This is a genomic window from Mesorhizobium sp. M0571 (genome assembly GCF_040320985.1).
GTDB lineage: Bacteria > Pseudomonadota > Alphaproteobacteria > Rhizobiales > Rhizobiaceae > Mesorhizobium.
Map to the genome: position 1 here is coordinate 1 of NZ_JAMYQT010000006.1, position 54,963 is coordinate 54,963.

At 62.6% G+C, this 54,963-nt stretch carries 58 protein-coding genes, 1 pseudogene and 1 riboswitch (1 of these 60 only partly in view); of the genes and pseudogenes, 23 read left to right on the plus strand and 36 right to left on the minus strand.

Annotation, left to right across the window (positions count from 1 at the left end):
• From NKI85_RS09420 to NKI85_RS09435, 4 genes and pseudogenes are all read right to left on the minus strand, one after another.
• Positions 1–320 (minus strand): DUF4126 domain-containing protein (locus tag NKI85_RS09420; RefSeq protein WP_352776664.1); only part of this gene is annotated, 320 nt, incomplete at its 3' end.
• A 186-nt stretch (positions 321–506) separates the two neighbouring features.
• Positions 507–880, minus strand: a pseudogene (gene crcB, locus NKI85_RS09425) (fluoride efflux transporter CrcB).
• A complete protein-coding gene (locus tag NKI85_RS09430; RefSeq protein ID WP_352523114.1) occupies positions 877–1,092 on the minus strand; it encodes a hypothetical protein in 216 nt (71 codons plus the stop codon). The pseudogene crcB and the gene NKI85_RS09430 overlap by 4 nt, the downstream one beginning before the upstream one ends.
• Positions 1,089–1,838 carry a COG4280 domain-containing protein gene (locus NKI85_RS09435; RefSeq protein ID WP_352523115.1) on the minus strand — a complete coding sequence of 250 codons (750 nt, stop codon included), beginning with the start codon at positions 1,836–1,838 and terminating at the stop codon, positions 1,089–1,091. Before NKI85_RS09435 ends, NKI85_RS09430 begins: the two co-directional genes overlap by 4 nt.
• Before the next feature lie 76 nt (positions 1,839–1,914).
• Positions 1,915–1,975: riboswitch (Fluoride riboswitch) on the minus strand.
• Positions 1,976–2,094: 119 nt separating this feature from the next.
• Here NKI85_RS09435 and NKI85_RS09440 point away from each other — a divergent pair.
• Positions 2,095–2,652 carry a sugar O-acetyltransferase gene (locus NKI85_RS09440; protein ID WP_352523116.1) on the plus strand — a complete coding sequence of 186 codons (558 nt, stop codon included), beginning with the start codon at positions 2,095–2,097 and terminating at the stop codon, positions 2,650–2,652.
• 57 nt (positions 2,653–2,709) lie between these two features.
• Here the strand turns inward: NKI85_RS09440 and NKI85_RS09445 are convergent, their stop codons facing one another.
• The 3 genes from NKI85_RS09445 to NKI85_RS09455 all read right to left on the minus strand — a co-directional run bounded on the left by NKI85_RS09445 (position 2,710) and on the right by NKI85_RS09455 (position 5,062).
• Positions 2,710–3,219, minus strand: coding sequence for an RES family NAD+ phosphorylase (locus tag NKI85_RS09445; protein WP_352523117.1), 510 nt, complete (start codon positions 3,217–3,219; stop codon positions 2,710–2,712).
• Positions 3,216–3,701, minus strand: a complete 486-nt coding sequence (gene parS, locus NKI85_RS09450; RefSeq protein WP_352523118.1) for a type II RES/Xre toxin-antitoxin system antitoxin — start codon at positions 3,699–3,701, stop codon at positions 3,216–3,218. The genes NKI85_RS09445 and parS overlap by 4 nt, the downstream gene beginning before the upstream one ends.
• A 371-nt stretch (positions 3,702–4,072) precedes the next feature.
• The gene (locus tag NKI85_RS09455; protein WP_352523119.1) at positions 4,073–5,062 is read right to left on the minus strand and encodes a helix-turn-helix domain-containing protein; all 990 of its coding nucleotides are present in this window, start codon (positions 5,060–5,062) and stop codon (positions 4,073–4,075) included.
• A 126-nt stretch (positions 5,063–5,188) separates the two neighbouring features.
• On the opposite strand from NKI85_RS09455, the gene NKI85_RS09460 reads away from it, so the two are divergent.
• On the plus strand, positions 5,189–5,836 hold the full coding sequence (locus NKI85_RS09460) for a cysteine hydrolase family protein (protein WP_352523120.1): 648 nt from the start codon (positions 5,189–5,191) through the stop codon (positions 5,834–5,836).
• A 72-nt stretch (positions 5,837–5,908) separates the two neighbouring features.
• On the opposite strand, the gene NKI85_RS09465 is transcribed toward NKI85_RS09460, so the two are convergent.
• The 9 genes from NKI85_RS09465 to NKI85_RS09505 form a co-directional block, all read right to left on the minus strand.
• On the minus strand, positions 5,909–7,588 hold the full coding sequence (locus NKI85_RS09465) for a formate--tetrahydrofolate ligase (protein ID WP_352523121.1): 1,680 nt from the start codon (positions 7,586–7,588) through the stop codon (positions 5,909–5,911).
• Between the two features lie 306 nt (positions 7,589–7,894).
• Positions 7,895–9,019: a DUF2333 family protein gene (locus NKI85_RS09470; protein ID WP_352523122.1), complete on the minus strand. Its 1,125-nt coding sequence runs from the start codon at positions 9,017–9,019 to the stop codon at positions 7,895–7,897.
• A gap of 14 nt (positions 9,020–9,033) precedes the next feature.
• Positions 9,034–10,338 (minus strand): DUF6638 family protein, encoded by a 1,305-nt coding sequence (locus NKI85_RS09475; protein ID WP_352523123.1) that lies wholly within the window; start codon positions 10,336–10,338, stop codon positions 9,034–9,036.
• Positions 10,339–10,447: 109 nt separating this feature from the next.
• Positions 10,448–10,864, minus strand: a complete 417-nt coding sequence (locus tag NKI85_RS09480) for an endonuclease domain-containing protein (protein WP_352523394.1) — start codon at positions 10,862–10,864, stop codon at positions 10,448–10,450.
• Positions 10,865–10,997: 133 nt separating this feature from the next.
• The gene (locus tag NKI85_RS09485) at positions 10,998–12,908 is read right to left on the minus strand and encodes an AAA family ATPase (RefSeq protein WP_352776665.1); all 1,911 of its coding nucleotides are present in this window, start codon (positions 12,906–12,908) and stop codon (positions 10,998–11,000) included.
• A 24-nt stretch (positions 12,909–12,932) separates the two neighbouring features.
• The gene (locus NKI85_RS09490) at positions 12,933–14,078 is read right to left on the minus strand and encodes a hypothetical protein (RefSeq protein WP_352523125.1); all 1,146 of its coding nucleotides are present in this window, start codon (positions 14,076–14,078) and stop codon (positions 12,933–12,935) included.
• A 35-nt stretch (positions 14,079–14,113) separates the two neighbouring features.
• A complete protein-coding gene (locus NKI85_RS09495; protein ID WP_352523126.1) occupies positions 14,114–15,202 on the minus strand; it encodes a hypothetical protein in 1,089 nt (362 codons plus the stop codon).
• Between the two features lie 215 nt (positions 15,203–15,417).
• Entirely contained in the window at positions 15,418–15,807 is a 390-nt protein-coding gene (locus NKI85_RS09500) for a c-type cytochrome (protein ID WP_352523127.1), read from the minus strand.
• 126 nt (positions 15,808–15,933) lie between these two features.
• Positions 15,934–16,545: a thymidine kinase gene (locus tag NKI85_RS09505; RefSeq protein ID WP_352523128.1), complete on the minus strand. Its 612-nt coding sequence runs from the start codon at positions 16,543–16,545 to the stop codon at positions 15,934–15,936.
• A 93-nt stretch (positions 16,546–16,638) separates the two neighbouring features.
• Between NKI85_RS09505 and NKI85_RS09510 the strand changes: the two genes are divergently transcribed.
• The 4 genes from NKI85_RS09510 (at position 16,639) to choV (ending at position 19,873) form a co-directional block, all read left to right on the plus strand.
• Entirely contained in the window at positions 16,639–16,767 is a 129-nt protein-coding gene (locus tag NKI85_RS09510) for a hypothetical protein (RefSeq protein ID WP_352523129.1), read from the plus strand.
• Between the two features lie 15 nt (positions 16,768–16,782).
• Positions 16,783–17,718: a choline ABC transporter substrate-binding protein gene (gene choX / locus NKI85_RS09515; protein ID WP_352776666.1), complete on the plus strand. Its 936-nt coding sequence runs from the start codon at positions 16,783–16,785 to the stop codon at positions 17,716–17,718.
• 122 nt (positions 17,719–17,840) lie between these two features.
• A complete protein-coding gene (choW, locus tag NKI85_RS09520) occupies positions 17,841–18,695 on the plus strand; it encodes a choline ABC transporter permease subunit (protein WP_352523131.1) in 855 nt (284 codons plus the stop codon).
• Positions 18,692–19,873: a choline ABC transporter ATP-binding protein gene (gene choV, locus NKI85_RS09525; RefSeq protein WP_352523132.1), complete on the plus strand. Its 1,182-nt coding sequence runs from the start codon at positions 18,692–18,694 to the stop codon at positions 19,871–19,873. Before choW ends, choV begins: the two co-directional genes overlap by 4 nt.
• A 211-nt stretch (positions 19,874–20,084) precedes the next feature.
• Here choV and NKI85_RS09530 read toward each other — a convergent pair whose 3' ends face one another.
• Positions 20,085–21,494 carry an ATP-binding protein gene (locus NKI85_RS09530; protein WP_352523133.1) on the minus strand — a complete coding sequence of 470 codons (1,410 nt, stop codon included), beginning with the start codon at positions 21,492–21,494 and terminating at the stop codon, positions 20,085–20,087.
• Complete coding sequence (locus NKI85_RS09535) at positions 21,491–22,207, minus strand: response regulator (protein WP_352523134.1); 717 nt, start codon at positions 22,205–22,207, stop codon at positions 21,491–21,493. Before NKI85_RS09535 ends, NKI85_RS09530 begins: the two co-directional genes overlap by 4 nt.
• A gap of 237 nt (positions 22,208–22,444) precedes the next feature.
• On the opposite strand from NKI85_RS09535, the gene NKI85_RS09540 reads away from it, so the two are divergent.
• The 3 genes from NKI85_RS09540 to clpS all read left to right on the plus strand — a co-directional run bounded on the left by NKI85_RS09540 (position 22,445) and on the right by clpS (position 23,601).
• Complete coding sequence (locus tag NKI85_RS09540; protein WP_352523395.1) at positions 22,445–22,789, plus strand: hypothetical protein; 345 nt, start codon at positions 22,445–22,447, stop codon at positions 22,787–22,789.
• A 37-nt stretch (positions 22,790–22,826) separates the two neighbouring features.
• Positions 22,827–23,042: a hypothetical protein gene (locus NKI85_RS09545; protein ID WP_352523135.1), complete on the plus strand. Its 216-nt coding sequence runs from the start codon at positions 22,827–22,829 to the stop codon at positions 23,040–23,042.
• Between the two features lie 253 nt (positions 23,043–23,295).
• Positions 23,296–23,601 (plus strand): ATP-dependent Clp protease adapter ClpS, encoded by a 306-nt coding sequence (clpS, locus tag NKI85_RS09550; protein ID WP_352523136.1) that lies wholly within the window; start codon positions 23,296–23,298, stop codon positions 23,599–23,601.
• 202 nt (positions 23,602–23,803) lie between these two features.
• Here the strand turns inward: clpS and NKI85_RS09555 are convergent, their stop codons facing one another.
• From NKI85_RS09555 to NKI85_RS09570, 4 genes are read right to left on the minus strand one after another with little or no spacing between them, the layout of a single operon-like run.
• Positions 23,804–25,891, minus strand: coding sequence for a hypothetical protein (locus NKI85_RS09555; protein ID WP_352776667.1), 2,088 nt, complete (start codon positions 25,889–25,891; stop codon positions 23,804–23,806).
• Between the two features lie 3 nt (positions 25,892–25,894).
• Positions 25,895–28,717: a DUF4159 domain-containing protein gene (locus NKI85_RS09560; protein ID WP_352523138.1), complete on the minus strand. Its 2,823-nt coding sequence runs from the start codon at positions 28,715–28,717 to the stop codon at positions 25,895–25,897.
• Positions 28,714–29,628 carry a DUF58 domain-containing protein gene (locus NKI85_RS09565; protein WP_352523139.1) on the minus strand — a complete coding sequence of 305 codons (915 nt, stop codon included), beginning with the start codon at positions 29,626–29,628 and terminating at the stop codon, positions 28,714–28,716. Before NKI85_RS09565 ends, NKI85_RS09560 begins: the two co-directional genes overlap by 4 nt.
• Entirely contained in the window at positions 29,628–30,632 is a 1,005-nt protein-coding gene (locus tag NKI85_RS09570; RefSeq protein ID WP_352523140.1) for an AAA family ATPase, read from the minus strand. The genes NKI85_RS09565 and NKI85_RS09570 overlap by 1 nt, the downstream gene beginning before the upstream one ends.
• Before the next feature lie 145 nt (positions 30,633–30,777).
• Here NKI85_RS09570 and NKI85_RS09575 point away from each other — a divergent pair, with 145 nt between their 5' ends.
• Genes NKI85_RS09575 through NKI85_RS09585 form a run of 3 tightly spaced genes read left to right on the plus strand, consistent with a single transcriptional unit; the run spans position 30,778 to position 33,318 of the window.
• Positions 30,778–31,407 carry a DUF1285 domain-containing protein gene (locus tag NKI85_RS09575; RefSeq protein WP_352523396.1) on the plus strand — a complete coding sequence of 210 codons (630 nt, stop codon included), beginning with the start codon at positions 30,778–30,780 and terminating at the stop codon, positions 31,405–31,407.
• A gap of 13 nt (positions 31,408–31,420) precedes the next feature.
• Positions 31,421–32,053, plus strand: a complete 633-nt coding sequence (locus tag NKI85_RS09580) for a CoA pyrophosphatase (RefSeq protein ID WP_352523397.1) — start codon at positions 31,421–31,423, stop codon at positions 32,051–32,053.
• Complete coding sequence (locus NKI85_RS09585) at positions 32,050–33,318, plus strand: CCA tRNA nucleotidyltransferase (protein WP_352523141.1); 1,269 nt, start codon at positions 32,050–32,052, stop codon at positions 33,316–33,318. Before NKI85_RS09580 ends, NKI85_RS09585 begins: the two co-directional genes overlap by 4 nt.
• A 3-nt stretch (positions 33,319–33,321) precedes the next feature.
• Here NKI85_RS09585 and NKI85_RS09590 read toward each other — a convergent pair whose 3' ends face one another.
• The 3 genes from NKI85_RS09590 to hemF all read right to left on the minus strand — a co-directional run bounded on the left by NKI85_RS09590 (position 33,322) and on the right by hemF (position 35,183).
• Entirely contained in the window at positions 33,322–33,507 is a 186-nt protein-coding gene (locus tag NKI85_RS09590; protein WP_352523142.1) for a DUF1059 domain-containing protein, read from the minus strand.
• 255 nt (positions 33,508–33,762) lie between these two features.
• Complete coding sequence (locus NKI85_RS09595; RefSeq protein WP_352523144.1) at positions 33,763–34,023, minus strand: DUF1344 domain-containing protein; 261 nt, start codon at positions 34,021–34,023, stop codon at positions 33,763–33,765.
• A gap of 245 nt (positions 34,024–34,268) precedes the next feature.
• Entirely contained in the window at positions 34,269–35,183 is a 915-nt protein-coding gene (gene hemF / locus NKI85_RS09600; protein ID WP_352776668.1) for an oxygen-dependent coproporphyrinogen oxidase, read from the minus strand.
• Positions 35,184–35,287: 104 nt separating this feature from the next.
• Here hemF and NKI85_RS09605 point away from each other — a divergent pair, with 104 nt between their 5' ends.
• Entirely contained in the window at positions 35,288–35,545 is a 258-nt protein-coding gene (locus tag NKI85_RS09605; RefSeq protein WP_023679487.1) for a hypothetical protein, read from the plus strand.
• On the opposite strand, the gene soxR is transcribed toward NKI85_RS09605, so the two are convergent.
• Both soxR and NKI85_RS09615 read right to left on the minus strand, forming a co-directional pair.
• Entirely contained in the window at positions 35,542–35,988 is a 447-nt protein-coding gene (gene soxR, locus NKI85_RS09610) for a redox-sensitive transcriptional activator SoxR (RefSeq protein WP_352776669.1), read from the minus strand. The genes NKI85_RS09605 and soxR overlap by 4 nt on opposite strands.
• A gap of 169 nt (positions 35,989–36,157) precedes the next feature.
• Positions 36,158–36,616 carry a tRNA (cytidine(34)-2'-O)-methyltransferase gene (locus tag NKI85_RS09615; RefSeq protein ID WP_352523147.1) on the minus strand — a complete coding sequence of 153 codons (459 nt, stop codon included), beginning with the start codon at positions 36,614–36,616 and terminating at the stop codon, positions 36,158–36,160.
• A gap of 283 nt (positions 36,617–36,899) precedes the next feature.
• On the opposite strand from NKI85_RS09615, the gene NKI85_RS09620 reads away from it, so the two are divergent.
• From NKI85_RS09620 to NKI85_RS09635, 4 genes are read left to right on the plus strand one after another with little or no spacing between them, the layout of a single operon-like run.
• Positions 36,900–37,445, plus strand: a complete 546-nt coding sequence (locus NKI85_RS09620; RefSeq protein WP_352776670.1) for a hypothetical protein — start codon at positions 36,900–36,902, stop codon at positions 37,443–37,445.
• 27 nt (positions 37,446–37,472) lie between these two features.
• Positions 37,473–39,362, plus strand: coding sequence for an ABC transporter ATP-binding protein (locus tag NKI85_RS09625; RefSeq protein ID WP_352523149.1), 1,890 nt, complete (start codon positions 37,473–37,475; stop codon positions 39,360–39,362).
• A complete protein-coding gene (locus tag NKI85_RS09630; protein WP_352523151.1) occupies positions 39,359–41,242 on the plus strand; it encodes an ABC transporter ATP-binding protein in 1,884 nt (627 codons plus the stop codon). Before NKI85_RS09625 ends, NKI85_RS09630 begins: the two co-directional genes overlap by 4 nt.
• 24 nt (positions 41,243–41,266) lie before the next feature.
• Complete coding sequence (locus tag NKI85_RS09635; protein WP_352523152.1) at positions 41,267–41,581, plus strand: DUF6665 family protein; 315 nt, start codon at positions 41,267–41,269, stop codon at positions 41,579–41,581.
• 27 nt (positions 41,582–41,608) lie between these two features.
• Here the strand turns inward: NKI85_RS09635 and NKI85_RS09640 are convergent, their stop codons facing one another.
• Positions 41,609–41,965: a cupin domain-containing protein gene (locus NKI85_RS09640; protein WP_352523154.1), complete on the minus strand. Its 357-nt coding sequence runs from the start codon at positions 41,963–41,965 to the stop codon at positions 41,609–41,611.
• Positions 41,966–42,245: 280 nt separating this feature from the next.
• On the opposite strand from NKI85_RS09640, the gene petA reads away from it, so the two are divergent.
• From petA to NKI85_RS09660, 4 genes are all read left to right on the plus strand, one after another.
• On the plus strand, positions 42,246–42,806 hold the full coding sequence (petA, locus tag NKI85_RS09645; protein ID WP_352523155.1) for a ubiquinol-cytochrome c reductase iron-sulfur subunit: 561 nt from the start codon (positions 42,246–42,248) through the stop codon (positions 42,804–42,806).
• 16 nt (positions 42,807–42,822) lie between these two features.
• Positions 42,823–44,124 (plus strand): cytochrome b, encoded by a 1,302-nt coding sequence (locus NKI85_RS09650; RefSeq protein ID WP_352523157.1) that lies wholly within the window; start codon positions 42,823–42,825, stop codon positions 44,122–44,124.
• 28 nt (positions 44,125–44,152) lie between these two features.
• A complete protein-coding gene (locus tag NKI85_RS09655; protein ID WP_352523158.1) occupies positions 44,153–45,025 on the plus strand; it encodes a cytochrome c1 in 873 nt (290 codons plus the stop codon).
• Between the two features lie 219 nt (positions 45,026–45,244).
• A complete protein-coding gene (locus NKI85_RS09660; protein ID WP_352523159.1) occupies positions 45,245–45,790 on the plus strand; it encodes an adenine phosphoribosyltransferase in 546 nt (181 codons plus the stop codon).
• 43 nt (positions 45,791–45,833) lie between these two features.
• Here the strand turns inward: NKI85_RS09660 and NKI85_RS09665 are convergent, their stop codons facing one another.
• The 8 genes from NKI85_RS09665 to NKI85_RS09700 all read right to left on the minus strand — a co-directional run bounded on the left by NKI85_RS09665 (position 45,834) and on the right by NKI85_RS09700 (position 53,302).
• Positions 45,834–46,304 (minus strand): MaoC family dehydratase, encoded by a 471-nt coding sequence (locus NKI85_RS09665; protein WP_352523161.1) that lies wholly within the window; start codon positions 46,302–46,304, stop codon positions 45,834–45,836.
• Entirely contained in the window at positions 46,301–46,762 is a 462-nt protein-coding gene (locus NKI85_RS09670; RefSeq protein WP_352523162.1) for a MaoC family dehydratase, read from the minus strand. The genes NKI85_RS09665 and NKI85_RS09670 overlap by 4 nt, the downstream gene beginning before the upstream one ends.
• 147 nt (positions 46,763–46,909) lie before the next feature.
• Positions 46,910–47,884 (minus strand): magnesium/cobalt transporter CorA, encoded by a 975-nt coding sequence (gene corA / locus NKI85_RS09675; protein WP_352523163.1) that lies wholly within the window; start codon positions 47,882–47,884, stop codon positions 46,910–46,912.
• A 218-nt stretch (positions 47,885–48,102) separates the two neighbouring features.
• Entirely contained in the window at positions 48,103–49,206 is a 1,104-nt protein-coding gene (gene ychF, locus NKI85_RS09680) for a redox-regulated ATPase YchF (protein ID WP_352523164.1), read from the minus strand.
• Between the two features lie 97 nt (positions 49,207–49,303).
• Entirely contained in the window at positions 49,304–50,038 is a 735-nt protein-coding gene (pth, locus tag NKI85_RS09685; protein WP_352776671.1) for an aminoacyl-tRNA hydrolase, read from the minus strand.
• Positions 50,039–50,061: 23 nt separating this feature from the next.
• Positions 50,062–50,706, minus strand: coding sequence for a 50S ribosomal protein L25/general stress protein Ctc (locus tag NKI85_RS09690; protein ID WP_352489001.1), 645 nt, complete (start codon positions 50,704–50,706; stop codon positions 50,062–50,064).
• Positions 50,707–51,039: 333 nt separating this feature from the next.
• Positions 51,040–51,720, minus strand: a complete 681-nt coding sequence (locus NKI85_RS09695) for a response regulator transcription factor (protein WP_352523167.1) — start codon at positions 51,718–51,720, stop codon at positions 51,040–51,042.
• Positions 51,698–53,302 carry a sensor histidine kinase gene (locus tag NKI85_RS09700; RefSeq protein WP_352776672.1) on the minus strand — a complete coding sequence of 535 codons (1,605 nt, stop codon included), beginning with the start codon at positions 53,300–53,302 and terminating at the stop codon, positions 51,698–51,700. Before NKI85_RS09700 ends, NKI85_RS09695 begins: the two co-directional genes overlap by 23 nt.
• Positions 53,303–53,580: 278 nt before the next feature.
• Between NKI85_RS09700 and NKI85_RS09705 the strand changes: the two genes are divergently transcribed.
• Positions 53,581–54,954 carry an SLC13 family permease gene (locus NKI85_RS09705; RefSeq protein ID WP_352523398.1) on the plus strand — a complete coding sequence of 458 codons (1,374 nt, stop codon included), beginning with the start codon at positions 53,581–53,583 and terminating at the stop codon, positions 54,952–54,954.
• Between the two features lies 1 nt (position 54,955).
• A protein-coding gene (locus NKI85_RS09710) for a glycerate kinase family protein (RefSeq protein WP_352523171.1) crosses the window boundary here: on the plus strand, positions 54,956–54,963 show its beginning. It continues 1,183 nt past the right edge of the window; only the first 8 of its 1,191 coding nucleotides appear in the window; its start codon is at positions 54,956–54,958; the stop codon falls past the right edge of the window.

The window sequence follows — 54,963 nt, forward strand, 5'->3', positions numbered from 1 at the left end:
ATGGCGCCGGCGATCAGGCCGCCGATGGCGGCGCCGATGGTCGCGCCGATCACCGCGCCGGTGAAAGCGCCCAAGACGACGCGCGCGCCGAATTGCTGCGGCACCTTGCGGCTCGGCGTCGACGGCAGTTGGTCGGTGACCAGTTCGGCGATGGCCAGGATGGTGAAGATGCCGACGGCGATCCAGTGGCCCATGAAACTCGCCCAGGTGCCGGCGACCGGCAACCAGCCAAGCCAGGCGCCCCAGGCGACAGCGGCGGGTGCGGCCATGGCGCGCAGCCCGGCAACGACACCGATCAGAAGTGTAAGCCCGTAAAGCATGGTTGATGCCCTCGATCACCGGGTCCGGGACAGGTCCGCGAGGGCAAGCTAGCATAGGATCGGCGTTTGACCAGAGGTGGTGTAGCGCAGAATCACTCGGCACTTCGCGCAGCTTCACTTGGCAGTGAACGCCGGACCAGCCGCGATTACTCGGGCGCCATGCTTGCCTATTCAACGCGTCGCCACTCAGACGAGCAGACGCACCGCTAACAGTCCAGCAAACAACCCGCCGATCGATAGGGCAAGGGAGGAGACAACGTACAGAATCGCCAAGGCAGCATCGCCGCGCTCCGCCAGGAGGACGGTGTCGAGGGAAAATGTCGAGAAGGTTGTGAACCCTCCCAGCACGCCCGTCGTCACGAACAGCCGCGTTGCCTGTGGTAGCCAGCCTTGATGGCCCAGTATTCTGCGATCGAACCCATAGCGAAGAAACCAAGCACATTCACGGCCAGCGTCCCGAATGGGAAACTCATGCCGAAAAGCTTCAACGTCGGTGTGTTGACGCCAAGACGGAATGCGCCGCCTAAACCGGCACCGAAGAAGACGATCAGATAATTCACGGACGGCGCTTTCGACTGGCTATTAGTGCACTGCAGACAACTATGATGACGCTCCCGCCCAAAAGCACGCTCCCCAGGACGAGCGGCGGCGTGGCAGTCCATTTCGCAAGCGCTGCCATAGCCGCAACGAGCCCGAGCACGGCAAAAGCTAGAAACTCGTCGTCAATGAACATGCCAACCAGTTCGTGCAGGATCAGGATGAACATTTTCATGAAACCCTCGCCACGGCCGGGCGGGCGACCAGCTTGATCGTAAGCAGCCCGACGGTCAGAAAGATTGCCACAAAGGCAAGAATGGCAAGATCATGCCCCGGCCAATCAATGCCGAGACCTTCGCCGGTCCAGAATACTCCAAATGCCGAAAGCATGACGCCAACACCGAACTTAAGGGTGTTTTCGGGTACTTGCGCGAGCGGTCGATGAATAACGACGCCTATTGCCAACACTAGGACGCAGGCAGCCAGTGCACCGATAGCCGCAGGCAACAGGAGGCCTCGGCCTGCTCCGACCGCGATGACAATGAATACCACCTCCAGCCCCTCCAGAACCACGGCTTTGAACGCCGTCATTCCTGCAAGCCAGCCGAGATGGGCTTCCGGACTGCGCCTTGCCTCGCGCAGTTGAGCCTCCTCCTCAGCAAACGCCTTCACCTCATCATGGAGAGCGAGAACGCCGGCGGCACGTAGAATAGCTTTGCGCAGCCACCGGAGGCCGAACAGAAGCAACAGCACGCCGATGACTAACTGCAATGCGTGAAGGGGAACGCGATCGAGCAGCGGCCCCAGCGTTAGAACAAGAAGTGCAAGCAATGCCAGCGCGGCGCCGGCGCCAATGACCGCAGGGCGCCAGCCTCGAACCACTCCGACCGCTAGCACGATTGTGAATGCCTCGACCACTTCAACAAGTGAAGCGAGAAAAGCTGCACTGACCGCAGGTGCAATGGTTGTCCAAGTGAACATCCAGCCCCTTCCAGGGTTCAAGAAACACACAGCTCTGGAAGGTCGGGAGGTTCGACATGCTCCTACCGACGCAGAGCGCCCGGTAGGAGTCATCAGCCTTGCGGCGGTTATTGGGGGACTCCATCCCCATCGGCCTGTAACCTAGTGCATCTTTGCAGTTCGTCAAAATTGCAGTTCGTCAAAATGCTTCACAAAAAGGTGCTGGTCATCGCTCGCGGCGAAACCAATGACGGATTCCTGGAGACTGGAGGCGGCCATGGCCGGAAGCGAACGCGCGAAAATGGCGGCGGGCGAGTGGTATTGCTGCCTCGATCCGGAACTGGAGACGCTGCGGATCACGGCACGCGACGCGGTGTTCGAGCACAACAGCCTGCCACCCCGGCAGCGCGGCGATATCGGGCCTGCCTTGCGGACGCTGCTCGGCGCTGCGGGCGCGGGCGCTCGGATCGAGGCGCCGTTCCACTGCGCCTACGGCTTCAACATCTTTCTCGGCGGCCGCGTCTTCCTCAATGCCGGCTGCACCGTCCTCGATACCGCGTCAGTCCGCATCGGCAGCGGCACGTTGCTTGGCCCCAATGTGCAGATCTACTGCGCCGAGCACCACAAGGAGGCGGCTGGGCGGCAGGCGGGTCTGGAGATCGCCAGGCCGATCGAGATCGGCGAGCACGCCTGGATCGGCGGCAATGCCATCATCCTCGGCGGAGTCAGGATCGGCGACGGCGCCATCGTCGGCGCAGGTGCGGTGGTGACGCGCAATGTGGCGGCGAACACTACTGTCGTCGGCAATCCGGCGCGGCCAATCAGGCGCGGCTGAGCATCCTTTGCTCCGGTAGGAGGTCATGTCCTCGTCCCGATAGGAAAGCAGCTGGTGTCACTTGGCCGGAGGTGGATGCAATCGCGTGTCGAGCGCAAACGCCTCCTGAATCTTCATGGCGTATGCCCCTCTGGCGACGCTCGCGTCGAAGATCAGGTTCCAGCTATAGTGCGATACGGCGCTCGGAATCACCACGAACCGGTGTCGTTGTAGAAGACCGTCGCCGAACGCCTGCTGCCCGGAGCTCGGAATGCCCGGGCGCAGCCAATTGGGGTTGGGCACGGCGGCGGGGTCGACGATATGCACATCCGTGACATCGCTGACGATCGCTGCCGTCATAACATGCGCTATCGTGTCGAGCGCCCTGAAGCCCTTATGGACGGCAACTTCTAAGATCGCAGTCGAAGGATCGATCGAGCAGTAGACCGCGCGCACGCCCTTGCTGTTCCAGCGTCCGCCGACCCTGTATGCGCCCTCGCCGCTGTCCCATGTAGACGCAAACGCGGCCTGATCGAGGCGCCATCCGATGAGATCGGAGCCACCAAGCGCTGCCGGCAGGGGCGTCATGCATAGACGCCATATTCAAGCCGCTCGAGATAGTCTTCTACAAGCTCGACACCCGCCGGCGTCGCCAGGAGATCGATTGGGCGGCGCTGGTCGAGCCCGATCGCCGGGCGCTCCAGCCATTGCTCAGCTTCCGCCTGCGAACCGAACACGTCGGTCGCTTTCGACAGGATCTCCGCGAACTTCCAGGTTCGTCCGCTCTGATCCTGATTGAGAGGCTTGGAGGGGACATCCTTGCGGCGCTGATAGGTGCGCAGGCTCATGCCGACCGCCTTCTCGAGCGAATCGGTCTTCTGGATGAAGACGAGTTGCCCAATGAGATGGTCCAGCGCCGAAGCCGGCAGGCCGTGCAGAAGCAACTCATGGGCATCCAAAGCGCTGCCGAGCTGTCGTGACAGAATGCGGGCGCCGCCGAGCAGCCTGGCCACCTTCTGCAGGTCGCTGCCGCCTGCCTTTGCAGCGGCCTTCTCCAATGCCATTGCCATGGGGGTTGCCTCTTTGCGTCATCTGTCGCTTTCATATATGACACGTGACGCGAACTATTTCAATGACGGGCAGGATCGAGGCAAAGCAATCCCTTCAAGAGAAAAAATAGCCTACAACTCGGGCTAGATGGCAATTCGACGTCGGCGCCGCCCCTCATCTGCCTGCCGGCATCTTCTCCCCGTAAAGTGACGGGGAGAAGGGGCCGGCCGCGACCTCCGCACCCTTCCTGCAACGCTGGAGATTGGCGAAATCGTTCGCGAAGGCGTCTTTCTCCCCGTCACTATACGGGGAGAAATGCCCGGTAGGGCAATGAGGGGCAGTGCAAACTTGAAGCGATTGCCTGGGATCGAGAGCCGGCGCCAGTCAAATCTCACCTTGGCGTGTGCGCCACGCGCTCGCCCTCAGCGCTCTTCGAGAACTCGCGCCGGTACTGCACGGGCGAGGTCCTGAGCCGCGCCGCGAAATGCTGGCGCAGCGAGGTGGCGCTGCCGAAGCCGGCCTCGAAGGCAATCGTGTCCATCGATTTTTCCGTTGCTTCCAGCAGCCGCTGCGCCAGCTGGACGCGCTGGTCGGTCAGCCAGTCGCCGAAACTGGTGCCGATCGTTTTTTGGAAGCGGCGCGTGAACGTCCGGCGGGTAAGGCCGGCGAGACCGGCAACGCTGTCCAGACCGTGCGGATCACCCAGGGTTTTGCGCACCGTTTCGAGAGCCTGGGTGAAGCGGTCCGCATTGTCGGTCCTGGCGATGGGGCGTTCTATGAATTGCGCCTGCCCGCCCTGCCGATGCGGAGAAAGCACGATCTGCCGGGCGAGGCGAAGCGCTGCCTCCGCGCCATAACGAGCCCGTACGACGTGCAGGCAGCAGTCGAGCCCGGCGGCGACGCCGGCGGATGTCACGACATCGCCATTGTCAATGTAGAGCACTTCCGGTTCGACGAGAATGTCGGGATAGAGTGCCTGCAGCTGATCCGCGTAGGCCCAGTGCGTCGCTGCTCGCCGCCCCGTAAGCAGTCCGGTTGCCGCGACAGCAAACGTGCCAAGGCACAGCCCGACGATCAGCGCGCCGCGCTCGTGCGCGCCAAGCAACGCCTCAATCAGTGTCGTCGGCGGTGAGATCCCGAGATCCTTCCAACTCGGCACGATGACGATGTCGGCGTCATCGAGCGCGGAAAGCCCATGCGGGACGCTGATGGTCAGTCCGGCATCGGTGCGGATCGGCCCGTCCTCAATCGCGCAGACCCGGAAGTCGAATCGCGGCAGGCCGAGCGACGTGCGGTCCGCGCCGAACACGAGGCATGGCACGGAGAGATGAAACGGGCTGATGCCATCGAAGGCGATGGCGGCGACGACAGGATCGGTCATGGAAGCACCAACAGGAATAGGACCCGATTGTCCTAATTCTTTCGAACAATGTCAATCGGGACACTTTTTGCGATCCTGCGCCGAGCTTATCCTTCACCCATCAATGCCAACGAGAAAGGAAAACCCATGTTGGAACCAGCCAAAGGCAAAGCTCCACGCCGCGCCCTCATCGTCATCGACGTTCAGAACGATTATGACGGCGGCAACCTCGCCATCCAGCATCCGCCGTTCCGCGAGAGCGTCGTCAATGTAGCGCGAGCGATGGACGCGGCCACCGAGGCAGGCGTCAAGGTGGTGGTTATCAAGCAGTTGGCACCGGAAACCTCACCGGTCTTCGCCAAGGGCAGCCATGGCGCCGAGTTGCACCCGGAAATCGCCAGGCGAAGCCGCGACCACTACATCGAAAAGAACTTGCCGAGCGCCTTCACCGGCACGGATCTCGAGGAGTGGCTGCGCGCCAACGCTATCGATACGATCACAGTCGTCGGCTACATGACGCATAATTGCGATCTGTCGACGGTCATCCACGCCGTGCATATGGGTTTTGAGGTGGAGTTCCTGGCGGACGCAACGGGGTCGTTGCCCTACGCCAACAGCGCCGGCTACGCCTCGGCGGAGGAAATCCACCGCGTCGTGACGATCGTCCTGCAGTCGCGCTTCGCGGCCGTTCTCAAGACAGCCGAATGGATCGACTGCCTGAAGACCGGCGCGGTGCCGAAGCACGATACACCCTATGCCTCCAACCAGCGCGCACTGGCGCGAAGCGCGGCGTAGGAGACTATTGCGAACAGGCAGAAGGGCGCTGCAGCGTTGCGGCGCCCTTTGCCGTTCGAGCGTTGATTATCCTTAGAACAGGCCTTCGATCTGGCCCATTTCGTTCAGGAAAATCTTTTCCGAGGACGGCGCTTTGGGCAGGCCGGGCATGGTCATGACCTCGCCGCAGATGATGACGACGAAGCCGGCGCCGGCAGACAGCCGGACTTCGCGCACCGGCACGGTGTGGCCGGTCGGCGCGCCACGCAGATTCGGGTCGGTCGAGAAGGAATATTGCGTCTTGGCCATGCAGACCGGCAGGTGGCCGTAGCCGGCGTGCTCCCAGGCGTGGAGCTGGTCGCGCACCGATTTGTCGGCGATCGCTTCGGAACCGCGATAGATGCGCTGGACGATGGTGTTGATCTTCTCGAACAGCGGCATGGCGTCGGGATAGAGCGGGGCAAATTGCGATGCACCGGATTCGGCCAGCGCCACGACCTTGTTGGCGAGTTCCTCGATGCCGGCCGATCCCTGAGCCCAGTGCTTGCACAGGATCGCCTCTTCGCCCATCGAGGCGACATAGGCCTTCATCGCCTGGATTTCGGCATCGGTGTCGGAATAGAAATGGTTGATGGCGACCACGGCCGGCACGCCGAACTGGCGGATGTTCTCGATGTGGCGGCCGAGATTGGCGCAGCCCTTCTTGACCGCCTCGACGTTCTCCTTGCCGAGATCTTCCTTCTTGACGCCGCCGTTCATCTTCATGGCGCGAACCGTCGCAACGATGACCGCCGCCGCTGGCTTCAGACCGGCTTTGCGGCATTTGATGTCGAAGAATTTCTCGGCACCAAGATCGGCGCCGAAACCGGCTTCGGTAACGACATAGTCGGCAAGCTTCAGCGCCGTCGTGGTGGCGACGACGGAGTTGCAGCCATGCGCGATGTTGGCAAAGGGGCCGCCATGGACGAAGGCCGGGTTGTTCTCCAGCGTCTGCACGAGGTTGGGCTGCATGGCGTCCTTCAAGAGCACGGCCATGGCGCCGTCGGCCTTGAGGTCGCGGGCATAGACCGGCGACTTGTCGCGGCGATAGGCGATGATGATGTCGCCGAGGCGCTTTTCGAGATCCTTCAGATCGGTCGAGAGACACAGGATAGCCATTACTTCCGAGGCGACGGTGATGTCGAAACCGGCTTCGCGCGGGAAGCCGTTGGCGACGCCGCCGAGCGAACAGATGATCTCGCGCAGCGCCCGGTCGTTCATGTCCATGACGCGGCGCCAGACGACGCGGCGGGTATCGATGCCGAGCTCGTTGCCCCAGTAGATGTGATTGTCGATCAGCGCGGACAGCAGATTATGCGCGGTGGTGATGGCATGGAAATCGCCGGTGAAGTGGAGGTTCATGTCCTCCATCGGCACCACCTGTGCATAGCCGCCGCCGGCGGCGCCGCCCTTGACGCCGAAATTCGGTCCGAGCGAGGCTTCGCGGATGCAGACGATGGCCTTTTTGCCAATGCGGTTGAGACCGTCACCGAGGCCCACCGTCGTCGTCGTCTTGCCTTCGCCGGCCGGCGTCGGGTTGATGGCGGTGACGAGGATCAGCTTGCCGTCCTTGTTGCCCTTCACCGATTTGATGAACTCGGCCGAGATCTTCGCCTTGTCGTGGCCGTAGGGCAGCAGATGCTCACTCGGAATGCCGATCTTCTGGCCGATCTCCTGGATCTGCTTCTTCCTGGCGCCGCGCGCGATCTCGATGTCGGACTTCACTTCGGCCATGACGGCTTCCCTCTGGATTGGACGGATTTGACTAGTGTGGTCGCAAGAACAGCTCGGCACTGCAGGCGCGGGCATGTTCTACCCTTGTCCCTGCCGCGGCGTCAACTTTCATGCAACTATGTTTCCTACGAAGAAAATATTTCCGCAGCCGGGTGCCCTGCTACAGGTTCTTTTCGCGCCGGTTGCCGCGCCGTATAGAAGCCAGAGCAGGCGCCGTTCCGCCGTCTCAAAACAGCCGCGTAATACGCGAAAAACGACAGAAGCAACGGCGCAAATTCACCAGCGCCGGCTGTGCGGAACGATTCGCTACTGCGTCAGCACGTTGCTGATCTCGACCATGTTCGAGCGCACTCTGAGCACGTAAAAGCCCATCGTCGTCAGATGCGTTGGCAACAGCCAGCCGTCCTCGCGGCCATTGGCGATGATGAAGGGCTGGATGCGCAGCGCCGAGACGAACTGGGAGTCCATGGTGTCCCACAGGTTCTGCAGGTGCTTTTCCTTGATGACGTCCTCGAAATCGGCCTGCGCGCCCTTCATCAGCCCGTAATAGGCATAGAGCTGGCCATAGGCGAACCAGAAGCGGTCGTCGGCGCGGGTGTCGAACCAGCCATTATTGTGGTTTTCGGCGCGCTCCTTGAGGATCGCCGAGGTCGAGCCGATGTCGGACGAGATGCGGTCGATATACTGCTTGAGATTGTCGGCGCGGGCGTCGAACGTCGCCTGGCAGGCTGCCAGCCGGGCGTTGAAGGAACGCAGCTTGCGCACCGCGTCGCGATAGTAGCTCGGCGTCGGTGTCTTGGGACCGAACGGGTTCAAGCCGAAGTACCAGGTTTCCTCGTCGAACTGCAGATTGCCGCGGGCATCCTGCAGGTCGGCGTCGATCTGCGAAGTGGTGCGGACACGGCCGAGATTATCGGCGAGCTCGGTGGCCGTGCGCCGCACCGCCTGGTTGATGCCGCGCTGGAACGAGGCCTTGTTGTCCATGAACGGCGTGTGGTCCCAGTCGATGCCGAACAGGCCGAGTTTGTAGAGGATCATCGACGACACCCAGGCATTCTGGTTGACGTTGAAGTCGGTCAGGTCGGCCGCCACCTGGGCAATGCCTGAGTTTCCGCAGGTCTTGGCCGTATCGGTGCCGGCACCGGCGGAAAGCTGTTCACCGGCGGAGCTGTTGCGTTTTTCGAAGGTGTATTTGTCCACGTAATTCGGGTCGAAATTGTTCCACCACTGGGTGGCGTAGAAGAAATTGACATAGAGGCCGATCAACACGAGCACAGCCAGGCCGAGCACCGCCTTCAGGATCCAGCCGCGTTGCGTGTACCAGCGCCCCGCCCACAGGAACGGCCACAGGATCGCACCGATGAGCAGGCCGATGCCGCGGCCAATCCACTGGAAAATCCGGGTGAAGAAATTCACGATCGGATCAAGCATGGCGATGTCACCCCTCAGTCAGTCAAGCCGTAAAGGCGTGTGCGAAACGCCACCTTGTCCTTCAAATATGTGGTTTTCAGAACGTCCACAACATGCGATCGCCAGGCATCGCTGAAGCCGTCATAATCCCTGTAGAAGCCCGGCTTGTTGAAGACGTAACGCGAGACGAAGTCCTGCGGCACGAAATCAGAGATCAGCTGGTTGGTCAGCCAGGCGTCGGGATGGTCCGGTTTGGCGCGGATCACCAGGAAGCGCTGCTGCGGGAACACATCCTCGATCTTGAGATGGCCGAGCTGGGCGATCTCGCGCTTGGCGGCGTTGAGGAAAGGAAAATTGCTGTCCTTGGTGATCAGATCGGCATGGCCGTGGATCCAGGTCTGCAGCCAGACCTTGTCGACGTCGGTCAGATTGCGGTCGGGCTCGGTGTCGCGGATCAGCGCGCGCACCACCATTTCGGCGCGATGTTCGAGATAGCCTGAGGTTTCGATCCATGAGGCGCGCGGCAGCTCGATGCGGCCGGTCGAGGCGAGGAACTTGAAAACCTTGTCGGCGTCGTGGATCGAGAGGTAGCTCACCTGCCATGGCCGCGAGCGGCGGAAGCCGGGCGCTGACGGGTCGCTGATCACCGTCGTCACGTCCGGATCGACGAACACATAGAGCCCGCCGAAATGGCTGGTCCAATAGGCATTGTGGCGGAAGATCACCTGGTCCGGCACAAGCGCGTTCTCGCGGATGTCGCCGCAGACCTTCGCAAGCTCGACCATGCGGGCCAGCATGGCGTTGTCGCGCCAGGCATCCGGTTCCTGCTTCAGCCGGTCGACCAGCTTGCCGAGTTCGGCGGCCTTGCCCAGCACGTCCTCGGCCGACAACACCTTGAACTCAACCTGGTTGATCGACAGCAGATCCTCGATGTCGTCGACCTTGGGGACCGAATCCTCGATCTCGCCGTAGATGACGTCCTTGATCGTCAGTGCATCGATGGCGCGCTGGTTCTTCGACATGAATTCGAACATCAGCAGCGAGGTGTTGGAGAATGCCGTGTGCACCACCGGCAGGTCGATCTGCGACGGCGTCAGGATGATGAAGCGGCGGTTGACCTCGTTGGGATCGAGATAGCTGTAGTCGCCGCATTCCTCGGCGACCTGCGGCGAGAAGCCGGTGCGGTCGATCTCGAAGCTTTTCAGCTTGGTCGGCTTCAGGCCGAAGGCGACCATCGCCTTGTTATAGCGCTGGATGAGATGCGGCTCGTCGACCGTCAGCAGCCGGCCGTAGATCAGCTCGTTGTCGCGCAGCAGATCGGGTTTCTTGGTGGGGGTCATGTTGACGGCACCGAAGGAATTTCAGCCGAAGGACGAAGCGCCAACGCTGACGCCCCCCTCTCCCCGTGAAGAACGGGGAGAGGGTAAGGGTGAGGGGCGGCGCGAACGGTCAAGGACATGTCTCTCCATAGCCTTTGGCGGCGACAAATCGAAGATCATGCGTTTCGATATGGCGTTCGAGGCGTCCTTCGATCGCAGCCAACACTGTTTCAAGCACTTCTTCCCGGTCCTTCAATACATCGACGTTCCAAAAGCGCAGGATGGACCAGCCATTCGAGACGATGAAGCGATCTCGGGCTCGATCATATTTGCTGCCGATATGCTGACTTCCATCGACTTCGACGACAAGCTGACAGTCTCTCCAGGCGAAGTCGGCAAAGTAAGACCCTATCGGGAACTGCCGCACGAATTTATAGCCGTTCAGCCTGCGGTCGCGCAGTTCCATCCAGAGCGCGGTTTCCGCATCATTGTCGGATTGACGCAGGCGCCTTGCTCGCTTGGTCGTCTCGATTTCTGGCCCACGCATGCGCTGCCCCTCACCCTTACCCTCTCCCCGTGAAGAACGGGGAGAGGGGGCGTCAGCGTCTGGGCCAGGTCTTTCAGCGTTGCTGTGCGAGCTTATCCATTGCACCAGTGGCATCCGGGGAGAAGGAAGAACCTCACCCATTCCACAGCCCCTTCTTCTTCATCTCCTCGATCTCGCGGACCGCACGGTCGCGCAGGCGGGTGTCGCGGATCAGCTTGGTCACCGCCGCATCGTCGGATTTGTCGGAATAGCGGAATTCGGAATCCGCGTAGCGGTTGATCTCCTGCATGACCATGTCCATCGAGAACGGCCCGCGCAGTTCCTCGATCATCGCTCTCTTGTCGTCGTAACCCTTGTGCATGAAGGCTTCCGGCTTTTCGAACCACTCGTCGGGCAATTCGATGTCCATGGCGCGCATCTTGATCGCATCGGTGACGTTCTTGATGGCGCGTCCGGTGAAACGCGGCTCGGCATCCTTGATCAAGTGCAGATAGGTGCCGATATCGGCCATCGACTTCGGCGCGCCGTTCTCCTTCATGTAGCGCTCATAGACCTTCATCAACCCGTCTTCCTGCGGCTTCTCATGCTCCTCATAGGCCTCCATCACCGCGCGCTGGATTTCCTGAGCGGCATAGAGCTTGTGGTCGCCGAGCGGGATCTTGTGGTTCTTGCCGGCGAGCAGAACGAAGATGTCGATATAATCGTCGCGGCTCTGCGGGCCGTCGACCAGCCAGCGGGCGCCGGCGCGCTGGCGCAACGCGTCGTCGACGTTCTCGGGATAGTTGGAAAACATGCCGAACGAGCAATTGCCGCGCACGACGGTGGCCGCGCCGGCAAACGCGTCCATCAAGACACCGGTGATTTCCTGCTGGCCGGCCGAGGCGCGATCGTCGGACCGGCGTGCCGCCACCTGGTCGATATCGTCGATGGTGCCGAAGCCGATGACGCGCGGGTTCAGCACATTGTTGATAAACTGGCGGCAATTCTGGCCGGACTTGCCCTGGTAGGAGGAGATCTGGTCGACACCGAAATTCTCGTAAGCAAAGGGATAGCCGGCGACCTGGCAGTAGCCGTTGAGCAGGCCCGCGATCATCTGGATCAGCGTCGTCTTGCCGGTGCCGGGCGCGCCGTCGCCGATGAAGGTGAACAGGAAGCCGCCAAGCTCGACGAAGGGGTTCAGCTCGCGCTCGAAGTCGTAGGCCATCAGCATCTTGGCCAGCTTGACCGACTGGTATTTGGCGATGTGGTTGCCGACGACCTCTTCCGGTTTTTTGAACGTCATCACCAGCGGCTTTGCCCGCTTGCCGGGGGCGACGTCGAAACCATCAAGGGTAAAATCGTCGACGTCGATGCGGATATGGGCGTTCTCGAACGGGCCGATGCCGTCGAAGCGGCCCTTTCGCGCCAGCAGCCCGTCGATGGCAGCGCGGGCGAAGGCGCGGGCACGGGTCATCAGGTCGGCGTCGTCCTTTGAGCCTGATATCGCCCTGTCGAGGCCGGCCACGATCGACTTCACCGCATCCTGCGGCGTGTCGAACAAAAAGTCCGGCTCGGGCGTGTCGTTCGGCGCCTCGCCGTCGCTGTCGATCAGCTGGAACAGATAGGAGGCGAGGCTGAAGACGGAGATGTAGGCAGAGGCCGACAGCAGCTTCTTGAAAGTGGCGGCTTCCTCGCCTTCGAGCGGCGCGCGGGTGTTTTTCGCCTGCAGGCTTTCGAGGTCCGAGCCTTCGGCAAAGACATCGGATATGGCCAGCGCAATCGCCAGCCCACGCCGGGCGCGAAATAACAGCGTGTGCTGCGGGATGGTCAGCAATTGGTCGTTGGGATGGACGGCGGCGACGGTTTTGGCGAGCTCGACTTCGCGGGTGCGACGAACCGAGCCGACCGAAACGGTCGAGACGAAGCGGCGGTTGGTGCCGGCGAGCGCGGTGCCGGATTCGCGCGACGGGTCTTCCAGCACGACAATGCGGGTGATGAAGCTCTGCGCCGTGGCGCGGTGCTTCTCGATTGCCGCTTCGGAGATCGTGGTCAGGCCGGTGTCCATAAGGGGAGCTCCGCGATTTGACGGTCAGACGTCGCTGATGACCTGCCCTTTGGACAGGATGTGGACCTTGTAGCCCGAAAAGATCTTCTGCGCCTCGCCGGCGGCGTAAAGCGCCTGATAGGCCTCGTGCGGGATCAGCGCGTGATTCTCATAGCTCGACACGCCCTGGCGTGCGGCCTCGAGATCGTCGGTATTGATGAAGAATTCCTGCGTTGTCTTCTCGCTCGAAAACAGCCCCTTACGGCCGGGCTTCTCGGCCTTGGAAAAGACCTCCTGGATGGTCCAGGTCAGCAGCCAGGCGTTTTCCGGCTTGCGCACCTTGGCCAGGACTTCGCTCACCGTCGAATTGTTGTCGGTAATCCCTGCAGAATAAAACGGGCCGAGCACAACGCGACGCAGCTGCTTGGGATGCAGCGACTCGAAATCCTTGTCGAGGTTGACCGCGATCGTCGCCGGCGACAGCGTGTAGGCGGAATTCTTCTCGGTGAAATCGTCGAAACGGTGGGCGAGCTCGGGATTGAGCAGCCCGTCGACCGGCAGCGGAATGTCGACCCTCTCATTAAGCTTGCCGCTGCTGTCGACCAGCTGCCGGATCATGTCGTCGGAGGAATCCTCGACCGTCGCCATGTAGACCAGCGGCAGGTTGGCGCTGCCGTCGAAGCAGGCCCAGTGGACCAGATAATAGGGCCGCAATGTCTTCGGATTGACTGAAACCTTAGCCGTCTGCGCCAGCGTGAACGGGCCGAAGGTGGTCCCGCTCTTGACGTCTTCGAGATAAAGCCGCTCGGCCATCGACTTCTGCAACGCTTCGGGGAATTCCTTGTGGCGCAGGATGAAGTCGGCCATTTCCTCGCGCAACTCGCTGGCCAACGGGATGACGGCGAGACGGCTGTCGGCCTGGAGGCGGTCGTTTTCCAACTCCAGCAGGTTCTGGAAGACCGGAAAGCCGCTCTCGGCGCGCGAGATGCGGAACGTCTCGGCAAAACCCAGCCGATTGCGCCAGCATGAGAACGACTTGTCGAGCCGCGCAATATATTCGGCGACGACCTTGGCGACGATGCCATGCCGGTAGAGCGGCGAGCGATCGTCGCGCATGAACACTTCGAGGCCGCCAAGTGCCGCCGCGATCGCTGAGAAATAGCGCGCCGCCGCTTCGTTTTCGGGAGTCATGCTGCCAGCCCTTGGGAGCAGTGCACGTGCAGCAATTACGACTGCACGTAATTTGCCGAATTGTGCTTCTTCATCACATCGTCGAAGCGGCGGGCGAAGGCATCGTCGGCGAGCTTCTTGCGGCGCTGGATGTCGGCGGTGGCGACCATGTTCTTCTCGTGCATTTCAAGCAGATCGCCAATGTGCTTCTGCGAGGCAGCACCAATGCCGGCCATGGTCTCTTCGGCGGTGTTGTCGACCTGGCTGCCCAGCGTGTTGATCTTGTGGGCGACATCCTGCTGGGCGGCGGTCTTCAGCGAATCTTCGAGCGCCTTGTACAGCACGATGCGCTGCTCGGTATCGATGGTCAGCTTGTTGATCAGCGTCGACTGCGCCGCGATCTGGTTGTTGAGCGAATCGACGAACGTCTGGAACATCGAGGTGTAGCGCTCCAGCGTCTGGCTTTCGGCGAGCAATTCTTGCTCCTTGGCCTGCTTCTCGTTGTATTCCGTGGCCAGTTTCGAGCGCTCGCCTTCAAGCTGCGTGCGCTCCTTCTGGCTGGTCGAGGCGGCGATCTTGTTCTCGATGTCAAGCAGCATCGGGTTGAGCTGCTCGATGCGCTTCTGCACGGTCTCGAGGTTGGTCATCGTGGTCTTGCGGCGCTCGATCACCTGCGACAGGCTGGCTTCGGAGGTCTTGTAGCGCGTATCGAGAACCTGCTTCTGCGCCTTGAGAATGCCGACGATGGTGTCCGATTTCGCCAGCAGCTCCTGCAAATTGCCGGCCAGCGACATGTTGCGGACGCGGTCGGTGCGCATGCGCTGCTTGCGCTGGCTGGAGAAGACGCCGACGAAGTTCTCCCAGCCGGTGTAGTTCTTCATGCTCTCGAATTCGGCGCCGAAGACGTTGGTGGCGTCCTCGAGGCCGATGATCAGGTCGGCGATATTGCCTTCCATCACCTTCTGCTGCTTCAGCACATCCTCAATGCGGGCATTCTCGATGTCGAAATTGGCGTCGCCGATCTTCTTGTCGGCGGTGGCGAGCGTCTCGAGCACAGTACCGGACTGCTCGATCTTGGTGCGCATGTCCTGCACGACCTGCTTGGTCTTGGCAATCTCGGCATCGAAATTCTGCAATGTCGCCATTGGGGCCTCCCGCTTCGGCATCGGTTTCGTTTCGCAAACCGCCGCGAATATATGTGCCGCGTTTGGCGAATGAAAGACGGAAGACATGGGATTACAGGAAAACAAAAGAATTTCAGGAGGCCGACCGCAGGATAGTCAGGCAATGATTACGGTGTAACTGCCGTCCGGTCAGACACCGCTTCAACCGCGGCTGGACTTTAGGTCGGGAGCGACGCTCAGGGCTTGGGATCGGCCTTGAGGTAGGCGATGACATTGGCGATGTCGTCGTCGCTGGTCAGGCCGGAGAAGGCCATTTTATTGCCGGGGACCTTCTGCCGCGGCGCGCGCAGGTATTCGGCAAGGTTTATTTCGTCCCAGACCAGGCCGGCGGCGCCGGCGTCCTTCATCCCCTGCGAGTAGCGGCTGAGATAACTGTCCGCGGTGCCGGCGGTGCGGCCGACGACACCCAGCAGATGCGGGCCGACCTTGTCGCGGTCGCTCGTTGCCTCGTGACAGGCCATGCATCTGTTGAAGACCTTCTTGCCGAGAGCGGCATCGCCGTCGGCATGCGCGGCAAGAGCGCCGACGATGAGGAAAGCAGTTGCAGATGAGATGGCTCGAAGCATGGGAACTCCCCGACGGCTCTGGCTGAGAGGTTTTGAAAATAGGAAGCAGGCCTTAACAAGCGCCGCACGATGGCGCGATTGCCGAACGAATGTCGGCTGGGCGGTCGGATGGAAGCAACGCGCTGGTCAGGTTTTGATGAAGCCGATGAAATCGTCGGGCATGGCGCGGCCCATTTCCTCTTCCCAATGGCGGCGGCAGAGTGAGACATAGACGTCCTTGCCGATCGTCACCTGTTCGCCCTGTTTCGCCACCTTGCCGTCGGCGCCGAGGCGGACCACCATCGTCGCCTTGCGGCCGCAACGGCAGATGGTGCGCACCTCGCGCAGGTCGTCTGATATCGCCAGCAGGGCGCGCGAGCCGGAAAACAGCTTGCCCTGGAAATCGGTGCGCAGGCCATAGCACATGACCGGGATGTTCAGCCGGTCGGCGATGCGGGCGAGTTGCCAGACCTGATCCTCTTCGAGGAACTGCGCCTCGTCGACGAAGACGCAATGCACCGTGGCGTGGTCGTGATGCTCGGCGACCCGGGCAAACAGATCGTCGCCGTCGCGGAACATCTCGGCCTCCGTCTCCAGGCCGATGCGCGACGAGATCAGCCCGGTATCGCCCTTGCGGTAGTGGCCGGCGATGAACAGCATCGTCGTCATGCCGCGCTCGCGGTAATTGTACGAGGCCTGCAACAGCATCGTCGTCTTGCCGGCATTCATCGTCGCATAATGGAAGTACAGCTTGGCCATGCCGTCCTTTTAAGCCGAGTTGCAACAAAGCGGGGAGGGGGAGCGCCTACATTCCACCGGGAAAAGACGACTTCCATCCGTAAAGCGGCGGGCGTGTCGCTGATCGGCCAGCCTGCGCCGTTGTTCGTGATTGCCTTAGTGCTTGAAACCGCAGCAGAATGGTGTTTGGCTGACGGAACAAAGGTGGAGATAAAACCGCCACTTCGCTTCACCGAGAACTGAAATGGGAGAATTTCTATGTCGCGCATGAATTCATTCGTCGCCGGTCTCGGCCTGGCGGCTTTTCTATCCACGACTGGGGCCTTCGCCGGCGATGCGGAAAGCTGCAAGACGGTGCGCATGTCCGATGTCGGCTGGACCGACATCCAGGCGACAACCGGCATAGCCTCGGTGCTGCTCACCGCACTTGGTTATGAGCCGAAGGTCATCCAGCTTGGCGTGCCGGTAACCTACGAATCGCTCAAGAACAAAGACGTCGATGTTTTCCTCGGCAACTGGATGCCGTCGATGGCCAGCATCATCCAGCCATTCACCGCTGACGGATCTGTCGAGACCATCAGCGAGAATTTGGCGGGAGCCGGCTATGGCCTAGTGGTGCCGACCTATGTCGCGGATGCCGGCGTCAAGACGCTGACCGACCTCGGCAAATTCAAGGACAAGTTCGACGGCAAGATCTACGGCATCGAAGCCGGCAATGACGGAAACAAGATCATCCTCGATATGATCGCCAAGCCGGAAGACAATCTCGCAGGGTTTGAGTTGGTTGAATCCTCGGAAGCTGGCATGCTTACCCAAGCCGACCAGGCGATGAAAAACAACGAATGGATCGCCTTCCTCGGCTGGACGCCGCATCCGGTGATGGGCGCCATGAAGATCACATATCTCGGCGGCATGGGCGACAGCGGCTTCGGCGCCGCCACCGTGCATACTAACGTGCGCAAGGGCTACACCACCGAGTGCCCGAATGCCGGAAAGTTCATCGCCAATCTGAAGTTCAATCTGGACATGGAAGGCGAGATAATGGACGCAATCATCAAGGGCGCCGATGCCAACACGGCAGCGGGCGACTGGCTGAAGAAGCACCCGGACGCGGTCACGCCCTGGATTGCCGGCGTGACCACTTTCGATGGCGGCGACGCCGCGGCAGCCGTCAAAACTGCGCTCGGGAGCTGAGCCGGCTTTGAATTCAAGGTAACCAACCAAGAAGGGCAGCCATCTTAAAAGGCTGCCCTTTTTCATGTGCTGTGACAAGATGACCGTCCGGCTAGGATGGCGCGCCGACAGAAGAGGGGAAGATGGATCCGATTTCAAAATTCCTGGTCAGCTACAAGATCCCCGTAGGCGCTTGGGGAAAGGCCTTCTTCACCTTCCTCACCGACAATTTCAACACCGTCCTGAGGGCCTTTTCCAATGGTCTAAATTTCCTGCTCGACGGGATGGTCGACGGACTTCTTCTGTTGCCGCCCGTCCTGCTCATCGCGCTGATCGCATTGCTCGCCTATGCCCTGCAGCGTTCGAAGGGGCTGGCATTGGCCGTCTTCCTCGGACTGCTGTTCATCCTCAACCAGAACCTGTGGAAGCAGACGGTGGAGACGCTGGTGCTGGTGGTTGCCGCCGCCGCCACCTCGATGGCCATCGGCGTGCCGCTCGGCATCTGGGCCGCGCACAAGCCGAAGGTCTACCGCATCATGCTGCCGGTGCTCGACCTGATGCAGACGCTACCGACCTTCGTCTACCTGATCCCGGTGCTGACATTGTTCGGGCTCGGCAACGCTCCCGGCCTCATCGTCACCATCATCTTCGTCATCCCGACCTCGGTCCGTCTCACCCATCTCGGCGTCACCTCGGTGCCGAAATCGATCATCGAGGCCGGCGAGGCCTTCGGTGCCACCAGGCGCCAACTGCTGTGGAAGGTCGAATTGCCTTCGGCGCTGCCCACCATCATGGCCGGCTTGACCCAGTCGATCATGCTGTCGCTGTCGATGGTGGTGTTCGCCGCTCTCATCGGCGCCGGCGGCCTCGGCACCGAGATCAACCGCGCGTTGGGTTCCAGGAAAATCGACCTCGGGCTTGAGGCAGGGCTGGCCATCGTCGTGCTCGCCATCGTGCTCGACCGAATGACGCGCATCGGCGTGGGAGGCAAGAAATGACCGTCGCCGTCGATTTCAGAAATGTCGACATCGTCTTCGGCGCCGACCAGGCAGGCTCGCTGGCGCTGATCGACAGCGGCGCCACTCGCGCCGAGATCCTCGAACAGACCGGCAACGTGCTGGGCTGCGCCGGCGCCAGCCTCACCGTGCATGAGGGTGAGATCTCGGTGCTGATGGGGCTTTCCGGCTCCGGCAAATCGACGCTGCTCAGAGCCGTCAACCGGCTGAACGTGGTCTCGCGCGGCCAGGTGCTGGTCAAGGACGGCGACGGCACGGTCGACGTTGTCACCTGCGACGAGGCGACGCTTCGGCGGTTGCGGCAGAAACAGGTGGCGATGGTGTTTCAGCAGTTCGGCCTGCTGCCGTGGCGCACAGTGGAGGAAAATGTCGGCCTCGGCCTCGAGCTCGCCGGCGTGCCTGAAGCCGAGCGCAAGAAGCGGGTGACCAAACAGCTGAAGCTGGTTCATCTCGACCAGTGGTCGAAGAAATACGCGCATGAGCTTTCCGGCGGCATGCAGCAGCGCGTCGGCCTGGCGCGCGCCTTCGCCACCGAGGCGCCGATCCTGTTGATGGACGAGCCGTTCTCGGCACTCGATCCGCTGATCCGGACCAAGCTGCAGGACGAGCTGCTGCAGCTTCAGGCCGAGCTGAAGAAGACCATCATCTTCGTCAGCCACGATCTCGAGGAGGCGCTGAAGATCGGCACTCACATCACCATCATGGAGGGCGGGCGCATCGTGCAGACCGGTGCGCCGGAAGACATCGTGCTGCGGCCTGCCAACGACTATGTCCGCGACTTCATCGCCAATGTGAACCCGCTTTCGGTGCTGACCGCCTGGAACGTCATGCGCGACCGTCGCGACCTCGAGCACGGAGAGGACGGCTGGGTGTGGCTCGATCGGCGCAAGACGACACGCTTCAAGATCGACGAGCATGGGTTGGTGGCAGCGGCCGAGCGCGACGGCAAGCCGGCGGTGTGGGTCTCCTGCGCCGATGTCGAGGCCCAGCCGGAGGAGACGGCGCAGGTGTTCTGGGCCAATCCCGGCACTTCGCTGAAGACCGTGATGCTGGCCATGCACCGTTCGCAGACCGCACCCGTTGCGCTGTTCGACGACCAGTCGCGCTTCGTCGGCGCGATCGGCGTCAGGGACGTTCTGAGCGCAGTGTTGCGGCGCTAGAAAAACAAGGCCGAGCTTGGTCGCGTCCGCCTCTGTCCTGCCGGACATCTCCCCACAAGGAGGAAATTGGCTGTCATGGCCGGTTTCGCCACTCCAAACTTCAAAGAAAAGTCGCCGTCAGCGAAACTGCCAATCTCCCCCACGTGGGGGAGATGCCCGGCAGGGCAGAGGGGGGGCGCGAAGGAACGCCGGCTTAGCCCGATACCGCAAGCTAAACCGCCAGCGGCAATCTCAGTTCCGTCAACAGGCCGCCATCGGGATGGTTGGACAGGCTGACTTCACCGCCGGCGGCGCGGGCGATGTTGCGGGCTATGGTCAGGCCGAGGCCGAGGCCGCCGGTCTGACGGTTGCGCGACTGTTCCAGGCGCACGAACGAGCCGAACACGGCGTCGAGCTCGGCTTGCGGTATGCCCGGCCCTTCGTCATGGATCGCCAGCGTGATTGTCTTGCCTGATTGACGCAGGCTGAGATGCGCCCTCTTGCCATAGGTCACGGCGTTCTGGACGAGGTTGGTGACGCAGCGCCGGAGCGCGACCGGCCGCGCCATGCAGATCAGGCCGCGCGAGCGCGCGTCGTCATTGTCGAAGGAGACCTCGTCGAAGCCGTCGGCGATCGATTCCACCAGCGACCAGAAATCGATCCTCTCGCTCTTTTCCTCGGTCACTTCGAAGGTGGCGAAGTCGATGACCGAGCTGGCAATGCCTTCGATGTCGGCGAGGTCGTGCGCCAGTGCGGCGCGGACGGACGAATTCCTCAGCAGTTCGAGGCGCAGCCGCATCCTGGTCAGCGGCGTGCGCAGGTCGTGCGCCAGTGCGGCCGCAAGATGCTCGCGGTCCTCGACGTAGGCGCGCAGCCTCGCCTGCATGGCATTGACCGCCTTTGCCGCGGTACGCACCTCGCGGCTGCCGCTCTCGGCGATCGGCGGGCTTTTCACGTCCTCGCCGATCCGCTTCACCGCGGTCTCCATCATCCGGTAGGGCGCCGTCAGCCGGCGCAGCGACCAGATCGAGGAAGCCACCACCAGCCCGGCGATCAAGGCATAGAGCGGCAGGCTATCGAAGCTCAGTATCGGTCCGGCCGGTGTGTTCGGCTCGGTGAAGTTCAGCCATTGGCCGTCGGCAAAGCGAAGCGAAGCGGTCAGCTTGTCGCTCTGGGCGAAATCGGCCGCCAGCACCAGCAGGTCGCGCTCGACCTGGCCGATATCGGGGCCGGCGACCGTCCCACCGGGAGCGTCGGCTTCGTGCGTTGCCGGATCGCGGCGGACCCGCGCGTCGGTGATGCCGAACTTCGATAGCCGGCCGACCAATATGTCCTCCAATTCGGCCAGCTCGTCGTCGCCGGCTATCGACGAAGTAACAGCGGGCGTGCCGGAGACGGTGAGCGCGTAAGTGGCGTTGAACAGGCCGGAGGCCGTCGCCTTGCGCTGTTCGGGGGTGGCGTCATGCATCAGCTGTACCAGCGAGAAGGCGCGGTCGTTCAGCCGGTAGAGATCGACGACGTCATTGGCGGCGGCACGGTCGCGCGAAACGATGTAGAGGGTCGCGATCTGGCTGATCAGCAGGCCGGCGATGACGATGAGCAGCACCCAGACCGGCAGCGTTTGCGGCAGGATGCGTCTCATTCGGAGGTCGTCTCAGGCAGGAACTGATAGCCGCCGCTGCGCACAGTCAGGATCAACTTCGGCGTTTTCGGGTCGTCCTCCATCTTGCGCCGCAGCCGGCTGACCAGAATGTCGACGCTGCGGTCGAAGCTGTAGCCGCTGTCGCCGCCGGACAGCTCGATCAGCTGCTCGCGGCTCAGTACGCGCTGCGCGCTCTTGACGAAGGTCTGCAGGAGATTGAACTCGGCCATCGTCAGCTCGATCCTGACATCGCCGGGCGCCATCAGCCGGCGGCGCGAACAGTCCATCGTCCAGCCGGCGAAATGGTAGATCTGCCGCGAGGCGGCGCGTCGCGGCTCGGCGGCGCCATTGCGTCTCAAGACGGCACGGATGCGTGCGAGCAGCTCGCGCGGATCGAAGGGTTTCGGCACGTAGTCGTCGGCGCCCATCTCCAGGCCAACCACGCGGTCGGTGGTCTCGGTGACCGCGGTCAGCATGATGATCGGCGTGGAATAATTGGTGCGCAGCTCGCGGCAGAGTTCCAGCCCGCTCTTGCCGGGCAGCATGACGTCCAGAACGATAAGATCGACCTGGGCGCGGCGCAGGATGGTTTCCATCTCGATGCCGTCGGCGGCAACCAGCGTGTGCAGCCCCCGCTTCTGGAAAAACTCCTGAAGCAGGTCGCGAATGCCCTTGTCGTCGTCGACGATCAGTATGTGGGGGTCGGATTTCACAAGGAACCTGTCATTTGTGGATCGCCCAAGCCGTGCTTCGGCCGTCAGCCAGACGATAGAATTCAGGCCATAAGTTGGCCAGTGGAGATCGGTGGCTCGATCCGGGCTGCCCAGAAACAATCCAGAAACAAAATTCTACAATCCGGAAAAACTGCCGAAAAAAATCAAAGGCATAAGTGGTGCCGTGGCGGTCAGATCATCGGCTGCGACACGCGTTACGGGATTACGGACAGACCAATGCAAAGGTTCTCGATCAGTCTGATGGGTGCGTTGCTTTCCATTTCGCTCGTCACGGCCGCGGTCGAACAAGCCGATGCAAAGCTGGCCGATGCGAAGGTGGCCAATGCAAAGGCGGCCGATGCAAAGGTGGCGACCACCCGCAGCGAGCGTTGCATCGATCTGAACCGCCAGTTTGACGAAGCCCTCGAAACCCATGCCGCGGCAACGCAGGTCACCGCGGCGAAAGCACTTCAAAGAAAGGGAAACCGGTTCTGCGCCAACAAGAAACAGGCACAGGGAATCCGGACGCTCGCGAACGCTTTGAAGCTGCTTGGAGTGACACCGATCGATCCCGTTCAGTGACACTCAATCCGATCTGCACAAAAAAGGAAGTGAAGCCATGAAAAAGTCCCTCCTCTCCGCCCTCGGTCTCGCCATCGCGCTGGCCTTCTCGATGCCGGTTCTCGGCGCCAGCAGCGCCAATGCTGCTACCACCACCCCGGCTGCGACGACCACAACGACGACTGCGCCGGCCAAGGCCGTGAAGAAGGTCGCTGCCAAGAAGACCGTCAAGAAGCACAAGAAGCACGCGGTCAAGGCAGCTCCGAAGGCCTGATCAAGCGACATCTTTTACCCCAAGAGAAGACCGCTCCAGTTGCGATTTGCCTGGAGCGGTCGTCTTTTTGTTGCGTGCGAGACAGTACGGCGTTCCCGGCCCACTCGCCCGTTGAACGCCAGCCGGCAGTTCCCACATAGGCACGGACTTGTGAACTGCACGGCCGGGAAACCGATCGCGTGCGGTTGAATGGACGACCGCTGTTGCCCATGCCAAAATGACCGCAAAGCTGTCGCATGCAATTGCTGGTCCGATGCCTGAAATCACGACAAAACCCGGTACCAGCACGAAGCCGAAGGTCGAACGGCCGAAGCTCTACAAGGTGATCCTGGTCAATGACGATTTCACACCGCGCGAGTTCGTCGTGACGGTGCTGAAGGCCGAGTTCAAGCTCAGTGAAGACCAGGCGCATAGGGTAATGATCACCGCGCACCGGCGCGGCGTCTGCGTCGTCGCCGTCTTCACCAGGGATGTCGCAGAGACCAAGGCGGCGCGGGCAACCGATGCCGGCAAGGCCAAGGGCTACCCGCTGATGTTCACGACGGAGCCGGAGGAGTAGAGCGGTTCGCTTTCTTCCTTCTCCCCTTGTGGGAGAAGGTGGCCGAGCGAAGCTCGGTCGGATGAGGGTGCTCGAGCTTGGCAGCTACCCTTTCGTCCAGCACCCCGCTAAACCATCTTGGCGCTGCGCGCCAATCCACCGCCCGGGCGAGTCACGGGGCTCGCCCGCCCTTCGGGCCCGACAGGGGAGAAGTTAAGAGGTGCTACCGCCCTTCGCGGTACCACATCGAGCCCATTGCCAGAAGCAGCAGGCCGAGGCCGAGGAAGCCGCCAAACAGCGGCACGCGCGAGACGGCCTTGAGCACGCTGTCGTCGGTGGTGCGCAGGCCGATCCAGTCATTGCCGGAAGCCGCGCCCGAGGAACGCACTGGGACGATAGAGGGCAGCGTGACCGTGCTGGTGAGATTGCCAAGTGCCGAGGCCGGCGCCAGCCGGCGAACGCTGCCGCCGGTTGCCTCAGCCGGTGGTTTCAGCCGGGTCTCGGTGGAGACGACGTCGGTGAATTCCGGCGCGTTGACCGGCCCGACATGGGCCAATGCGGTCAGGTCGCCATTGCCGACCTGATAGAGACCGATTTCGCTGGTCTCGACACTGCCGAGGAAGACGCCTGGTTCGGATTTCTCGAGCCTGACGATCAGCGCCTTGCCGGATGGCGTAATGACTTGCGCCGGGCCGGGGTCGTCGCTCATCGTCTGGCGGCGGATTTCCAGCACCATGCCGCGGCCGTCGGCGGTCAGCCGCTCCTCTTCGAGCTCAGGCTCCTTCATCAGCCAGTGGGCGATACGCCGGTAGAGCTGGACATGCGGGCCGCCACCCTCGAAGCCGCGCGCCCACAGCCAGCCCTGGTCGGACAGAAGCATGCCGACGCGACCTTCGCCCTTGCGGTCGAGCAGCAGCAGCGGCCGGTTGTCAGCGCCCTTCATCACCACCTCGCCCTCGGGGTTCTCGACGCCGATGGTTCGGAACCAGCGGCTCCAGTGCGGCGGCTCGGTCGCGGAGCCATCGAGCCCGCGCGTGACCGGATGACGCTGGCCGGTATCGGTGAGACGTGGGTAGAACGCCTTGTCGATGACCTCGCCGGTCGGCATTGCCGGCAGCGCCGACATCAGCGGCGTGCGGGCGATCGAGCTTTCGCCGGCATATTCGGGGCCTGCCGCGATCAGCAGCGCGCCGCCTTTTTCGACATATTCGGAGATGTAATCGTAATAGAGGATCGGCAGCACGTCGCGGTGCTGATAGCGGTCGAAGATGATCAGGTCGAAATCCTTGATCTTCTCGACGAACAGCTCGCGGGTCGGGAAGGCGATCAGCGACAATTCGTTGATCGGCGTGCCGTCCTGCTTTTCCGGTGGGCGCAGGATGGTGAAGTGCACGAGGTCGACCGAAGCGTCGGATTTCAGCAAATTGCGCCAGGTGCGCTCGCCGGCATGCGGTTCGCCGGAAACGAGCAGCACGCGCAGATTTTCGCGGATGCCGTCGATCAGCGCGATGGTGCGGTTGTTGGTGTCGGTGAGTTCGCCCGGCTCGTGGTCGATGGCGAGTTCGACGATGTTGCGCCCGGCGCTGGGAATGGTCACCTGCAGCGGCATCGCCTGGCCTATGTTGGCGTGCTCGACCGATACCTGCTCGCCGTTCACCGATACGCGGACATCGACCGGGCCGGTTTCGTTGTTGGTGGCGATGACGCGATAGGTCATGTCGAGCGGCTTGCCGACGAGGCCGAAGCGCGGCGCGTTCTCGAAGCGGATGCGGCGGTCCTTTTCATGGTCGTTGCCGGTAATCAGCGCATGCAGCGGCGCGTTGAAGTCGGGTGCGCCGGGCGGCGCGTCATGCACCTCGCCATCGGTGACCATGATGGCGCCGCCGATACGCGACGGCGGCACGTCGCGGAAAGCATTTTCGAGCGAGGAAAACAACCGCGTCTCGGTGCGCTCGTCGGCGGCTTCGGACTTGCCGGCTTCGACGACACGGACGTCGAACTGCTTGAAGCGGCCGAGACGCTGCTGAAGCCCGGCCAACGCCGCGTCGGTCTGCTTGGTGCGGTCGCCGATATCCTGGCTCTGGCTGCAGTCGACGACGACGGCGACGATGCTTTTCAGCGGCTCGCGTTCTTCGTCGAGGAACACCGGATTGAGCAGCGCCGCGGTCAGGGCAATCAGGGCTGCCAGGCGGAAGATCGCGCCGCGCTGGCGAAACCAAAGGCCGACCAGCGCCAGCAGCAGCAGCGGCACCAGAACCACGGCGAGTAGCGGCCAGGTGGTGAGCGGTTCGAAGGCGAGCGACCAGTTCATGGTCTATTGCCCCAGCCGTTCGAGCAGCACCGGGACGTGCACCTGGTCGGATTTGTAGTTGCCGGTCAGCATGTACATCATGATGTTGACGCCGGCGCGCAGCGCATAGATGCGCTGCATCGGATCCGACGGCACGGTCGGCAATAGCGGGTCGCCATTCTCGTCGACCGCCCAGGCGCCGGCGAAATCATTGGCGGTGATCATGATTGGCGAAACGCCGTCGCCGGTGCGCACCGGGCGGTTTTCGGTGTTGCTGGCTTCGAGAGACGCCTCGACCCAAAGCGGGCTGCCTGCAAAGCGGCCGGGAAACTCTGGAAGGATGTAGAAGGATTTGGTCAGCACGTGGTCCGACGGCACCGGTTCCAGCGGTGGCACGTTGAGGTTGCCGAGGATGTCGCGCAGCCGCTCCGTCGCCGGGCTGGTCGAATCCGCACCAATGCCGTTGGCGAACTGGTCGCGCGTGTCGAACAAAACCGTTCCGCCCTGCTGCATGTAGGCGTCGATGCGGGCGATGGCGGCCTCGCTCGGCATCGGGGCGGAGGGGTCGATCGGCCAGTAGATCAGCGGGTAGAAGGACAGTTCGTCCTTCGAGATGTCGACGCCGGCCGGTGCTCCGGGCTCGAGCGCGGTCTTTTCGATGAGAAAGCGGGTCAGGCCTTCGAGCCCGGCGCGGCTGATCGAATCGACACCCGGCTCGCCGGTCAGCACATAGGCGATCCGGGTCTTTGAAATGTCCCCGATGGCCTCCGTATCGCCCGGTTTGGCGTCGTCGGCGCGGGCGATGTCGGCATGGCCAACCAGCGCGCCGAGCGCAATCAGCAGGACGGCTGCCGTCGCGGCAGCGCCGGCACGGCGCGGCCGGCGCGACAACAGGCCGCCCATCCAGAATACGGCAAGCGTGTCGAGCACCATCAGCACCAGGGCCGCCGTGACCAGCGGACCTTTGAGGTTGCGCTGCTCGTCGAAGGCATACTGGACGGTGGTGACCGGCACGGTGATCTCAGGCCGTGCCAGCGGCGTGAACGTACTGTCGCCACCGAGCAGATTGTGGGCGAATACCCCCGTCTCGGAGCCATACAGGCCGGGCGGGTTTTCCAGCGTCACCGGCAGCGGGCCGGCGCCGGGCACCAGCGGCCTGGCATCCGGCGTCGGCGGCACCAGCGTGCCGTCGGCGGCAACCATGCGGTAGGGCGCCAGCGAAGTGGCGGCGGCTTCGGCATTGGCGACCGCCGCGCCCTGGTTGCGCGACAGTTGCACGATGCGCCGCAGCATCTCGACAAAGCTGCCGGAGATCGGCAGGTTGGACCATGTCGCCTCGGGGGTGACGTGGAACAGCACGAGCGTACCCTTGTCCTTCTTCATCCCGGTCACCAGCGGCGTGCCGTCGGCAAGCGTGGCCCAGGTGCGCTCGACAATGTCGGGCGTCGGTTCGGCCAGCACCTGCCTGGTGACTGTGACCTCGCTGGGCGGCGCGAGGTCGGCGAAGGGGCCGGTTTTCGGGAATTCGGTGACCGGCTGTGGGGCCGTCCATGATAGTGCACCGCCGAGCGAGCGCTCGCCTGTGCGCAGCCGGACCGGCAGCAGATCGTCGTCATTGCCGGCGGCGGCCAGCCGCGAGCCGGCAAAACGCACCAGCGTGCCGCCCTTGTCGACCCAGTCGACCAGCCTTTGCCGCGCCTGTTCCGGAATGGTGCCGACATCGGCCATGACGATCATCGCCGGCTTCTGGTCGAGCAGTTGCGGGATGGCGTCGGCGAGATCGACGCTCGATGGCTCGACCAGATCGGCGAAAGGCTGCAGGGCGCGGCGGATGTAATAGAGCGGCGACAGCAGCGGTTGCGCCTGGTCGGCCTCGGCCTGCGACAGCAGCCCGACGCGGCGGCGTTTTGAACTCTCATCGAGCACGCGGACGGCGCCGGCCTGGCGCTCGCCATCGAGCGCGATATAGGCGAAATCGTTGCGCAGTTCGAACGGCACTGCCATCGTGCCGGTAGCGGTGGATACGCCGGGAGCAAAGGTCAGCGTCGCGTCGGCGATGCGGCGGCCCTTGTCGTCGAAGGCGCCGGCGGTGACTTGCGCAGGCGCCGGGTCGCCGGGTGCGCGGATGGCGGTCAGGGCGAAGCCGTCGACCTGGTTGTCGGCGCCGGTCAGGCCGGTCAGCGACAGCCGGTCGGAGACGGCCCAGACGACACGTGCCGCGTTCTTCGACAGTAGCGTGTTGAACGCGGCTTCGTCGCCTTGCGCCGCCAGGCCATCGGCGAGCACGGCGACGCTGGCGCCTGGCAGCGTTTCCAGGGCTGTCGCGACGCGGGCATAGACGGCGGGACGGTCGGTCGGGATCGGCCGCGGCTTTGCCGCGCGCAGCCGGTTGAGCGCGGCAGCGGCATCGAAGGGGCCGATCTCGGCATTCGGTTTTTCGGCGGTGAAAGCGATGAGCACCGGCACGCCGTTCGAATTGGCGTCGGCGATCAGCCGCTCGGCGGTGGCGACGCGCTTGCCCCAGTCGGCCGCGCTTGCCCAGTCATTATCGATCACCAGCGCCAGGGCAGCGCCCTCGGCCGGCAGCTTTTCGCGCGGGTTGAAGACGGGTTCGGCAAGTGCTGCCACGATAAGCGCGGCCATCAGCAGCCTGAGCAGCGTCAGCCACCAAGGGCTCTGCTGCGGCGTTTCTTCGCGCCTCAGCACGCGGGCGAGAATCCTGAGCGGCGGAAACACCTCGGTTTGCGGCCTGGGCGGGGTCAACCGCAGAAGCCACCAGATCACCGGCAGCGCCAGCAAGCCCCACAGCACCATCGGCGCCCCGAAGGAGAGCGGCAGCCAGCTCATGCGCTGGCCCTCCCGGCAAAGCTGCCGTCGGCAGTCATCGCCATGTGGATGCGCACCAGCGCCTCGGAGGCAAGGCGGTCGGTATGATTGACGGTATAGCTCCAGCCGAGCCGTTTGCACCAACCGGCCAGTTCCTGGCGGCGGGCGGCATAAAGCAGGCGATATTCCTCGCCCAGCATTTCGGCGCGGCCGGCGGTCAGCTTGTCGCCGGTCTCAGGATCAGTGAATTCGGTGCGGCCGGCATAGGGGAAGCTTTCCTCGGCCGGATCGGCGACCTCGATCAGATGGGCGCGCACGCCGTGGCGGGCGAGCACGTCCAGCCAGGCTATCGTGTCCTCGACCGGGTCGAGGAAATCGCTGACGATGACGATGTCGCAGAAGCGGCGAATGCCGGACAGGTCGGGCTTTGCCGGCAGGTCGGCAGCGTGCATCAACTGCGCCGCGATGCGCTCGGCGCCATTGCGGGCGGTGAACGGGTCGGTCAGGCCCGGCCAGGCAATGCGCTCGCCGCTGCGCGACAAAAGCTCGGCCATGGCCAGCGCCAGCACCAGGGCGCGCGATTCCTTGGAAACGCTGGTTCCGGTCGATTTGTAGAGCATGGAAGGCGAGGGGTCGGCCCACAGCCACACCGTATGGGCGGCCTCCCATTCGCGGTCGCGGACATAGGTGTGGTCGTCGCGGGCCGAGCGGCGCCAGTCGATGCGCGAGGAATCGCCTTCGACATAGGGCCGGAACTGCCAGAAATTCTCGCCGATGCCGCGCTTGCGGCGGCCATGCCACCCAGCAATCACCGTGTTGACGATGCGGCGCGCCTCGACCAGCAGGTCCGGCACCAGCGACGCCCGCAACCGGCCTCGGGCGAGCGCATCGCGCGTCGCTGCCGGTGCCTGGGCTTCGCCGATGCGCGCCATCAAATCCCTTTCGCGAGCTTCGCCACCACGTCGCGCACCGTGGTACCCTCGGCGCGGGCGGTGAAGGTCAGCGCCATGCGGTGCTGCAGCACCGGCTCGGCCAGCGCGCGGACGTCGTCGACCGACGGCGCCAGCCGGCCGTCATAGAGGGCGCGGGCGCGGGCGCACAGCGTTAGCGCCTGACTGGCGCGCGGGCCTGGGCCCCAGGCGACGTGCTTGTCGGTATCGGCGTTGCCCTGGCCGGGGCGCGCCGAGCGCACCAGCTTGAGGATCGCCTCGACGACGCTTTCCGGCACCGGCATGCGGCGGATGAGCGTCTGGATATCCTTCAGCCGCGCCGGCTGCAGCACGTTTTCGGCCTTGGCATCCTCGATGCCGGTGGTTTCCAGCAGGATGCGGCGCTCCGCCTCGATCTCGGGGTAGAGGATGTCGACCTGCATCAGAAAACGGTCGAGCTGAGCCTCGGGCAGTGGATAGGTGCCTTCCTGCTCCAGCGGGTTCTGCGTCGCCAGAACGTGGAACGGCGACGGCAGGTCATGGCGCACGCCGGCAATGGTGACGTGGTATTCCTGCATCGACTGCAGCAGCGCCGACTGGGTGCGCGGCGAGGCGCGGTTGATCTCGTCAGCCATCAGCAGTTGCGCGAAGATCGGCCCGGAGATGAAGCGGAACGAACGCTTGCCGAATTCATCCTGCTCCATCACCTCGGAGCCGAGAATGTCGGATGGCATTAGGTCGGGCGTGAACTGGATGCGGCGCGAATCGAGGCCGAGCACGATGCCCAGCGTTTCGACCAGCTTGGTCTTGGCGAGGCCGGGCACGCCGACCAGCAGCGCATGGCCGCCGGCGAGCAATGCCACAAGCGTGCGCTCGACGACACTTTCCTGGCCGAAGATGACCCGGCCGACGCCGTCGCGGACCCTCGAAATGTCGGCCAGCGCCTTCTCGGCCTGCTCCACCATGTCCTTTTCGCTGATCGGGCTTTCCTTGATCATAACGCTCATGCAGCATCGATCCTTCTGATTGGAAATACCGCTTGGCACCTTGGGTGCCGCAGAATGCCGCGATTCGGCCTCGCATGGAGCCTGCAATGAACTTAAATCACAGACTTAGGCTGACAAGCGGAACAACAGTGACTATTTCGTGACCATGACAGAAGCCGCGGACTATCGTGAAGAGAGCCTGACGGCCGCGACCGAGCCGCGCGGGCTGGAGGCGCTGGTCTCGCGTGCGGCGCGCGCCGGCAAGGGGCCGGCGCCGGTGGAACGGTGGAATCCAGCGTTTTGCGGCGATCTCGACATGGAGATCAAGCAGGACGGCACCTGGTTTTATCTGGGAACGCCGATCGGCCGGATGCCGTTGGTGCAGCTTTTTTCCTCGGTGCTGCGCAAGGACGAGGACGGCAAGACCTATCTGGTGACGCCGGTGGAAAAGGTCGGCATCCGTGTCGCCGATGCACCGTTCGTCGCCGTCGAGATGGATGTGTCGGGCGCCGGCGACGGGCAAATCATCACCTTCCGAACCAATGTCGGCGATGTGGTCGAGGCCGGGCCGGAGCATCCGCTGCGCTTCGTCGATGAGGACGAGACCGGTGGCCTGAAACCCTATGTGCTGGTGCGCGGGCGACTGGAGGCGTTGGTGGCGCGGCCGGTGATGTACGAGCTGGTCGAGCACGGCGAAGAGATCGACATCGGTGGCAAGACGATGTTTGCCGTCCATTCGAAAGGCGAGGTCTATCCGATCATGCCGGCTGAGAAACTGAAGCGGCTGAGCGCATGATGGACCGCCTATGATGGATCAGGTGATGCCGGTGCCGTTTTCGGCCGAGAATTTTCGCCGGCGCGTCGCGGCGCAGCCGCAGGCGCATGCCGGCGATGATTTTGGCGACCACCGCTTCAATCCCGGCCATCCCAGGCTGAAGCTGGCCAAGGCGTTGCGCGATGCCGCCGTGCTGATCCCGGTGGTCGACCATGGCCATGAGGCCACGGTCCTTTTGACCAGGCGCGCGGAAAAACTGCGCAACCATTCGGGGCAGGTGGCTTTCCCCGGTGGAACCATCGATCCAACCGATGTGAGCCCCGAGGCGGCGGCGTTGCGCGAGACATTCGAGGAGATCGGTCTTGATAAGAATTACATCGAGATCATCGGCCGCATGCCGGATTACGTCTCTGGCAGCGGCTATCGCATCGCCCCGGTGCTCGGGATTGTGCGGCCCGGTTTCAGCCTGACGCTGAATTCCGATGAAGTCGATGCCGCCTTCGAGGTGCCGCTACGCTTTCTGATGGACCCTGCCAACCACGCCAGAGACAGCCGCATGTGGAACGACCTCGAATGGTTCTTTTACGAGATGCCCTATGGCGGCCAGCGCATCTGGGGCGTCACCGCCGGCATCATCCGAACGCTTTACGAGAGGCTCTATAGGTGAGCGATCCGGTGTCGATCGCGGGCAGGGCCGGTTGGCTCGGCGAAAGCCACCTGCAGCGCCTGCTCGCCGCGCTGACCGACGGCGGCGAGGACGCGCGCGTCGCCGGCGGTGCGGTGCGCAATGCGCTGATCGGCCAACCGGTCGCCGACATCGACATCGCCACCACCACGGTGCCCGAGGAAACCATCCGGCGCGCCGAGGCGGCGGGCTTCAAGACGGTGCCGACCGGCATCGAGCACGGCACCATCACCGCCGTTGCCAGCGGCAAGGCCTATGAGGTCACAACGCTGCGCGCCGATATCGAAACCGACGGCCGCCGCGCCAAAGTGTCGTTCGGCCGTGACTGGAAAGCCGACGCGGAACGGCGCGATTTCACCATCAATGCGCTCTATGCCGAAGCCGACGGAACGGTCGTCGATCTGGTCGGCGGCATTGCCGATATCGAAGCGCGGCGGCTGCGATTCATCGGCGATCCGGAAGCGCGCATCCGCGAGGATTATCTGCGCATCCTGCGTTTCTTCCGCTTCTTCGCCTGGTATGGCGACGGCAGGCCGGATGCCGAGGGACTGAAGGCCTGCGCCCGGCTCAAGCAAGGACTTGGCCAGCTCTCGGCCGAGCGTGTCTGGTCCGAGTTGAAGAAGCTGCTGTTGGCGCCCGATCCGTCGCGCGCACTGCTGTGGATGCGTCAGGCCGGCGTTCTGACCAGCGTTTTGCCGGAAAGCGAGAAATGGGGCATCGATGCCATTCACGGGCTGACTAGGACCGAGAGGGACCTGGACTGGGCGCCGGACCCGCTGCTCAGGCTGGAAGCCATCTTGCCGCCGGACGCCGCGCGCATGAAAACACTCGCCGAAAGATTGCGGCTGTCCGTGAGCGAGACAGGCCGCCTGAGGCACTGGGCGATAACGGCTGCCGTCGATCCGAAGACCACCGAAGGAGAGCTGGCGAAAAGGCTTTATTTCGGCGACCGCCAAGGCTTTAGCGATCGGCTGCTGCTGTCGCTCGCTTCCGCTCGAGCCCGCGCGGTCGAAGACAATGGCGCACTGCTCGAAGCCGGCGGCTTTTCGCGCCTGCTTGCCTTTGCCGAAAAATGGCAGAGGCCTGTCTTTCCGCTCAAGGGCGCCGATCTGACAACACTTGGCGCATCACCGGGGCCGAAGCTTGGTGCGACCTTGAAGAATCTTGAAAAGGAATGGGTCGAGTCCGGTTTTGCACTCGATCGCGGCGCGCTGCTCAAGCGCGCCGCAGAGGCACTCGAACCCTAGCCGTCACGCTGCGTCGCGGACATTCTCGATGCGCGAACGAATGGCCTCGATCATCGTCTCGCGGATCACTGTCTCGCCATGCGTCTCGCGCAGATGCTCGACGGCACGGCGCATGACCTCCGCCTCCTCCTCGGCGCGTGTGTGCCACTCGCAGCCGGGTACGAGCGACCCGCAATGGAATTCCTTCATCGGATTCTCCTTTTTCCTCCTTGGAGCGCCGGCATCTGCTTTGACACGGAAGCTCCAGCACTTTTTCCGTGCATGATCCTTTGTCGAAAACCAGCTTCGGTGTTCGGGTCATGCAATGGCCGAGCAAGCATAACACGATCGAATGGTTTTGGTTGCCGGCAGAAAGCCAAGCCGAACCGAAAAAGGCGGAGCATCGCTGCTCCGCCCTCCTACGCTACCCCGGAGCAAGACTGTCTTGCTCCGGCGGGCAGGCCATCACTTCACGATCTTGACTGCCTCGGCAATTTTGTTCTTGCCGCTCATGTCCCACGAAACGCGGACCTTTTCGCCGGCCTTCAGGCCAGGATCCTTGAAGGTCTTGGGCAGCGTAAAGGTAGATCCGTTGTCCAGAACGAGGCTAAGCGCCGTCGCGTCGAAGCTCTTGATTGTGCCGGTGGTGTGCTTGACAGCTGCAAACGCAACCGAACCGGAAGCGAGAAGGGCAGCGGCGGCAGCCGAAACAATAATCTTGCGCATGTAAAGTACTCCTGGAAAATTGCGGGCATTCGTTCGGGAAAAATGCTCCGCGTCGCTCAGGGCCGTCCGGTTGCGTCGAGTCGCAGTTCGGGGGCGAACCGCCGGCGCTTCCCGACCCGGAAACGACAAATAGCCTTGTTATTTCAAACGGATATTAGACGAAAAAGATATTCTTCGCGCCACATTCCCTGCCAAAATCCGACGATTTTGACCTGATTACGGTTCACGTCGTGCTAACCGAGATTTTACGGCCATTTTACCTCTGGTGGCAGGCTGGACAGGATTGAGGCGACATTGCCGCCGGTTTTCAGCCCGAAAATGGTGCCGCGATCGTGAAGCAAGTTGAATTCGACATAGCGGCCGCGGCGGATGAGCTGCTCGTCACGGTCGCCGTCGGTCCAGTTGTCGTTGAAGTTGGACCCCACCAGATGCCCGTAGACGACGAGAAAAGATCGCCCGACGTCCTGGACGAAGTTGAAATCGGCGTCCCAGCCGCCCTTGTCCTCGCCCGAATGCAACCAGTCGAAAAAGATGCCGCCGGTGCCGCGCGGCTCGTCGCGGTGCGGCAGGTAGAAATACTCGTCGCACCAAGCCTTGAATTTCGCGTAATCGGCGACCGCGGTGTTCTTTTCGCAGGCAAATTGCATCGCCCTGTGGAAGGCGATCGTGTCGGGATCGTCCTGGCTGCGGCGGCGGTCGAGCACCGGCGTCAGATCGGCGCCGCCGCCGAACCACTGGCGCGAGGTGACGACCATGCGCGTGTTCATATGCACGGCCGGCACGTTGGGGTTCCACGGATGGGCGATCAGCGAAATGCCGCTCGCCCAGAAGGACGGTTCGTCTTCGGCGCCCGGCATCTGCTTCCTGAACTCGGGCGAGAATTCGCCATGAACGGTCGAGGTGTGGACGCCGACCTTCTCGAAGACGCGGCCATGCATCATCGACATGATGCCGCCGCCGCCGATGCCGGCATCGCGTTGCCACGGCGTCTTTTCGAAGCGGCCGGCCGACCAGCTAGCCTGCGGCCCCTGCAGGTCCTGCTCGATCTGCTCGAAGCTGGCGCAGATGCGCTCGCGCAAGGTCTCGAACCACAGCCGTGCCTTTATCTTTTTCTGTTCGATGTCGGCCGGCAGCCCGGCCGGTATTTCGGGTCGTTGCAAATGCTGTCTCCGGTTGCCGGGCGCGCCCGACAAATGACTCGTCTTTTTCGGCCGCGATCCCTAATCTCTTAGGTGCTAGGGTCAAGTGTGAATGCAGTTCTTTCTTGCGCACCCCGGCAAGACCGCCGTTGGATGGCCTGAAGAAAAGGCTCGACCGTTCGCGCGCCGAGAACGCGCGCATGCCGCGCGACGGCTTCCTGCGCGAAACCTTCGTGCTGCCGCGCTCCGATGCGCGCCTCAAGGCGAAAGAGTGGTTCGAGCGCTTTCCCAAGCAGGCCTATTGGACCGAGATCGAAAGCTGGTTCGAGCGGCCGGGCGATGTCATCGAATTCACCATCAGGCGGCTGCCGGCGGCCGATTAACGCTCGATCAGCAAACGTCTCGCTCCCGGCCCGCGGGCGCTCAGCCGGTCGCCCTTGTTCCGCAGCGGGCATTTGTCGATCGACATGCAGCCGCAGCCGATACAGTCGGTCAGCCCGTCGCGCAGCTTCTTGAGCTGACTGATCTTCTGGTCGAGCTCGTCGCGCCAAGCCGTCGACAGCAGATTCCAATCCTCGCGCGTCGGCGTTCGGCCTTCAGGCAGTGATCGAAGTGCTGTGCCGATCTCGGCCAACGATATGCCGAGCTCCTGCGCTATCCTGATTATCACTACACGCCGCAGCACGTCGCGGCCGTAACGCCGCTGGTTGCCTGATGTGCGGTGGCTGCGGATCAGCCCGCGCGCTTCGTAGAAATGCAGCGCCGACACCGCGACGCCGCTGCGCACCGCCACCTGGCCGACTGTCAATTCCGTTGCCGCAGTCATTGGAGTTTTCCGCTTGACCTCAAGTTAAGTTGAGCTTGTAACGAAGAAACCCTGGATAGGCAAACAGCAGGAGAAGGCGATGTGCGCCTGGGTTAGAATGACAAGAGAGGGCGCAGTTGTCGGCCAGAAAGCGGCCGTGATAGCTGCGCCTGCCGAAGGTCTGCAGATCTTATCCGAGCTGCCGGATGGCTTCGCCGGTCACCATGGCAACGGAAAGCGCAACGTTGATGCTGCGCGCGCCCGGTTGCATCGGGATGATCAGTCGCGCATCCGCCGCCTCGTGGACATGATCCGGAACGCCTGCGGATTCGCGACCGAACAGAAGAACGTCGGCGCCGGCGAAGACGAAATCCGTATAGGCGCTCGCGGCTTTGGTCGACAGCAGCACCAGCCGCCGCGCTTCGCCTTTGCGCCAATTCTCGAAGGCGTGCCAGTCGACATGCCGGGTCAGCGCCGCCATTTCGAGATAGTCCATGCCGGCCCGTTTCAGCGCCCGGTCGGAGAGCGGGAAGCCGGTCGGTTCGATGATGTCGACCCCAAGGCCGAGGCAAGCGGCGAAGCGCAGGATTGTCCCGGTATTGCCGGCGATATCCGGCTGGAAGAGCGCAATGCGGAGACGGTCGTTCATTTCCGCGTCTTTCTAATAAGTGGCAGATCAGCCACAGAGCTCTCGCGGTTTTGGAAATTCCTAGACTGGCGGGTGGTCATTTTCTGCGAAGTCGGTTATACGCCGTTCATTGTCAACCCGAACCGATGGAGGGGTAATTCATGATGGCCATGCACATCCACCACCCCTCTCGTGGGCTTACCAGCCCGACGACGGTTTCGGTACGACGATTCTCCTGAACTTCTAGACTTCAATCGCGCCGATTCCCGCCGAAACCTATTTCGGCCTTCGAAGGAATCCTGCGATGTTTTTCAAGCTGTCGAAGGGGCTGAACGCCCCACCTGAACGCGCTTCGACCGATGTCACCCTCGCCGCGCGGCGCGTGCCCGCGGCCCGGGTTGGTTCACCTTTCTATCTGAATCTTCAACTGGAGGACGGACCGATGTTCGATCCCTGTAGAATACCCGGCTCAAGAAGCCTGCACGAGCGCAAGACTGCGACCTGGGCGCTTTTAATCGGCGAGACCTATTCGTCGGCGGTTCACGCCGAGGTCCGCGGGCGTCCGCATCGCGGCATGCTGCCGGACGTCGATTTCTCGCGCGCCGTTCCAGACCATAGCCGGCCGTCGCTGGTGCGCCGGATTATTAGGCTGATCCGCCCTGGTGCAAAAACAGGCGCGAAAATCCGGATCGTCAAAACGACGCCGTCAGCATCGTCAAACGAGGCTGTCGGCGAAAGGCCCGCGACCACCTATATTGCGCGAAGCAGGACCGGCGAGGCGGATGACTCCGTATCGCCGGTCCATGACGCCATGCGGTCTGGACACTTCGTCCGTTCCCGTGCCGCGTGAGCAGAAACAGGTGTTGTGAGCATCACTATGTTTAGCTGGTTTGAAAAAAGGCTCGATCCGTTTCCCGCTGCGGAACCGGTCGAGCCGCCGAGGACGCTGATCGCCTTTTGCGTGCATTATACGCGCGGCGCATGGCCCTACATCGCTGTCGATGCGGTGCTGGTGACGACCATCGCCCTTGCCGAGGTGTGGATGTTCGGCTTCATGGGCCGGATCGTCGACTGGCTGTCGGCGCAGAACCGCGAGACGTTCCTGCAGACCGAGGGCTGGAAACTCGCTGGCATGGCTTTCGTCGTGGTTTTCGCGCTGCCGGCGACGGTCTGGTTCCATTCGTTGCTCAACCAGCAGACGCTGATGGGCAATTATCCGATGCGTATCCGCTGGCAGGTGCATCGTTACCTGCTCAAGCAATCGATGAGCTTCTATCAGGACGAGTTCGCCGGGCGCATCGCGACCAAGCTGATGCAGACGGCGCTCGCCGTGCGCGAATGCGTCATCAAGCTCATCGACGTGCTCAATTATATTGTCGTCTATTTTCTCGGCATGCTGTTCATTGTCGGCTCGGCCGACTGGCGGCTGGCTGCGCCGCTTGCCGTCTGGCTTGCCGGATATATCTTGCTCTTGCGCTATTTCATCCCGCGGCTGGGCAAGGTCGGCGAGGAGCAGGCCAATGCGCGCTCGACCATGACCGGCCGCGTCGTCGACAGCTACTCCAACATCCAGACTGTCAAGCTGTTCTCGCATGCGCGGCGCGAAGCGTCCTTCGCCCGGGAAGGCATGGCTGGCTTTCTCGATACCGTCTATCGGTCGATGCGGCTGGTGACGCAGCTCTACGGCCTGCTCTACATCCTGAATTCGCTGCTGTTGTTCTCGGTCACGGCGATCTCGCTGTGGCTGTGGCTCGGCCAGGCGGTGACGATCGGGGCCGTCGCCCTGGTCATCGGCCTCGTGCTTCGGCTGTGGGGCATGTCGCAATGGATCATGTGGGAGATGTCCACCCTGTTCGAGAACATAGGAACGGTGCAGGACGGCATCAGCTCGATCTCGCTGCCGCGCCTCGTCGAAGACCGGCCTGGAGCCAAGGATATTGCCGTGACCAGGGGGGAGATCCGTTTCGACGACATCCGCTTCCACTACGGCAAGCAGAAAGGCGTGATCGAAAACCTGTCGCTGACAGTGAAGCCGGGCGAAAAGGTCGGCATCGTGGGTCGCTCGGGTGCCGGCAAGTCGACGCTGGTCAATCTTCTGTTGCGCTTCTACGACCTTGAGAGCGGCAAGATACTGATCGACGACCAGGACATCGCGGCGGTGACGCAGGACTCGCTGCGCGCCCAGATCGGCATGGTCACGCAGGACACCTCGCTGCTGCATCGGTCGGTGCGCGAGAACATCCTCTATGGCCGGCCGGACGCCAGCGACGAGATGCTGATCGAGGCGGCACGCCGCGCCGAAGCGCTTGATTTTATATCAGGGCTTTCGGACGCCAGTGGCCGCAAGAATTTCGACGCGCACGTCGGCGATCGCGGCGTCAAATTGTCCGGCGGCCAGCGGCAACGCATTGCCATTGCCCGCGTTATGCTGAAGGACGCGCCGATCCTCATTCTCGACGAGGCGACGTCCGCACTCGATTCCGAGGCCGAAGCGGCCATCCAGGAGAACCTCTACAGACTGATGCAGGGCAAGACCGTCATCGCCATCGCGCACCGGCTGTCGACGATCGCCGCCATGGACCGACTCGTCGTCATGGACAAGGGCCGCGTCATCGAGGAAGGTTCGCATGAGGAACTCGTTGCCAAAAGCGGGCTCTACGCCCAGCTCTGGCAACGCCAGTCGGGCGGCTTCCTGCTCGACGACGGCCCCTCTGCCAACGATGCAGCCGCCAACGATGCACTCGCCAAGGGTGAAGCCGCCGAATGATGCCTGCCATCTACCGCTGGTTCGAGAACTGGGTCTATCCGTTCCGGGAGCCTGCGGACCTTCGGCCACCTGCCGGCGTCAGGGGTTTCCTCTGGCACTATGTCGGGCAGGCGAAGATCGCTTTCTTCGCCATGCTGGTGATCGGCGGCATCGCGCCGTTGGTCGAAGCCGGACTGTTCTACTTCGTCGGGCGGCTGGTCGACATCCTCGACCAGCTTCCCGGCGAACGCAGCTGGCACGCCTTGTGGACTGCCGCTGGTCCCGAACTTGTCTTCATGATCGCTGTGGTGCTGGTCATCCGCACCATCGTCGTCGGCCTGTCGGCGCTGGTCGACGAGCAGACAATCACGCCGGGTTTCTATAATCTGGTGCGCTGGCAGGCGCATCGCCATGTCTCGCGGCAATCCTACGCCTTCTTCCAGAACGATTTTGCCGGGCGCATCGCGACCAAGGTCTGGCAGGCGGGACAGGCGACCGGCGATCTGATGGAAAGCTTCATCGAGGTCGTCTGGTTCATGGTCGTCTATACGGTGACGACGCTGGCGCTGGTCGCCGGGCTCGATCTCAGGCTGGCGGTGCTGGTGGTGATCTGGATCGCTGCCTTCGGCCTGCTCGCCAGGCGCTATTTGCCGGCGATCCGGAAGCATGCCGAGGCAACCGCCGAAGCCGGCTCGATGATCACCGGCCGCCTCGTCGATTCCTATTCGAACGTGCAGACGCTGAAGCTGTTCTCGGCCGATGGCGACGACCGCTATATCAGGAACGGCTTCGACATCTATCTCGACGCGCTGCGCCCGTTCACCCGCCGGCTGACCGGCGTGCGCATGGCGCTGACGATGCTGTCGGGCATCATGATCACCGCGATCGCCTGCTTTGCCGTTTATCTCTGGGTCGAGGGCTCGATCACGGTCGGCGGCGTGGCTTTCACACTATCGCTGGTGTTGCGGCTGAACATGCTGCTCGGTCGGCTGATGATGCAGCTCAACGGCATCTTGCGGAACCTCGGCGTGCTCGAGAATTCCAAGGCGCTGATCTCGCAGCCGCTCGGCCTGATCGATGCGCCGGGCGCGAAAGAGCTTGTCGTCGGCGGCGGGCGCATCGACGTAAGCAATGTCGAATTCAACTACGGCAAGGGGTTCGGTGTGCTCAACGGCATCGACCTGGTGGTGCGGCCGGGCGAAAAGGTCGGGCTGGTCGGGCCGTCCGGTGCCGGCAAGACGACGTTGGTCAATCTGATCCTGCGCCTCTACGACCTCGAGAGCGGCAAGATCGCCATTGACGGGCAGGACGTCTCCAGGGCCACGCAGAATTCGCTGCGCGCCAATATCGGCGTCGTCAGCCAGGACACGGCACTTTTCCACCGCTCGCTGCGCGACAACATCAAGCTCGGCATGCCGGCAGCGACCGATGCCGAGGTGATCGCGGCAGCGGAGAAGGCCGAGGCGCACGAGTTCATCCTCGGCCTGCGCGACAATCGCGATCGTACCGGCTATGAGGCTTATGTCGGCGAGCGCGGCGTCAAGCTCTCGGGCGGCCAGCGCCAGCGCGTGGCGATCGCTCGCGTCTTTCTCAAGGACGCACCGATCCTGATGCTTGACGAGGCGACCTCAGCGCTCGATTCCGACATCGAAGCGGCGATCCAGGAGAATCTGGCAAGGTTGATGGAGAACAAGACGGTCATCGCCATCGCGCACCGGCTGTCGACCATCGCGGCGCTCGACCGGCTGGTGGTGCTCGATGGCGGCCGCATCGTCGAGCAAGGCACGCATGACGAGCTGGTCGCGCTCGACGGGCTTTATGCACGGCTGTGGAAGCGGCAGTCCGGCGGCTTCCTGTTCAACGAAGAGAGCGCCTTGGCCGAGACCCGGCCGGCGGAGTAGTTTTCCATAAACCGGAGTGAAATCATGGCGGTGAGAATGCCATCGAATTTCGGACGGTCCGGCGCGCAGGAGAGCGCGCTGGACCTGCTTGGTCATGAAATCCTCGGCGAAAAGGCGGCGGCGCTCGGCCGCGCCGGTCGGCGCGTCGAGGAAACGTTGGCGAGGCTGCGCGAGAATGGCGACAGCGACAATCGTGCCCGGCTGCTCAAGGACGCAGCGGAGGCGGTGCACGGCTACTTCATCCAGCGCGAACTCTGCGGCCTGCGCAAGCACGACGCGGTGATCCGGGAATACAACATTCCCAAGGCCGTGCTGGCCAGGCTCGGCGCCGCCGCATGATCCGAACCGGAATTGATTTGGGAGGCGTTATTCCAGCCACTCGGTGATGAAGCTGCCGTTCTCGTGTATGTCGGTGGTTTCCAGCGGGCCTGGCCCGAGATTGGTGAATTTGTGCGGCGTGTTCGGCGGCACGATCAGGATCTGGCCGGCTGTGGCCTCGATCTGCCGGTTGCCGACGGTGAACAGGCTGGTCCCGGTCCGGATGATGAAAATCTCGCAATAGGGATGGCTGTGCAGCCTCGGGCCGCCGCCGATCTCAGGCAGGTGGTTGAAGATCAGGCAGCTGTTGGAGCCGTAAGCTCCGCATTGCAGCTCGCCCTGCCAGCGGTCAGGCCAGCGGTCGGGCGCTTCGGCCCATTTGTCGCGGTCTATCACATGCGCCATGGGGCGAGGATAAACCGGGCCTGCGCCCACTGTCGAGGTGAACGCAGCCGTTTGGTTTTGCTGCTGTTTTCCAATCGTTCCGCTGGGCGAATTACGTCCCCGCGACAATCTGCCCTTGTGCCTTCACCCGTCTGGACAAAAACAGGCTTCACGCATAAACCCAAGTCCCAAATGCCGGAGGAATTCGCTAGCCTGTTCGCCATGCGCTGTCGGGCCGGCGCGATTGAGCGGGGAACAGGCTCGGCCGCCGGCACGGAAGAGGCGAAAGGATCAGGCACCCGTGAGCGCAACCGACACCCACGATCCCAACCGTCGTGATTTTCTTTACGTTGCCACCGGCATGGCCGCGGTCGTCGGCGCCGGTGCCGTCGCTTGGCCGTTCATCGATCAGATGCGTCCGGATGCCTCGACGCTGGCGCTTGCCTCGGTTGAGGTCGATGTCTCTTCGCTGACGCCAGGAATGTCGCTCGTTGTGAAGTGGCGCGGCAAGCCGGTGGTCGTGCGCAACCGCACCGAGCAAGAGATGAAGGACGGCGAGGCGGTCAATCTCGCCGAGCTCAAGGATCCAATTGCCCGCAATGCCAATTTGCCGGCCGACGCGCCGGCGACCGACGCCAACCGCACCACGCCCGGCAAGGAAGCCTGGATGGTGATGGTCCAGGTCTGCACCCATCTCGGCTGCATCCCGCTCGGCCAGGAAGGCGATTTCGGCGGCTGGTTCTGCCCGTGCCACGGTTCCGTATACGATACCGCCGGCCGCATCCGGAAGGGGCCGGCGCCCGAGAATATGGCGGTGCCGGTGTTCCAGTTCATTTCCGACACCAAGATCCGTATCGGCTGAGGCAGGGGATATTTCCATGAGCGAGGGACACTCGACCTATACGCCCAAGACCGGCATCGGACGTTGGTTCGATTCGCGCATGCCGCTGCCGCGGCTGGTCTATGACAGCTTCATCGCCTATCCGGTGCCGCGTAACTTGAACTATGCCTGGACGTTCGGCGGCATCCTTGCGCTCATGCTGGCGGCGCAGATCCTGACCGGCATCGTGCTGGCCATGCACTACGCGGCCGACAGCACTCTCGCCTTCGATTCGGTCGAGAAGATCATGCGCGACGTGAACTCCGGCTGGCTGTTGCGCTATCTCCATTCCAACGGCGCATCGTTCTTCTTTGTCGCCGTCTACATCCATATCTTCCGCGGCCTCTACTACGGCTCCTACAAGGCACCGCGCGAGCTGCTGTGGATACTCGGCTGCATCATCTACCTCCTGATGATGGCGACCGGATTCATGGGCTATGTGCTGCCCTGGGGCCAGATGAGCTTCTGGGGCGCCACCGTCATCACCGGCTTCTTCACGGCCATACCGCTGGTTGGCGACTGGATCCAGCAGCTTTTGCTCGGCGGATTCGCGGTCGACAACCCAACGCTGAACCGCTTCTTTGCGCTGCATTACCTGTTGCCGTTCATGATCGCCGGCGTCGTCGTGCTGCACATCTGGGCGCTTCACGTGGTCGGCCAGAACAATCCGACCGGCATCGAGGTCAAATCGAAGACCGACACACTCGCCTTCACGCCGTACGCGACCATCAAGGACGGGTTCGGCATGATCGTGTTCCTGTTCGTGTTCGCCTATTTCGTCTTCTACCTGCCGAATTATCTCGGCCATCCGGACAATTACACCGTGGCCAACCCGCTGAAGACGCCGGCCCACATCGTGCCGGAATGGTACTTCCTGCCGTTCTACGCGATCCTGCGCGCCATCACCTTCAATATCGGGCCCATCAACTCCAAACTCGGCGGCGTGCTCTGCATGTTCGGCGCAATTGTCATGCTGTTCCTGGTGCCGTGGCTCGACACTTCGAAGGTGCGCTCGGCAGTCTACCGGCCTTGGTACAAGCTGTTCTTCTGGCTGTTCGTGGCCGACGCCATCCTGCTCGGCTGGTTGGGCTCGCAGCCGGCCGAGGGCAGCTATGTGTTCATGGCGCAGATGGCGACGCTGTTCTACTTCGCCTTCTTCCTGGTCGCGCTGCCGGTGCTTGGGCTGATCGAGACGCCGCGGCGGCTGCCGAATTCGATCACCGAGGCGGTGCTCGAGAAAAACAAGGGTGGCGGTGGACATCCCGCCGGCGCCACAGCCGCGCCGGAAACCAAAGGCTGAGCGTCAGAGAATCTCAAGGGGATTTGGCATGAAGAAGATTCTCACCTCGCTGGCGCTGCTTGGCATTGTGGCCGCGGGCATTGGGGCCGCAGGCACTGGAGCCAGCGCCCAGGAAGAGGCGCACAACGAGGCGGCACCGACGCATTTCCCGATACACGAACCGAAGGAAATGGGCTGGAGCTTCGCCGGGCCGTTCGGCACCTACGACAAGGCTCAGCTGCAGCGCGGACTGAAGGTCTACAAGGAAGTCTGTTCGGCCTGCCATTCGATGAATTTGGTGGCGTTCCGCACGCTGGAAGACCTTGGCTATTCGGATGCGCAGATCAAGACGCTGGCGGCCGAGTACACGATCCATGACGGTCCGAACGATGCCGGCGACATGTTCGATCGTCCCGGCAAGCCGTCCGACCATTTCCCAGCGCCATTCCCCAATGTGGAAGCAGCGGCGGCGGCCAATGGCGGCGCGGCACCGCCCGACATGTCGCTGCTGGCCAAGGCACGCGGCGTCGAGCGCGGCTTCCCGCGCTTCGTCTTCGACATCTTTACACAATATGCCCAGGGCGGTCCCGACTACATCCATTCGCTGCTGACCGGCTACGACCAGCAGCCGCCGGCGGGCATGGTCATACCGGAAGGCACGCACTACAATCCGTACTTCCTGTCCGGCGTGTCGCTGAAGATGCCGAAGCCGCTCTCCGACGGCCAGGTTACCTATGATGACGGCGCGCCGCAGACGGTCGATCAATATTCGCGCGACGTGTCGGCCTTTCTGATGTGGGCGGCCGAGCCGCACCTCGAGGACCGCAAGAAGACCGGCTTTCGCGTGCTGGTCTTTCTGCTGCTGTTCGGTGCGCTGGTCTACCTGACAAAACGCAAGGTGTGGGCCGGCGTGGCGCACTGAACGCCGCAACACACGAGACTGGGAGGGCGTCGAAAGGCGCCCTTTTCATTGCAGGCATTTCGATTCATCGCAGCCGGCGCTGAGCAAGGCGCTTTGCCGGACAATTTTCTGTCAGGCATCACATGGCGGTAGCCGGACCTAGCTGCACCGGGTTACGATTAGCCGAATTTCCTTTCACATCTTCAGTCGAATCCGACGAAAGGCCCGGAGAGCCGCTTGATGAAATCCTCGCTCGAAGACACGCTGCTTGCCGCGATCCGCACCATTCCGGATTATCCCAAACCCGGCATCCTGTTTCGCGACATTACGACGCTGCTCGGTAATGCGCGGGCCTTCCGCCGCGCCATCGACGAGCTGGTGCATCCCTATGCCGGCCTGAAGATCGACAAGATCGCCGGCATCGAGGCGCGCGGCTTCATCCTCGGCGGCGCCATCGCCCACCAGCTCTCGGCCGGCTTCGTGCCGATCCGTAAGAAAGGCAAGCTGCCTTATGAGACGGTGCGCGTCGCCTACAGCCTGGAATACGGGCTGGACGAGATGGAGATGCACAAGGACGGTGTTTCTCCAGGCGAGAAGGTGATCCTCGTCGACGACCTGATCGCCACCGGCGGCACGGCGGAGGCGGCCGTCAAGCTATTGCGGCAGATCGGCGCCGACATTCTCGCCGCCTGCTTCGTCATCGACCTGCCGGATCTTGGCGGCCGAGAGAGGTTAGAGGCGCTCGGCGTGCCGGTGAGAACGCTGATCGGGTTTGAGGGGCACTGAGAAACGCGCCTTTCTTTTCCCCCTTTGTGGGTGAAGGAAGAACTCACCCCACCTTCACCAGCACGGCACTTTCGAACTCGATGACCTTGTCGCCGGTCGAATCGAAGGCCTCCGAGCGGAGCGTCAGCAGCCGCCAGCCCGGTCGCGAGGCAATGGGGCGGTGGGCTAGCGCGGTGCGGGTGAAAGTCACGGTTTCCCCGGCATAGACAGGCTTAGGCCATTTGAGGTTCTTGAAGCCGGGCGAGGGGCCGAATTCCGGCACCGGGCCAGGGCCGGGCCAGCGGGCGACCTCGGCCTCCATGCCGGCCTCGAGGTTCAATTTCATCCAGGTGGCGGCAGTGTGCCAGCCCGAGGCGCAGAGGCGGCCGAATATGCTGTTCTTCGCCGCCTCTTCGTCGATATGGAATATCTGCGGGTCGTATTTGCGGGCGAACGCCTTGATCGCCTCCGGTTCGAATCGATGCGAACCGAGCGTGACGGTGATACCAATGCAGAAGAATTCGTCGAGGCTCACGCGTTGGCCTCGCGGGTGAGGAACATGACGGTGTTTTCGAGCTCGAAAACACCTTCGCCGCGCTGGTTGAACAACTCGCTGCGCATCGTCACCAGGCCAAGCCGGGGCTTGGATCTGGACAGGCGCTTGGCAAGGACGGTGGTGCTGCCGCTCAACAGGTCGCCGGCTAGGACCGGCCGTTTCCATTTGACCTGGTCGACGCCGGGCGCGCCCTGGGAGGTCGAGTCGAGCAGGAAGGCATCGCACAGCATGCGCATGAACATGGCGCAGGTGTGCCAGCCCGAAGCCGCCAGCCCGCCGAGGATGCTGGCCTTGCCCGCAGCTTCGTCGAGATGCATCGGCTGGGCATCGAATTCCCAGGCGAATTCCATGATTTCGGTGGCACTTACCAGCTTGGTGCCGAGGTCGAGCGAAGCGCCCTCGACGAAATCCTCATAAGCCCAGGTCTTTGCGGTCATGGTCTGGAAATCCGATTCAGGATTGTACGATCGCTACGGGTCGGGGTCCCGGATGCAGGCAGGGCGGCTTTTGGTCAAGCAATTTCTAGTGCGCCAGTTCTAGTGCGCCAGCCCATGCGCCTAAGCAGCAACAGAGGTTTGCAGGCTCTATAGCCAGCCGCGGCGGCGGAAATACCAGAAGGGTAGGATCGCCGAAAGCACCATCATGCCAATAGCGAAGGGGTAGCCAAAGTGCCATTTGAGCTCGGGGATGATCTCGAAATTCATGCCGTAGATCGAAGCGACAAGCGTCGGCGGCAGGAAGATGACCGCGGCGACGGAGAAGATCTTGATGATCGCGTTCTGCTCGATCGAGATCATGCCGAGCGTCGCGTCGAGCAGGAAGCTGATCTTCTGCGACAGGAAAGTGGCGTGGTCGGCGAGCGACAGCACGTCGCGCGACAAGGTCTTGATGCGGGCGCGGGTATCCTTGCTCATCTTGGTCTGCGTGGAGGCATGGGCAAGAAACCCGGCAAGGCGCTGCAACGAGATCAGGCTGTCGCGGATCGAGGAGGCAAGGTCCTCCTTGCGGCCAATGCCTTTCAACAGTTCCTGGAAGTCGCGGTTGCGCTTGGAAACCTTGGTCGAGCGTGCCTCGAATATATCGCGCGAGATCGCCTCGACGTCGCGGCCGGCGCGCTCCAGAATGTCGGCGAGGCGGTCGACGATCGCCTCCAGCAGGCCGATCAGGATGGTGTCGCCGCTGGTGCAGCCGGTCGCCACCTTCTCGGCGCGCAGCGGAAAGGTCTTGAACGCCTTCGGTTCGTGATAACGCACGGTGATCAGCCTGCTGCCGGCGAGCACGAAGGTGACCGGCGACATCAGCGGATCGTCCAACTCGGTCTGAGCCGGTAGAATGGCGGTCATGAAGTAGGCACCGTCCTCGACATAGAGACGGCTCGAGATCTCGATCTCTTCCATCTCTTCGCGGGTCGGAACGGCGATGCCGAGCCAGGTCTCGATTGTGGTCTCTTCCTCCTTTGTCGGGCTGAGAAGGTCGACCCAGACGACAGTGTCGCTGTTTTGCAGGAGATCGTCGACGAGGCGCAGGCGATCATTGTCGACGACGAAGGCCTTGATCATAGCCGGGTCTCCCTTGCTGTTGCCAAAGAGCGTTTCGTTCGGAAGGGGCGCGTCAGTCAGATCGCACGGATACGGGCATGTGAGGCGCGAGACCAGCGCAGAGGCCCCTTAGACCGGGCCTCACGGTCCGTCAAGCAGCGGCAAGACGCCGCTGCGATGCCTGTTATGAAGTTGTGACCGAGCGACAGCCATGGTGGCTGTGAGTGGGTTTCGCCGGGTCAGGTGTTGAACTTGAACAGCATGATGTCGCCGTCCTGGACGACATACTCCTTGCCTTCGTCGCGCGCCTTGCCGGCCTCCTTGGCCGCCACTTCGCCGCCCAGCCTGACGAAGTCGTCATAGGCGATGGTCTGGGCGCGGATGAAGCCGCGCTCGAAATCGGTGTGGATGACGCCTGCCGCCTGCGGCGCCTTGGCGCCTTTGTGCACGGTCCAGGCGCGTGTCTCCTTGGGTCCCACGGTAAAGTAGGTGATGAGCTGCAGCAGCTCGTAGCCGGCGCGGATCACCTTGTTCAGGCCGGGTTCGTCCAGGCCGAGTGTTGCCAGGAATTCCAGTTCCTCTTCATCGCTGAGCTGGGCGACCTCGGCCTCGATCGCCGCCGAAATCACGACGGTCCGGGCGCCTTGCGCGGCGGCCATCTGCTCGACCGCCCTGGTATGCGCGTTGCCGGTGGCGGCATCGGCTTCGGCGACGTTGCAGACATAAAGCACAGGGTGCGACGTCAAGAGGTTCAGCCCCTGCAGGATGCGCAGATCCTCAGGCGAGATGCCATTGAGCAGGATGCGGGCGGGCTTGCCGGCCTGCAGCAGCTCGAGTGCCGCCTCCATCATCGGAAGTACGGTCGTTGCCTCCTTGTCCTTGCCGGCGGCGCGCTTGCGGAACTGCACGATGCGGCGCTCGAGGCTGTCGAGGTCGGCAAGCATCAGCTCGGTCTCGACGGTCTCGGCATCGGCGACAGGATCGATGCGGCCCTCGACATGGGTGATGTCGTCATCCTCGAAGCAGCGCAGCACATGGACGATAGCGTCGACCTCACGGATGTTGGCGAGGAACTGGTTGCCCAGCCCTTCGCCTTTCGAGGCGCCGCGCACCAGGCCGGCAATGTCGACGAAGGAGATGCGGGTCGGAATGATCTCCTTCGACTTGCCGATCGCGGCGATCTTCTGCAGGCGCGGGTCGGGCACCGCCACCTCGCCGGTGTTCGGTTCGATGGTGCAGAACGGATAATTGGCGGCCTGTGCCGCCGCCGTCCTTGTCAGCGCATTGAAGAGCGTCGACTTGCCGACATTGGGCAAGCCAACGATGCCGCATTTGAAACCCATTTTGTCTGGTCCTATCGGGAAATCGTGATTTGATCAGGGGGCTATGGGCGAAAGCGCCGATGATCGTCAAGCCCTTGGCCACGATCCGTGACGGCGTTCAGTCCTTGCCGCCAAAAAGCTTCTTCAGCATCGCCGCCATCGGGCCGATTTCGGGCAGCTTGGCCGCCGGCTGCTGTGGCCGCGCCTGGCGAACGTGGCTTTGTGCCTTTGGCGCCTTTGGCGCCTTGGGCGGCGGGCGGTCGTCGTCGCCTGTCGGCGTGAGCTTGTCGCGCAAGGCCAGCGTCACGCGGTTCATGAAGGAATTGTCGTCGCCCATGGCAAGCAATCCGGCACCATCGGCGATTGCGTCGAGCAGCACGTCCAGCCACTCGCGGTCGCCCTTGGCGAAATCGCCGAGCACATGGCCATGCACCATTTCCTTGACGCCGGGGTGGCCGACGCCGATGCGCACGCGGCGAAAATCCTTGCCGACATGCTGGTCGAGCGAGCGGATGCCATTGTGGCCGCCGGAACCGCCACCGACCTTGACCCGCACCTTGCCGGCGGCAAGGTCGATCTCATCATAGAAGACGGTCAACGCCGAAGGGCCGAGCTTGTAGAAGCGCAGGGCTTCGCCGACCGCCTGGCCGGACAGGTTCATGAAGATCTGCGGCTTGATCAGGATCACTTTTTCGCCGGCAAGCGTGCCTTCGGTGATCAGGCTCTGGAATTTCTTCGACCAGGGCGAAAAGGAATGGCGGCGGGCGATCGCGTCCGCCGCCATGAAGCCGACATTATGCCGGTTGCTGGCGTATTTCGCGCCCGGATTGCCGAGGCCTGCAAAGACAAGCATCGTCGCCTCCGGGCGGAAAGGAGTTACTTCTCTTCGGCGGCAGGAGCCGCTTCGGGCGCAGCCGCTTCAGTCGTCTCTTCTGCGGCCTCCGGCTTCATCGCCGAGGAGCCGGCAATGGTGGCGATGGTGAAGTCGCGGTCGGAGATCACCGGCTTGACGCCGGCCGGCAAGGTGACGGCCGAAATGTGGATCGAATCGCCAATGTCTGTGCCGGTGAGATCGATGGTGATGAAATCCGGGATCGCATTGGCCGGGCAGTGGAATTCGACCTCGTGACGCACGATGTTGAGCACGCCGCCGCGCTTGATGCCGGGCGACTTGTCTTCATTGATGAAGTGCACGGGCACGTCGACATTGACTTCGGTATCCTTGCCGATGCGCAGGAAATCGACATGGACCGGGAAATCCTTGACCGGGTCAAGCTGGAAATCCTTGGGCAGAACCTGGATCTTGTTGCCGTCGACATCGATCGTGGCGACCGTGGTCAGAAACCCGCCGCCATGGATCTTGTAGTAGATGTCCTTATAGGTCAGCGCAATCGCCAGGGGAGGCTGCTTGTCGCCGTAAATCACTGCAGGCACTTTACCGTTGCGGCGAACTGCACGGGCGGACCCCTTACCGACCTGTTCGCGCGCTTCGGCCTTGAGCTCGTAAGTATCGTGGCTCATGGCATTTCCTTTCGCGTTGTTCTGGAGCGTTCGCGGCCGGCAACTTGCCTGGGCCGTAAACGTCGAAAGCCGCCGGGTGAGGCGGCCTTCCGCCGCGTTGCCTCCAAGGGTGTCTACGCGGGTGGCGGCTCTATAGCGGAAGGCGGCCCGTGGTGCAAGCCGGGGCGGGCAATCGTGGTGGGTGGGCAGTATCTCACCTGAATTTCAGCTTGGCACCAACTGCGGACATGCAAGCACTGGCGACCTGGCGGATCGAGGCCGAAGGCCACGAACGAGGAGGCGGCGCAATGAAATTTCCGGGCTTAGGCGGGGCGAAGAGGGTCGCTCTACCCTCTATGGCTTCCGCTCGACCAGCATGTAGCCGATCCCACGGACCGTCTGAATGCTAGCCGATGCATCCGGTCCGAGCTTGGCACGCAGATAGCGAATGTATACCTCCACGATCTTCGTCCCGGGTTCGAAGCTGTATGACCAGACATTGTTGAGGATGCGCTCGCGGCTGACCACCTTCCCCGCATTGAGCATCAGGAAATGCAGAAGGTCGAATTCACGTCTGGTAAGACGGATTTCCCGATCGCCGTCCGCAAAACGGCGAGCGCTCGTGTCGAGATCGAGGCCGCCGACTCGAAGCAACTGCCCCTCCACTGCGCCCCGACGGCGTCGGCGCAGGGCGTCAATCCTGGCCACCAACTCATCAAAGGCAAACGGTTTCGTCAGGTAGTCGTCGGCGCCGCCCTTGAGCCCATCTACGCGATCTTGAATTGTCTCTTTGGCGGTCAGCATCAGGATGAGAACCGGCCACTGCTCCAATCGCACGATCCGGCACAGTTCAAGGCCGTCCAGATAGGGAAGCAGACGGTCAAGGATCACGAGATCGAATGGGTCCGTGCGAATAACGGCTAGCCCCTCGCGACCGTCCTCCGCGACACTCACGTGAAAGCCTTCGGCCTCCAGCCCCCGGCGGAGAAAGTCGGAGACACGCCGGTCATCTTCAACGATCAGGATTCGAATCATGGGTGCGTTGTACCAGCGGCAGTCTAATTCTGAGGAGGGTTCCTGAAGGTTCAATTCCTTCAAGGCCGATTGTGCCATCGTGCCTGTCTATGATCTCCTTGGCGATCGCGAGGCCAATACCTAGCCCCTCGGCTGCGGACCTCCCGCCGACACGCCCGCGATAATAACGGTCGAACACGAACGGAAGATCGTTGGCATCGATCCCTGAGCCGCTGTCGGAGATAACGATCTCAAGCATTCCATGGCGCTCAGTCATCTCGACTGCAATCGCCTGGTTTGGCTTTGAATACTTTATGGCGTTGTCGAAGCCGATCAGCAGCGCCTGCTTCAGGCGCTGGGCGTCACCCCGAATGAGGCGATGGCCTGGGTTGAGCGACAGATCGACGGATATCTGCTTGGGACCGGCGAGTACGGAAGCCTCCTGAACGGCCGCCTTCACAACCTCACCGGTATCGATGTTGTGCAAGGAGAACCTGAAATTTTCGGCTTCGGCGCGGGCGAATGCCAGAAGGTCCCCCAGGTTGCGAGCCATATCTTCAGCGTAATTGCGGATTCGGCTCAGAGCTTCGCGGTAAGGTCGAACACGCGGTTGGCCGCGGAGGGCAACGTCGGCCTCTCCGCCGAGAATCGTCAACGGCGTGCGGAGTTCGTGGCTTGCCTCCGCAAAAAATTGTGTGCGTCGGCTATCGATCGCTCTCAGTTGCTCATTGGCTTTCCGCAGTTCGCGGGTGCGCAACTGAACCTCCGCCTCCAAGCGGTCCTGTACCGAAATCAGAGCAGCGCGTTCGATCTCGAGGGCCTCGGCCATGCTGTTGAAACTTCGCGAGAGGGAAGCGAACTCGTCGCGTCCGGTCGCGGAAACGCGATGGTCGAGCTTGCCTGCAGCGATGGCTTTGGCGCTTTCGTTCAGTTCACGCACAGGTGTGGCGATTGATCGTCGCAGGACGAGGGCGAACCCTAGACTGCCCAGCATGAGCAACGCAGCGAAGCCGCCGGTCAGCAGCAGCAGTCGCCATTGTGCGCCACGGACGCGGGCGAGTTCCTCTCCAACCTCCCTGCGCTCATCGTGCAAGGCGGCTTCGATCATTTCCTCGAAATCGTTCTCTAGTCGATGCTCCACATCGTGGCGGAAGGTGTCTACGATGCCGGTTGGCTCCGCCTTTGCTCGCTGGCTGAACAATCGCCGGGCAGCCTGATCGATCGCCTCAAACAGCGCCTTGATGCGGCCGACGAATCTGAGTTCGGCCTCTTCCTGGCGTCTATCGCTCCTATATCCGAGAACGCCGAGCTCCTCGCGCGTCGCGCCCTCCAGCTTGTGGAATCCGGATTTCAGTGCTCGTCGTGCCGCTTCGAAATCCGGCATCTGTTCGGGCCCAAGCAGCAAAACCTCGGCGAGTTGCTCGGTGTAATTGTTGGACTGCCCATTGAGTTCGGCGAGCGCTTCGAACCGCCCGTGGACGCTATCGATGCGGCGGACGAACTCCTCTGTCAGATGGAGCGTTGCGAACGCCAGTCCTGAAATCAGCCCGACAAGGGCGAGAATGATGATTTGAAATAGGAGGATGCGGCCTCGAACGGTCATGCGGTGATCCTGCCGGCGGTCGGATAGCGTCTCTCACCAAATTCTAACCGGAGCTCTACCGAGCGTCTAATCGGAACCTCCTAAGTTCGAGCGTGGGGCCGTGTGGCGCCCCCGCCGCCACATCGGCGACGAGCTCGAAGAGGTTTCGGTTGGCACAAGTAGATTTTCAGACTGACATTGACGCCACTCTTCAGGACGCCACTCTTCGGGAAAGGACACCACCGGCGCTCTGGCCGATATGGCGAGCCGCACTGATCGGAACCTGTGTGTCCCTCTGCGTGGCCATCATTGAATTCGGCCTCCCCGCGCTCCCGTCCGACGCTCGGCGAGCGCTCGAGATCCTGCTTGTCGCGATCATCGGATGGACCTTGACGCCGTTAGACGACACCTTCGTTGCAATCGCCGCTGGACTGGCAATGGCGCTGCTCGTCAACCGTGATCCCGGGACGCTTTTTCATGCGCTCGGGGATGAGTTGATCTGGCTGTTGCTCGCCTCGTTCATGCTGGCGGCCGCCTTCAAGACAAGTGGGGTCGCAGATCGCATCCTCGGCCTCGTGACGGGGCGCATGCGGTCGGTTCGCACAGTCGCCTATTCTTTGACGGTTGTCATGGTTGCCACAGCCTTCATCATTCCGTCGACCTCGGGTCGCGCAGCTTTGATGATCCCTGCCTATCATGCGATCGCAGGGCGCTGTGGAAGTGCTCGGTTGCGAAGAGCGTTCGCGCTACTGTTCCCCACTGTTATTCTGCTCTCGGCCATTGCGTCACCCGTTGGCGCCGGTGCCCATCTGCTGGCGATCGAAATGGTCGGCCGCCTCTCGGGTGTGAAAGTAAGCTACCTGGAATGGATCGCTTTCGGCCTGCCGTTTGCGGTCGTGAGCACCCTCCTTTCGGTCGAATGCCTGCTCCGGCTTTTTCTGTCGCCGGTGGAGCGGCGGATGGCACTTTTGCAGCCGACGAGGGTGAACAATGCTGGTGCCGGCTTGGCACGGCAGCCGATACTCTGGATCGCCGGCGGCGTTGTCATCGCATGGCTGACCGAACCTGTTCACGGGCTCGATGCCACCGTCATCGCTCTCGGCGGCGCTCTCTTGGCCACGCTTCCTCAGGTCGGCCCCGTGGCGTTTGGCGATGCAATCAAGAGCGCGGAGTGGAAGCTGCTCTTGTTCCTGGCAGCGACGATCTGCTTGGCAGACGGCCTGACGGCATCAGGCCTCCATCGGTGGTTGATCGAGACGATGGTCGATCCACTGCGCGGCACTGGCTTGGGGCCGCTGGCCCTTGTCTCGTTTCTAGCCTTACTAGGCCTTTTCAGTCATCTCGTGATCCATAGTCGCACGGCGCGCGTCTCGGTGCTGCTGCCTCCGGCGCTGATGCTTGCGTCGACAGTGCGGCTCGACCCGCTGCTTGCAACGCTTGTCCTCGTCTCGGCAACCGGCTTTTGCCAAACCCTCATGATCTGCGCGAAGCCGGTGGCGCTTTTCGGGGGCGTCGAGGACGAAGGCTATGGCCCGAAAGACCTCGCCTTGCTCAGCTCAATCCTGCTGCCGATGCAGTTCATTCTCATCGTCGTGTTCGCGGTCGCCGTGTGGCCAGCCACCGGTGGCCTGCTCAACAACACACTCCATCTGCAACTTCCTGGAGGGCCTTAGAATGTCGAA

Coding starts and splice junctions, on each gene's coding strand:
- NKI85_RS09430 (WP_352523114.1), bottom strand. CDS start 1,092: ATGAAAATGTTCATCCTGATCCTGCACGAACTGGTTGGCATGTTCATT.
- NKI85_RS09435 (WP_352523115.1), bottom strand. CDS start 1,838: ATGTTCACTTGGACAACCATTGCACCTGCGGTCAGTGCAGCTTTTCTC.
- NKI85_RS09440 (WP_352523116.1), top strand. CDS start 2,095: ATGGCCGGAAGCGAACGCGCGAAAATGGCGGCGGGCGAGTGGTATTGC.
- NKI85_RS09445 (WP_352523117.1), bottom strand. CDS start 3,219: ATGACGCCCCTGCCGGCAGCGCTTGGTGGCTCCGATCTCATCGGATGG.
- parS (WP_352523118.1), bottom strand. CDS start 3,701: ATGGCAATGGCATTGGAGAAGGCCGCTGCAAAGGCAGGCGGCAGCGAC.
- NKI85_RS09455 (WP_352523119.1), bottom strand. CDS start 5,062: ATGACCGATCCTGTCGTCGCCGCCATCGCCTTCGATGGCATCAGCCCG.
- NKI85_RS09460 (WP_352523120.1), top strand. CDS start 5,189: ATGTTGGAACCAGCCAAAGGCAAAGCTCCACGCCGCGCCCTCATCGTC.
- NKI85_RS09465 (WP_352523121.1), bottom strand. CDS start 7,588: ATGGCCGAAGTGAAGTCCGACATCGAGATCGCGCGCGGCGCCAGGAAG.
- NKI85_RS09470 (WP_352523122.1), bottom strand. CDS start 9,019: ATGCTTGATCCGATCGTGAATTTCTTCACCCGGATTTTCCAGTGGATT.
- NKI85_RS09475 (WP_352523123.1), bottom strand. CDS start 10,338: ATGACCCCCACCAAGAAACCCGATCTGCTGCGCGACAACGAGCTGATC.
- NKI85_RS09480 (WP_352523394.1), bottom strand. CDS start 10,864: ATGCGTGGGCCAGAAATCGAGACGACCAAGCGAGCAAGGCGCCTGCGT.
- NKI85_RS09485 (WP_352776665.1), bottom strand. CDS start 12,908: ATGGACACCGGCCTGACCACGATCTCCGAAGCGGCAATCGAGAAGCAC.
- NKI85_RS09490 (WP_352523125.1), bottom strand. CDS start 14,078: ATGACTCCCGAAAACGAAGCGGCGGCGCGCTATTTCTCAGCGATCGCG.
- NKI85_RS09495 (WP_352523126.1), bottom strand. CDS start 15,202: ATGGCGACATTGCAGAATTTCGATGCCGAGATTGCCAAGACCAAGCAG.
- NKI85_RS09500 (WP_352523127.1), bottom strand. CDS start 15,807: ATGCTTCGAGCCATCTCATCTGCAACTGCTTTCCTCATCGTCGGCGCT.
- NKI85_RS09505 (WP_352523128.1), bottom strand. CDS start 16,545: ATGGCCAAGCTGTACTTCCATTATGCGACGATGAATGCCGGCAAGACG.
- choX (WP_352776666.1), top strand. CDS start 16,783: ATGTCGCGCATGAATTCATTCGTCGCCGGTCTCGGCCTGGCGGCTTTT.
- choW (WP_352523131.1), top strand. CDS start 17,841: ATGGATCCGATTTCAAAATTCCTGGTCAGCTACAAGATCCCCGTAGGC.
- choV (WP_352523132.1), top strand. CDS start 18,692: ATGACCGTCGCCGTCGATTTCAGAAATGTCGACATCGTCTTCGGCGCC.
- NKI85_RS09530 (WP_352523133.1), bottom strand. CDS start 21,494: ATGAGACGCATCCTGCCGCAAACGCTGCCGGTCTGGGTGCTGCTCATC.
- NKI85_RS09540 (WP_352523395.1), top strand. CDS start 22,445: ATGCAAAGGTTCTCGATCAGTCTGATGGGTGCGTTGCTTTCCATTTCG.
- NKI85_RS09545 (WP_352523135.1), top strand. CDS start 22,827: ATGAAAAAGTCCCTCCTCTCCGCCCTCGGTCTCGCCATCGCGCTGGCC.
- clpS (WP_352523136.1), top strand. CDS start 23,296: ATGCCTGAAATCACGACAAAACCCGGTACCAGCACGAAGCCGAAGGTC.
- NKI85_RS09555 (WP_352776667.1), bottom strand. CDS start 25,891: ATGAACTGGTCGCTCGCCTTCGAACCGCTCACCACCTGGCCGCTACTC.
- NKI85_RS09560 (WP_352523138.1), bottom strand. CDS start 28,717: ATGAGCTGGCTGCCGCTCTCCTTCGGGGCGCCGATGGTGCTGTGGGGC.
- NKI85_RS09565 (WP_352523139.1), bottom strand. CDS start 29,628: ATGGCGCGCATCGGCGAAGCCCAGGCACCGGCAGCGACGCGCGATGCG.
- NKI85_RS09570 (WP_352523140.1), bottom strand. CDS start 30,632: ATGAGCGTTATGATCAAGGAAAGCCCGATCAGCGAAAAGGACATGGTG.
- NKI85_RS09575 (WP_352523396.1), top strand. CDS start 30,778: ATGACAGAAGCCGCGGACTATCGTGAAGAGAGCCTGACGGCCGCGACC.
- NKI85_RS09580 (WP_352523397.1), top strand. CDS start 31,421: ATGGATCAGGTGATGCCGGTGCCGTTTTCGGCCGAGAATTTTCGCCGG.
- NKI85_RS09590 (WP_352523142.1), bottom strand. CDS start 33,507: ATGAAGGAATTCCATTGCGGGTCGCTCGTACCCGGCTGCGAGTGGCAC.
- NKI85_RS09595 (WP_352523144.1), bottom strand. CDS start 34,023: ATGCGCAAGATTATTGTTTCGGCTGCCGCCGCTGCCCTTCTCGCTTCC.
- soxR (WP_352776669.1), bottom strand. CDS start 35,988: ATGACTGCGGCAACGGAATTGACAGTCGGCCAGGTGGCGGTGCGCAGC.
- NKI85_RS09615 (WP_352523147.1), bottom strand. CDS start 36,616: ATGAACGACCGTCTCCGCATTGCGCTCTTCCAGCCGGATATCGCCGGC.
- NKI85_RS09620 (WP_352776670.1), top strand. CDS start 36,900: ATGTTTTTCAAGCTGTCGAAGGGGCTGAACGCCCCACCTGAACGCGCT.
- NKI85_RS09625 (WP_352523149.1), top strand. CDS start 37,473: ATGTTTAGCTGGTTTGAAAAAAGGCTCGATCCGTTTCCCGCTGCGGAA.
- NKI85_RS09630 (WP_352523151.1), top strand. CDS start 39,359: ATGATGCCTGCCATCTACCGCTGGTTCGAGAACTGGGTCTATCCGTTC.
- NKI85_RS09635 (WP_352523152.1), top strand. CDS start 41,267: ATGGCGGTGAGAATGCCATCGAATTTCGGACGGTCCGGCGCGCAGGAG.
- NKI85_RS09640 (WP_352523154.1), bottom strand. CDS start 41,965: ATGGCGCATGTGATAGACCGCGACAAATGGGCCGAAGCGCCCGACCGC.
- NKI85_RS09650 (WP_352523157.1), top strand. CDS start 42,823: ATGAGCGAGGGACACTCGACCTATACGCCCAAGACCGGCATCGGACGT.
- NKI85_RS09655 (WP_352523158.1), top strand. CDS start 44,153: ATGAAGAAGATTCTCACCTCGCTGGCGCTGCTTGGCATTGTGGCCGCG.
- NKI85_RS09660 (WP_352523159.1), top strand. CDS start 45,245: ATGAAATCCTCGCTCGAAGACACGCTGCTTGCCGCGATCCGCACCATT.
- NKI85_RS09670 (WP_352523162.1), bottom strand. CDS start 46,762: ATGACCGCAAAGACCTGGGCTTATGAGGATTTCGTCGAGGGCGCTTCG.
- corA (WP_352523163.1), bottom strand. CDS start 47,884: ATGATCAAGGCCTTCGTCGTCGACAATGATCGCCTGCGCCTCGTCGAC.
- ychF (WP_352523164.1), bottom strand. CDS start 49,206: ATGGGTTTCAAATGCGGCATCGTTGGCTTGCCCAATGTCGGCAAGTCG.
- pth (WP_352776671.1), bottom strand. CDS start 50,038: ATGCTTGTCTTTGCAGGCCTCGGCAATCCGGGCGCGAAATACGCCAGC.
- NKI85_RS09690 (WP_352489001.1), bottom strand. CDS start 50,706: ATGAGCCACGATACTTACGAGCTCAAGGCCGAAGCGCGCGAACAGGTC.
- NKI85_RS09695 (WP_352523167.1), bottom strand. CDS start 51,720: ATGATTCGAATCCTGATCGTTGAAGATGACCGGCGTGTCTCCGACTTT.
- NKI85_RS09700 (WP_352776672.1), bottom strand. CDS start 53,302: ATGACCGTTCGAGGCCGCATCCTCCTATTTCAAATCATCATTCTCGCC.